Here is a 57,671-nt window from a genome sequence, read left to right on the forward strand (position 1 = left end):
TATAAAAGAAGTAGATGGATGGTACGAAGTAAAGGTTAATGGAAAAGTAGGCTATGTAGCAAAACAATATGTAAAAGTTTTAGAAGAAGGAAATAATAATAAACCAGTAGAAGAAGAAAAACCAACAGAAAGTAAAAAGGGAGTAGTACAAGTAAAAAGTGAATTAAACCTTAGAAAAGGACCAGGAAGCAACTATGAAATAATAGGAAGCTTAAAGAATAATGAAAAGGTTGAAATTATAAAAGAAGTAGATGGATGGTACGAAGTAAAGGTTAATGGAAAAGTAGGCTATGTAGCAAAACAATATGTAAAAGTTTTAGAAGAAGGAAATAATAATAAACCAGTAGAAGAAGAAAAACCAACAGAAAGTAAAAATGGAATAGTACAAGTAAAAAGTGCATTAAACCTTAGAAAAGGACCAGGAAGCAACTATGAAATAATAGGAACTTTAAGAAATAATGAAAAGGTTGAAATTATAAAAGAAGTAGATGGATGGTACGAAGTAAAGGCTAATGGAAAAGTAGGTTATGTGGCAAAACAGTATGTAAAGGTATTATAGAATTAATCCTTAAGAATAAAAGATTTGTTATAACCTTAAGATTTTGTTAATTATGAATTTTGTGGTAAAGTATAATTAAAAAGTGTCTATTTTGTAAAGAAAGGTGAGATACACATGGAAAAGGTTATTGCAAATGAATTAATTAATTTTCTGTATGAAAGTCCTACTGCTTTTCAAGCAGTAAAAAACGTAAAGGACACCTTAGAGTTTGAAGGCTTTAAAGAGTTAAAAGAAAATGATAGATGGAATATAGAGCTTGAAGGAAAATACTTTGTAACTAAAAATGATTCAGCTTTAATTGCTTTTGTAGTTGGAGTTGGAGATATTGCAGAGAGTGGTTTTAAAATAATAGGAGCCCATACTGATTCACCAGGTTTTAAAATAAAACCTAATCCAGAGATTGTTGTTGAAAATACTTATATTAAGTTAAATACAGAGGTTTATGGAGGACCAATATTAAGTACTTGGTTTGATAGACCACTAGCTTTAGCAGGAAGAGTAACATTAAGAAGTGAAAATCCTTTAAAGCCAGATAATAGATTAGTGAATATAAATAAACCAATTTTGATAATTCCAAATTTAGCTATTCATATGAATAGAGAAGTTAATGAGGGATACAAAATAAATAAACAAAAGGATACTCTGCCATTATTATCACTTGTTAATGAAAAATTAGAAAAGGGAAATTATTTAATTGAACTTTTATGTAAAGAGCTTTGTTGTAAAAAGGAAGAAATTCTTGATTTTGAATTATATCCATATGAATATGAAAAGGGTTCTTTAATTGGATTAAATGAGGAATTTATCTCTTCAGGAAGATTAGATGATTTATCTATGGTTCATGCTGGTATTAAAGCATTAATGGAATCAAAGGTATCAAAAGCTACTAATGTTATGGTTTGTTTTGATAATGAAGAAGTTGGAAGTTCTACTAAGCAGGGAGGAGATTCTGATTTCTTAAAAACTGTTTTAGAAAGAATAGTTTTAGCTTTAGGAAATGGAAGAGAAGATTTCTTTAGAGCTTTATCTGAGTCTTTTATGATTTCAGCAGATTTAGCTCATGCTATTCATCCTAACTTAGGAGAAAAACATGACCCTATAGTTAGACCAGTTTTAGGAAAGGGTCCTGTAATAAAAATTGCGGCTTCTCAAAGTTATACAAGTGATAGTGATTCAGTAGCAGTTTATGAAATGATATGCAAAAATGCAGGTGTAAATGTGCAAAAGTTTGTTAATAGATCAGATATGAGGGGTGGTTCAACTATAGGACCTATATCTTCAACTCATTTACCAATAAGGTCTGTTGATATGGGAACTCCAATTCTTGCAATGCACTCTATAAGAGAATTAGGTGCAACTAAAGACCATTTAGATTGTATAAAATCTTTCATAGAATTTTTTAACATATAAGAAAATATAATATTGTATTTTAAAAGGAGATGGTTTTCCATCTCCTTTTTTTAAATAGTATCGTCTTCTAACATATCTCCTTCAATATAGTCAAATTCACTATAAGATATATTATTACAAACAATATCATCTTCTACTGGGTTTGGTAGTTTAGTATGAGTTTTACCAGTTTTAGAATAAGAAACTAAATCATGTCCTTCAGGACTATAAAAGTCTCTATCTTTTGGAGGGTATTTTTTACTCATTTTAAATTCTCCTTTCAAAATTAAATTTTTATGATATTACTTAAAAATAGAGGGTAAATTTAATAAGTAAGGTTTTAGCTAAAGAATTTATTTTATAAATATTTTAGCTTAAAATTATTTTCTCCAAAATAATTTTACTTATTAGAATAAATAAAAAAAAATATTGGTAAATATGTTTTTTTATTTATAGGTTTTTATAATGTTGAAAAAATAAGTGCTATATTTTAGGATAATAGGGAAAGAATAAAATTATATATTAAAAAGTTGAAGGGAGTTAGCTGTGTTATATAAATTAATATGTATAGATATGGATGGAACATTACTAAATAATAATCATGAGATTAGTGAAAGAAATAAGAAGGCTATAAAAAAAGCTACTGAAAGAGGCGTTAAAGTAGCTATAACTACAGGAAGATTATTTGCTTCAGCTAAGTATTATGCAAAGCTTATAGGAGTAAAAACTCCAATAATTTCTTGTAATGGAGCTTTTATAAAGGAAAAAGATGAGGATAAAATAATTTATGAATCTGTTTTATCTTTAAAACAATTAAATAATATATATGATATTATTAAAAAATATGATATTAGCATGGTATATTTTAATACAGCAGATACAGTTATATGTGAGAAGGATGTTCCAAAGGAGCATGGATATAAAATTATGAATGAAAGAGTTAGTAGTTCAGAGGAAAAGGTAAAGTTTATAGAAAATATAGATTTTAAAGAAGCTTTTAAAATTTATAAAAATCATATACTTAAAGCTATATGCATAGAAAATGATAAAAGCAAAGTTGAAAATCTTTTTAAAGCTAAGGAAGAATTAAAAACTTTTGATGATTTATATGTTGTAAGTTCATCAAGAAGTAATTTTGAAGTTATGAATAAGGGAACTTCTAAAGGGAGAGCTGTAGAGTTTCTAGCAAATAAATTAAATATAAAAAGAGAAGAGGTTATTTGCATTGGTGATAGTGAAAATGACCTTAGTATGATAGAAGTTGCAGGGCTTGGAGTTGCTATGGGAAATGCAGAAGAATCTATAAAAGAAGTTGCAGATTATATAACAGATACTAATGAAAATGATGGAGTAGCAAAGGTAATAGAAAGGTTCATATTATAATTTATAAATAAAAATAGGCTAATAAAACTTTATTAGCCTATTTTTATTTTATTCTTTCTTAGTTGTAGTTTTAGATTCTTCCTTTGTTACTGTTGAAGTGCCATTTTTAGTTGTTGTAGTTGTTGTAGTTGTGGTTACTACTGTTGTAACTACAGTAGTAACTGTAGAATCATCTGAAGGAGTTGCATCCTTTGATATAGCTGGTTTAAATGGCCACCAATTTGCTTTTCCAAAGATTTTAACCATAGCTGGTATAAATAATGGAAGAACAAATACAACATATAGAAGTATTCCTGTTAAAACAACTAAGGAAATTTCTATTAATGATAAAACACCAGATGGAAGTAAGGCTGCAAAGGTACCACTTAATATAATTACAGCAGATATAATTACACCACCCATGCTTTTCATTGTTCTTATTATACGTTCTTTTATAGAACCCTTAAGGTCTTGGTTAAATCTAGTCATTATAAATATTGAGTAATCTATTCCTAAGGCCATTAAGACAACAAAACCAAAAAATGATGTTATCCATGATATTCCTGGATATCCCATTATTTTAGTAACTACAAACTGTATTATACTTATTGAAGTAAAGTAAGTTAAAAGTAAGGATACCATTAAATATATTGGCATAGTTAAGGACCTTAATATTATAATTAGAGTAATGAATACTCCAATTATTACAAAGATTAAAGCCTTGTTATAATCTGAATCTGCCATTTTTTTAGTTTCATAAGTTGTACTAGCCATTCCTCCAATACCTATATTAGCATTTTCTAATTTTGTTCCTTTTAAACTATCCTTAATAAGGTTTTGAAATTCAGGAATCTCAGAAACTGCTTCATTAGAGTAAGGATTATTTTTAGTAATTACGTTTATAACTGATAATTTTCCATCAGAACTCATATATTGGTTTAAGGATTTTTTAAATTCATCATTACTGAAAACTTCAATAGGTACACAAACACCAGATACATTATAAGATAAGTTTGCCCAATCATTTATAAAGCCATTTGCATACTTTAATCCATTTTCAATTTCACTTAATCCTTTAGAACCTGCTTCAAGCCCATCAGATAGCTCGTTTATTTGTCCTGAAAACTCTTTAAATCCATCTTGAATTTTTGATTGACCATTAGAAATTTGATTTAAAGCATTTGATATTTCAGGAACTTTAGATAAAATTTCTTCTCCACCTTGTAAAGATTTTGAAAGACCATTATCTAAAGAATTTAATCCATTTTCAATTTCTGATATTCCAGAATTGAATTTTTCTAAGTCATTTATGACAGTATCTTTTTTACTGTTTAAAGTATTTATTAAGATTTTTAAAGCGCCTATACTTTCATTAATTGCTTTAATTTCATCTCCATTATTAAAGGTTCCTTGTAAGTTATTAGAGTTATCATCTAAGTCTTTAAGTTCTTTAGAGAATTTTTTGAAGTTTTCATCCTGTAAAATTTCTGGATGAGTTTTTGAATAATTATTTAAATGATTATTCAATGAGGAAATAGATTCCTTAATTTTACTAGTATCTACATTAACAGAACTTGGGTCTCCTGATAAGGAATTTATCTTATTTAGATTATTAAGAACATCATTAGCAGCATCAACTATGGTGTTATAATCTTCTTCAAGTTGTGTTTTGCTTAATTTTAAAGCACTAACTTTATCTAAAGCACCATCTATTGCATTTTTAAGTTCGGTAGCTCCATTATGTTCTTCACGAATACTTTCTACAAGCTCATTAAGGGCGTTTTGTAGTTCATTTACACCATTTTCTGTTTTTTCAGTTCCTTCTTGAAGTTTAGAAGTACCTTCTTCAGCTTCTTTTAACTTACCCTTAGAAGAATTTATTTTTTTGTCAGCTTCATTTAATCCTTCAGTAATTTTGTTTAATCCATTATTTGCTTTGTTTATACCTTTTGAAACCTCACTAGCTTGATCATTTACATAAATTTCATCAATACGAACTCCTGTAGGTCTTGTAACACTTAAAACAGATTTTATATCATCACTAGAATTTTGTAAATCATTAGATAATTTTTCTATAAGTGCTACATACTCTGGTTTTTTCATATCATCATCATTTTCTATGTATATTGATACAGGAGAAGCTTGTCCTATACCATAGTCATTAGCTATTATGTTAAATCCTTTTTTAGCAGGGTATGTATCTCCTATCTCATTTAAGTTATTAAAGGATTGATGAAAATTATTAAACATTATAGGAAGTATAAGTATTACAAATATACCTGTTAAAATAGGAACAGGTTTATTAAATGCTTTACCTGCAAGTTTAGCCCAAAGTTTATTTTCTTCTGCCTTAAAGCTTCCCTTTACAGGCCAAAAAATATTTTTCCCTAAAATAATCATAACAGCAGGGAATATAGTAAATAAGGCTGCAATTAAAAATAATATGCCAATTGCAACAGCAACAGCACTTCTGTATAAGTTAAATCCAATAAAGTTTAAGGAGGCAAAAACAACAAATACTGGGGTAGCACTAGATAAAACAGTTTTACCAGCAGTTTTAAATGTGGTTTTTACAGCATCTAATCTATTACTACCATTAGCTAATTCTTCTTTGAATCTATTTAGTAGTAGTATAGAGTAATCAGTTCCAATACCAAACATTATACATATCATAAATATCTGAGTGTAGTTTGAAAGTGGAAAGTTAAATTTAGATGCTAAAATAGCAACGACAGATTGTGCTCCTAAATAGCTTATGCCAACTGTAAGTAGGGGAATGAAGGGAGTTACTAAAGATTTAAATAGTAAAATAAGAACTATAAATATAAATATTACAGTTATTGTTTGAGTTTTATTTAATCCTTTTTGAGCAGCTACATTTACATCATTTTCAATAAGACTTTGACCTGTAACATAGGTTTCAACTCCAGGAGTTTTTAACTCTTCATTCAAAACTTTTTCTATATGGCTTACAGAAGCATTTTTAGGGTTTACAGTCATTAATGCCATTATGGTTTTCCCATTTTCTGAGTTAAGTTGATTTTTTAATTGAGGAGTATCAAAACTATCATTTATACTTTCGACATAGTCTATTTTTTCATTAGATTTTAATCTAGAAATTGTATCTTTTATATCTTTTAAATTCTCCTCTGTAAGCTTATTATCAGAATGGAATACCGCAATATAACTATCTTTATTATTAAACTTATTATCCGATTCTAAAATTTCAGATATTTTTGATGAATAATCATTAGGAAGTTGAATTCCTCCTTTTTCACTAACTAATTTAGAAAGAGAAGGAGAGGTAAGAAGTAAAAATCCTATGAGAATACACCAAATTATTAAAATAAAAAAGCTAAGCGGTTTATTAATCTTAATATTTTTTAATATATTACTTTTCATAAATTTCCCTCTTTCTTAGTTCTAACTTTAAGTATGAAGTATTTAATGAAAGTTTAGTTTTTAAAAAGGGTATTTAAGTTTTAATAATTAATTGACTATAATTTTATCATAGCATAAATTTAGTTTAAATATAAACTAAATTATGATTTGCAAAATAGAAAAAAACACATGATTTATTAAGAATTTTCTTAAAATCATGTGTTTCCTTTAAAATAAGCTATTAGTCGTCAGATTTACCAATACCTGAAAGAACTATTCCAGGGTTATGGTCTATAGCCCAAGAAATACCCCAATCATTTTGGAATATAAGTAGATTTCTATCTTTAAGGTCTTTTACCTTTTTAGTATCAGAAGTTAAATTTAAAGAATCTACATCTATATTTTCATTTTCAATCCATCTAACATATCTAAATGGAAGTCTTTCCATTTTTATATCAACATTATATTCATTTTTTAATCTATATTCTAAAACTTCAAATTGAAGAACACCAACAACACCTACTATGATTTCTTCCATACCTATATGCAATTCTTTAAATACCTGAATAGCCCCTTCTTGAGCTATTTGAGTAACTCCCTTTATAAATTGCTTTCTTTTCATAGTATCTACAGGTTTAACTCTAGCAAAGTGTTCTGGTGCAAAGGTAGGGATACCTTCAAATTTGAATTTTTTAGGGCTTAGGCATAAAGTATCTCCTATTGAGAATATACCAGGGTCAAAGACACCTATTATATCTCCAGCATAAGCTTCTTCTACAACTTCTCTATCCTGTGCTAAGAACTGTTGAGGCTGAGAAAGTTTAACCTTTTTACCACCTTGAACATGGAAAACATCTTTTCCTTTTTCAAATTTACCTGAACATATTCTCATAAAAGCAAGTCTATCTCTATGAGCTTTATTCATGTTAGCTTGTATTTTAAATACAAAAGCTGAGAATGGTTCTTTAATTGGGTCTATTTCCCCTATTGAAGAATTTCTTGGAAGTGGAGAGGTAGTTAATTTTAAGAAATCATTTAAAAATGGTTCAACACCAAAGTTTGTAAGAGCTGAACCAAAGAATACAGGAGTTAATTCACCTTTTCTAACTTTTTCTAAGTCAAATTCATCTCCAGCAATATCTAATAATTCCACATCTTCCATTAATTTATTATGTAAATCTTCTCCAAGAAGCTCCTTAAACTTAGGGTCTTCTAATTCACCAGTTATAGTTGTAACTTCACTTTGTCCATGATTTCCACCGTCAAATAAATGTATTGTATTTGTAGCTCTATCATAAACTCCTTTAAAGTTATTTCCACAACCTATTGGCCAATTCATAGGATAAGATTTAATTCCAAGTTCATTTTCAATATCTTCTAAAAGTTGGAATGGATCTTTAGTTTCTCTATCCATTTTATTTACAAAAGTAAATATAGGTATTTCTCTAAGAGAAGCAACTTGGAATAGCTTTCTTGTTTGGTCCTCAACCCCTTTAGCACCATCAATAACCATAACAGCTGAATCGGCAGCCATTAATGTTCTATAAGTATCTTCAGAGAAATCTTGGTGTCCTGGAGTATCTAGTATGTTTATACAATATCCACCGTAATTAAATTGCATAACAGATGAAGTAACTGAGATACCTCTTTGCTTTTCTATTTCCATCCAGTCAGATACTGCATGAGTTGCAGCTTTTCTAGCCTTTACAGAACCAGCCATTCTAATAGCTCCTCCATAAAGTAAGAATTTTTCTGTAAGAGTAGTTTTACCAGCATCTGGGTGAGAAATTATTGCAAAGGTTCTTCTTCTCTCTATTTCCTTAATTAAATCGCTCAATATAATTTCCTCCTTAATTTTTTATGTATATTAAAATATTAACTATTTTCCTTCATTAATGTATATAAAATATGAAAGATTAAGAAAATAATTCTTTTATCTCTTAAATAGCCTAGATTATTATATCATAAAATACTTATCAAATTAATAAATACTTTAAAATGAAAAGTAGGTCATATTTTTAATATGACCTACTTTTATTTAATTAGCATTTTTCTTCTTTAATTCCTTTATAGCTGGTATGGATTCTTTGTTAGATAATCCAATTATAGAAAGAATTTCTTTAGCTCTATCCTTTGTAGAACCTTCAATAGTTTTGTATTTAACATTTTCACTATCTAAAAATTGTTTTAGTGCATTATCAACGGCAGTTGCTGTTGATTCATCTTGCCATCTAACTCCATCTTGAGTGTATCCAAATTCTCTAGGAACAAAGAAGATATAGTCGTATTTTTGAAGATCTTTTAAGGCTAAGTGATAAAGGTCTTTTAAGATTTCAATCTCTTTAGTAGTTCTTTTTTTATCACCTAACATGAATCTTCCATATATGTACGGAACAAAGGTTGCATAATCTGTTAAAGCATAATCAAATTGATTTAAAGATTCCTCTAAACGAAGTTGACCTAAGTATATACCATATTGCTCAGAAATAGTTTCTATCATACCTTTTTCTTTAAGATATTCTGTACTATATTCAGTTGCAGCACCAACATTTAATCCTCTTATTTTAAATTCAACGTAAAGTTGTTGTATTAAAGTGGTTTTTCCACAGCGTGGTCCACCAAGTATTGCAATTCTAACTGGCATGTTAAACCCCCATTAAACTTATATATTTTAATAATTTAAGTTAGTTTATTTAATTAGTTCTTATTAAATAATAATTAAGTGACAAAATTCATTATATCAACATAGGGAAAGCATTTCAATGATTTAAAAACTTTTAGTTATTTACAAAAAATTAATATGTTTTTTATAAAATAAATAAAAAATCTTTGTTTTTTTAAATAATTTAAAAAAAAATAATCATATGATATAATCTTAAATGTGTATATGCAAAAATAGTGTATTAATAATAAATAAAACATGATTATATGTCAAAAAATTGTAAACAACTTACGAGAATATGAAAAAAATAATTAAGAGGTGAATCAATGTATAAGTTAGTAGCTATAGATATGGATGGTACTTTATTAAATAAAGATAAGAACATATCTGAAAAAACTAAAGAAGCAATAAAAAAAGCTAGAGAAAAAGATGTAAAAGTAGTTTTAGCAACAGGTAGACCTGTAGATGGAGTTAAGAAATATTTAAAAGAATTAGATTTATGTCATGAAGATGAGTATGTATTAACATTTAATGGTGCTATAGTAAAGGAAATAGGACCTAATAAAATAATATGTAGAGATACCTTAACTGGTGCTGATTTAAAACATTTATATGAAATTAGTAAAGAAGTTGGAGTTAATATTCATGCTTTTTCTAATTTTGGTTGTATAACTCCAAAGATAAATAAATATACAGAATTAGAAGGCAGTATAAATGAAATTGATATTCATGAAGTTAATTATGATGAAATTAAGGACGATGAAGAAATTATAAAAATAATGATGATAGATGAGCCAGAAATTTTAGAGGAAGCTATAAAAAAATTGCCTAAAGATTTATATGAAAAATATACAGTAGTAAGAAGTGCACCATACTTTTTAGAGTTTTTAAGTAAAACTTGTAATAAAGGAGAGGGAGTTAAGTCTTTAGCTGAAAATTTAGGTATTAAAAGAGAAGAAGTTATAGCAATAGGAGATGCTGGAAACGACTTACATATGATAGAATATGCAGGCCTTGGAGTTGCTATGGGAAATGCCTTTGAAGAGGTAAAAGAAAAGGCTGATTTTATTACAAAAAGCAATGAAGAAGATGGAGTAGCTTTTGTATTTGAAAAATTTGTTTTATAAAATAAGTTTATTATAGAATAACTTTAAAAAGGATATTTATCAAAAAAACTTTGATAAATATCCTTTTATTATTTATATTAGTTTGTAGCAGTTTCCTTTGATGGAATAAAGCTTGGTATTATAAAGGCTATTAATGCTGGTAAAACCCAACCAAAACCTTTAGAGTAAAGTGGTAAAATTGATACTATACTCTCTAGGCCAGGTATGTAGTTACCTAAAGTTATTAATATGCTAACAACTAATGTAACATATACAGTTAACTTATGTACTAGAGGGTTTTTGATTTTTTTATGGAATAAGTTTAATAGTATAAGAACTATTGTTACAGGATATATTATTCCAAGTAAAGTTGCTGATAAGGATATTATTTTATCTAATCCTATACTAGCAACTAATATACTTATTACAGTCATTAATAAAACATTGAATTTATATTTTAATTTTCCATTTGAAACTCTTTCAAAGAAACTTCCACCAGCAGAAAGTAAGCCTATAGAAGTTGTTAAACAAGCTAAAGCCATAGAAACGCCTATTAAAATAGCCCCGGCATGTCCTAAGATACTTTCAGCTATGAAAAGTAATAATTGGGAATTTGATAAATCTAAGGCTAAATCACCTGTATGTGCACCTAGGAATATTAATCCACCATATATTATAGCTAATCCACCTATTGCAATAATTGCAGCTTTAATAAGTAACTTAAAGCTATCTTTACCCTTGTATCCTTTAGCTTTTATAGAACCTAATATTATTGAAGAGAATATTACAGCTGCAATAGCATCCATAGTTTGATATCCTTCAAGTAAAGAAGTTGAAAAAGCATCAGGAGTATAAGAATTTGTTAAAGAAGATATTGGGCTAATAACACCTTTAGCAATTAAGAAGAATAATATAGCTAATAAAACTGGTGTTAAAAATTTACCTAATACATCTATCACCTTTGAAGGTTTTAAAACAAATATTAAGTTTACTAAGAAATAAACAACTATTATTACAAAGTAGTTTATATTTTCAAAGTTAGGAGCAAAAGCTAACTCAAAAGTAGTAGCTGCTGTTCTAGGAATAGCTAATAATGGTCCTATAAGTATAAATAATGCTATTGAATATATTAATGAGAACTTTTTCCCAACTTTATCTCCAAATAATTCAAATTTACCGTTAACTCTTATTGAAGATAAAATTCCTAGTAAAGGAACTCCAACTCCAGTTACAATAAAACCTATAATTCCTAAATAATAATCAGCTCCTAAATTTCTTCCTAATAAAGGAGGGAAGATTAGGTTACCTGCTCCTAGAAACATCGAGAATAGCGCAAAGCCGATTACTAAAAAATCTGATCTTTTGTGATTCATAATATACACCCCATCTTTCTTTTCTAATCAAATTATAATTAAATTTAAATAATTTCTGAATTATTTAAAAAACTATATAATTTGATTTTAGTTTTTTATATAATGTTTTTAATATTCCATTTAAAAGTTATAATACTATATTATCATAATGTTAAGAAAAATCAATAAAAATATTTTATATATAAAGCCATAGAAATATAAAATTGATAATTTAATAAAAAAATGGTGTAAATATTAAATTATTGTTAATTAATGATGAGTATAAAAATTCAAAAACTTTGTATATAATATATATGAAGGTAAAATAATCTTGACTAAAAAATAAAAAATGTTAAAATAGCATTAAAGTTTAATATAAAATTTCTGTGAAAAGAAGTAGTAAATTTAAAACAGGCTTTAAGAGAGTCATACATTTTGCTGTGAGTATGGTAGTTATGTTTAAATTGAATGGATCTTTGAGATGTTTAGAGGAAATTTAGTATTCTAAACCGTATTCTTACGTTACAAGAAAGAGATACAGAAAAGTTTTCTGTAATAATAGGTGGTACCGCGATATATTCGTCCTATAAGTTTTTACTTATAGGACTTTTTTATTTTAAAAATTATTTAAGTATAATAGATAAATTAATTATAGGAGGTGAAGATTTGATGTTTTTTAACATCAAATAAGATATGGAAGAGAAGAAAAAAATTATTTTTAGTGGAATACAACCTTCAGGAGATTTAACTTTAGGAAATTATTTAGGGGCTATAAAGAATTGGACTAAATTACAAGAGGAGTATGATTGCTATTTTTGCGTTGTTGATTTACATGCTATAACAGTAAAACAATTACCAAAGGATTTAAGAAGAAGAACTTTAGAAGTTTTAGCTATATATATAGCAGCTGGAATTGATACAGAGAAGAATACTTTATTTATACAATCTCATGTTCCAGCACACTCAGAAGCTGCTTGGCTTTTAACTTGTAATTCTTATATGGGTGAGTTAAGTAGAATGACTCAATATAAAGATAAATCTAAAAAAATGGGAGATTCAATTGGTGCTGGATTATTTGTATATCCTGTGCTAATGGCTGCTGATATACTTTTATATAACACAGATTTAGTTCCAGTTGGAAAAGACCAAATGCAACATTTAGAGCTTGCTAGAGATATTGCAACTAGATTTAATAACACATATAGTGAAACCTTTACTATACCAGAAGGATACATTCCAAAAGAGGGGGCAAAGATAATGAACTTACAAGACCCTCTTAAGAAAATGTCAAAATCAGATTCAAATCAAAATAGCTTTATTTTAATGATGGATGAACCAAATGTTATAAGAAAGAAAATTGCAAGAGCAGTTACAGATAGTATTGGAGTTGTAAATTATACTGACGAACAACCAGGAGTTAAAAATTTAATAAACATTCTTTGTGCAATAAAGGGATATACACCTGATGAAGTTGTGAAATTTTATGAAGGAAAAGGATATGCTGAATTTAAGGAAGATGTTGCTAAGGCTATAATTGATGAATTAGAACCTATACAAAAAAGAGCTAAGGCTTTATTAGAAGATAAAAAAGCTTTAGAGGAGATATATAAATCAGGAGCAGAAAAAGCAAACTATTTAGCAAGAAAAACTTTAAGAAAAATGCAAAAGAAAATTGGATTAATACCAAGATAAAGTGAAAATTCTCTCTATAATATAAAAATTTATTATAGAGAGAATTTTTTTTGTAACTTTATTTCCTTTAATTTCAAGTAATGATATAATAAAGAAAAATTAATAAAGTGTTAATTTAAGTTGGTGGTATAAAAAGAGAAAATATGGTTGTTAGATTTATTGTATTTATTTTAATATTAATAATATTAATTATTTATAGAAGAAATAAATTAAAAGAACTTAACTTAGAAAAAAAGAAAAATGATTCTAAGATATTCTATTTATCATCTTATAATAAAATATCTAAAGTAATACTAATAATTTTTTCTATTAGCATTATATTTGAATCTTTAACTATGAGTTTTGAAAGTTATTCCTCTATAGTTTGGGGAGAATTGATGGTTATTTTTTACATTATAGTTTTTATATATACAACAAAGGAAAGTTTAAAGGATACTATTATTTTAGGAGAGGATTATATTTGTATTTTTCTTAATAAAGAAGAAAAAATAAATTTTAAAGAAATTAAGAATATAGATATAAACAATACTTCTAATAATTATGTTTATTTAATGAGTTTATTTTTAAATGATGGAAGGGAATATAAATTAAAGGGAAGAGATAAATGCGAGATGAATAAGATTGTAAAAATAATAAAAGGAAAGATAAGAGTTGTTTAAGTAAATAAAATTTTTATTATATTTATTTTTCATTAAGCAGTATATTTTATAAAAATTTTTATGGTATTAAAAAGGAGGGGGATTTCTTTATGCCACCAATAAGTTTATTAATAAAACCAGCTTCAAGTAGTTGTAATTTAAAGTGTAAATATTGCTTTTACAATTCTTTAAGCAGTAAAAGAGAAACTTATAATTATGGAGTAATGAAGGAAGAAATTTTAGAGAGTATTGTAAAAAGAGTTTTAGATGAAGCTACTTCACATTGTAATTTTGCTTTTCAAGGAGGAGAACCTACTTTAGCAGGATTAGAGTTTTTTAAAAAGTTGATTTTTTTTCAAAAAAAATATAATTATAAAAATTTAAATATATATAATAGTTTACAAACAAATGGTATTTTAATAGATAAAAATTGGGCTAAATTTCTAAAAGAAAATAATTTTTTAGTTGGCTTATCCTTAGATGGACCTAAGGATATACATAATTTAAATAGAAAGGATTATAATCTTTTAGATACTTTTAGCAAGGTAGAAAAAACAGCAGAACTTTTAAAAAAAGAAAAGGTTGAATTTAATATATTATCTGTTGTAACTTCTAGTACATCAAAGGAAGTTAAAAAAATTTATAACTATTTTAAAAGAAAAGATTTCAAATTTATTCAGTTTATAAATTGTTTAGACCCTATATATGAGGAGCGAGGAAAAAATAAGTACTCTTTAGAACCTAAGGAGTATAGTGATTTTTTAAAAAACTTATTTGATATTTGGTATGAAGACTTTTTAAAGGGAGATAAAATAAGCATTAGATATTTTGATTCTCTTTTAGAGAAGATTTTATTTGGAAAATCATCTTCTTGTGGAATGAATGGAACATGTACTTGTCAATTTGTCATAGAAAGTGATGGAAGTGTTTATCCTTGTGATTTTTATGTTTTAGATAATTGGAAACTTGGAAATATAAAAGATATTTCTATGAAAGAAATATTTGAAAGTACTAAGAATATGGAGTTTATAAAAAAATCTTTTAAGGTTGAAGAGGAGTGTAAGAAATGCAAGTGGTTTTCTCTTTGTAGTGGAGGCTGTAGAAGAGATAGAGATATAAAAGAAAATTCTCCTTTAGCACTAAACTATTATTGTGAAAGTTATAAAGAATTTTTTGAGTATGCCTTTCCTAGACTTCTTTTTATTGCAAGAAGTCTTAAATAATACGGCATGGTTTATTAACATGGACTTAACCTTATCATAATTTCTTTTTAACATTGAGAATATACTATAAAAATGTACTCAAAATAATAAGTTATAAATTTTTGGAGGAATTTTAAAAATGTTTAAAAAGAGATTAATAGCAATTATAGGTACTTTATTTATAGGTTCTTTCGCAATGGTTGGATGTGGTTCTTCAGGTGCTGAAGCACAAGGAGGAAGTGAGGCAGTTAGTATTTCTGGTTCAACTTCAGTAGGGCCTGTTATAGAAGCAGAAGCGGAAGCATTTAAGACTAAAGTTCCAGAGGTTAATATAGAAGTAAATCAAGTTGGTTCCTCAGCAGGAATTAAAAATGCTATTGATGGAGTTTCAGAAATAGGAATGGCTTCTCGTGACCTTAAGGATGAAGAAAAGCAAGCAGGTCTTAATGAAGTTGAAATTGCCTATGATGGTATAGCTCTAATAACTAATAAAAATAATCCAGTAAAGGATTTAACTATGCAACAAATAAAGGATATATATACAGGGAAAATAACAAATTGGAAAGAGGTTGGAGGAAATGATGCTCCTATAGTTGTTGTTTCTAGAGAAGATGGTTCAGGAACAAGAGATGCTTTTCAAGAGATTGTTGGGTTTACAGCAGAAGAATTAACTGTTGATTCTCAAATATCAGATGGTTCAGGGAATATAAAATCCTTAGTAGAAGGAAATGATAATGCTATAGGATATATATCTTTTAGTTATGTTGATGATAGTGTAAGCTCATTAAAGGTTGATGGTGTTGAAGCTACTCCTGATAATGTTTTAAATAAATCTTATAAAGTTTCAAGACCGTTCTTATTAGTATATAAAGAAGACAATATAACAAAACCAGGAAAAGAGTTTATAGATTTCATATTAAGTGAAGAGGGACAAGATATAGTTTCTAATGAACACTTAATAAAAGTAAAATAGTTCGCTTATATATTTAATATACATTTAATCCTAGGAAGAATTTAAAGTATTCCTAGGATTTTTTTCCTTTTGTTTTACATAGATTTAACATAAAACTAATATTAACTTAACTTAAGGAAAATAACATTAGTCTTGTAAGCGAAATAAAAAATAAAAATAAAAAATGTATATTAAATTGTATAAGCGGAGGAAAAAATGAATAAGAGAAGGATAATAGTTGCTTTAAGTGGGATTTTAACTATTGGAGTTCTATTAACAGGATGTGGAGGGTCTAGAGCTAATATAATAAAAATTTCAGGCTCAAGTTCTGTAGGTCCTTTAATAGAATCAGAAGCAGAAGTCTTTGAAGAAGTGGAGATGCCAGAAGTTACTGTTGAAGTAAATCAATTAGGTTCATCAGCAGGAATTAAAGATGCTATAAATGGTACTGTAGAAATAGGAATTTCTTCAAGAGACTTAAAGGAGAAAGAACTAGAAACAGGTATTTCTGAAAAAGCTATTGCTTATGATGGGATGGCTGTAATTATAAATAAGGAAAATCCAGTTAAAAACCTTACTATGGAGCAAGTTAAGGATATATATACAGGGAAAATAACAAATTGGAAAGATGTTGGAGGAGAAGATAGTGAGATAGTTTTAGTTTCTAGAGAAGATGGTTCAGGAACAAGGGATGCTTTTCAAGAAATTGTTGGATTTGATTCAGAGGAGTTAAGCCCAAAAGCTCAAATCTCTGATGGTTCTGGAAGTATAAAGACTATGGTTTCAGGAAATAAAAATGCTATTGGATATATATCTTTTAGTTATGTAGATGATTCTGTTAAAGCTGTAGAAATAGATGGAGTAGAGCCAAATTCAAAAAATGTAAAAGATAAAGCATACAAGTTATCAAGAGCTTTCTTACTTGTTTACAAAGAAGAAAATTTAAATGATAATTCAAAGAAATTTATAGATTTTATAATGAGTAAAGAAGGACAAGACATAGTCGAAGAAGAGGGATTAATAAGTGTAAACTAGGTTACCTCTTTTAAAAAGATAGTAATTTTAAGGTGGAGGTAAAAATGGAAGCTAAAAGCCAAAACAATAAGAAAAAATATTTTATAGAAAAATTAAGTGAAAAAATCTTTTTAATTAGTGCCTGTGTAGCTGTTGTAAGCTTACTTTTAATAATAGGATTTGTTTTTTATAAAGGGCTTAGACCTTTTATATTAGAAGGATATTCTTTTACTGACTTTATCTTTGGTACACAATGGATACCAAGTGCAAATAAATACGGGATTTTACCTATGATAGTTGCCTCTTTAGGTGCTACAGTAGGTGCTTTAATAATTGGGGTTCCTATAGGAATTTTAACTTCTATATTTATAGCAGAGATAGCTCCTAAGAGATTTTCAAAAATAATGTCTGGTGCAGTTGAATTATTAGCTGGAATTCCATCAGTATTATATGGAGTTTTTGGACTAGCTATAATAGTTCCTGCAATACAAGATATTTTTAAACTACCTAAGGGACAAAGTTTATTAGCTGTAATTATAGTATTAGCAATAATGATGTTACCAACAGTAATAGCAGTTTCAGAAACTGCAATAAGAGCTGTGCCTAATGCTTATAAAGAAGGTTCTTTAGCTTTAGGAGCATCAAAGACAGAAACAATATTTAAAGTTGTTGTTCCAGCTGCTAAATCAGGAATAATGACAGGGGTTGTTTTAGGAATAGGTAGAGCAATTGGAGAAACTATGGCAGTTATATTAGTAGCTGGAAATACTCCAGTTATACCAACTTCAATAATGGATAGTGTAAGACCACTTACAACTAATATAGCTTTAGAGATGGGATACGCTTTTGGAACTCATCAAGAAATGCTATTTGCAACAGGAGTAGTATTATTTACTTTCATATTGATACTTAACTTAGTGCTTAGCAGAATTTCTAACAAGGGTGGTAAATAAATATGAGAAAAGTTAAAGATAATATATTAAATGGTTTAGTTTGGTTATCAGCCATATTTACAATAGGAATTCTAGTAGTTATTTTAGGATTTATCTTTATAAAAGGTATAGGAAAAATAAATTTAACATTTTTAACAAGTAATTATTCTGCTAAAGGCGGTGGCGGAATACTTCCTATGATAGTAACAACTTTATGGACAGTTTTACTTTCTTTAGTAGTAGCAACACCAATTGGTGTTTTAGGAGCTGTTTATTTACAAGAATATGCTAAACAAGGAAAAATGGTTAAGTTCATAAGATTTGCTACTGAAAGCTTAGCTGGTATTCCTTCAATTGTTTACGGATTATTTGGAGGTATATTCTTTGTAGTTGCTTTAAAGATGGGATATTCAATTTTAGCAGGTTCTTTAACAGTAGCAATTATAATTTTACCAGTAATAATAAGAACTACAGAAGAAGCTTTAAAAACAGTACCAGCTTCATATAGAGAGGCTTCATTAGGACTTGGAGCTACTAAATTTCAAACTTTATATAAGGTAATATTACCAAGTGCTATGCCAGGAATACTTTCAGGAGTAATATTATCTATAGGACGTATAATAGGTGAATCAGCTGCTATATTACTTACTGCTGGAACTGTTGCTCAAATGCCAAAGGGAATTTTCTCAAGTGCAAGAACACTTACAGTTCAAGCATACCTTGTAACAAAGGAAAAAGGTGATATAGAAACTGCAGCGGCAGTTGGAATAGTTCTTATAGTTATAATATTAGTACTAAATATTTCAGCTAAGTTAATAGCTAAAAAATTTAATAAGGCAAACTATTAATTTAAGGTGGTATTAAGATGAGCGATAAAAATATAAAAATTCAAGTAAGAGATTTAGATTTATTTTACGGAAGTAATCATGCATTAAAAAAAATTAACATAGATATAAAAGAAAACGAAGTTACAGCTTTAATAGGACCTTCAGGCTGTGGTAAGTCAACCTTTCTTCGTACATTAAATAGAATGAATGACTTAATTCCTATAGTAAGAATTGAAGGAGAAGTTAAGGTTGATGGAAATGATATATATAAAGATAATGATGTTATAGCTCTTCGTACTAAGGTTGGAATGGTCTTTCAAAAACCTAATCTTTTCCCAATGAGCATATATGACAATGTTGCTTATGGTCCAAGAATACATGGAATAAAAGATAGAAAGGTTTTAGATAAGATAGTTGAGGAAAGTTTAAGAGATGCAGCTATTTGGGATGAAGTTAAAAACAGATTAAAATCTTCAGCTTTAGGACTTTCAGGAGGACAGCAACAAAGAATTTGTATAGCTAGAGCTATAGCTATGAATCCAGAAATAATACTTATGGATGAGCCAACTTCAGCCTTAGACCCTATATCAACATTAAAGGTAGAGGAGCTTATAAGAAAATTAGAAGACAAATATACTATAGTAATAGTAACTCATAACATGCAACAAGCTGCTCGTATATCAGATAAAACAGCCTTTTTCTTAAATGGAGAATTAGTAGAATTTGGTGATACAAATACTATATTTACAAACCCAAGGGATAAAAGAACAGAGGATTATATAACAGGAAGATTTGGCTAAAATTAAAAGAGGTGAATATAAATGAGCATAGATGATTTAAGAGTTAGTATAAAGGAGTTAAAAGCTTCAGCAAAAGAAATGATGGAACTTTGTGAGGTTGTTATAGAAAAGTCTGTAAATTCTATAATAAATAAGGATGTTGCATTAGCTAGAGAAGTTATGAAGATGGACGATGATATAGATAATTTAAGAAATAAAATCATTGAAAAATCTATAGAACTTATAGCTTTAAAACAACCAATGGCAAAGGATTTAAGAAATATATATGCTTTATCTACTATAGCTACTGAACTTGAGAGAGTTGGAGATTATTCTGTTAATATAGCTATGGAAACAATAAAAATAGACAAAGAAGAACACATAACAGGAATGGTTGGCATTCCTAAAATGAAGTCTGTTTGTTTAAATATGCTAAGTGAAGCTAAAAATTCTTTAGATAGTAATGAAACAAAATTAGCTTATGATGCGGCTTTAGAAGACAATATAGTTGATGACTTGTATAACGATGTTTATGTTAATTTATTATCTGCAATGCATAAAGACCCTGAAAACATAAATCAAGGAGTTAAATTGATTTTTGTTGCTAGATATTTAGAGAGAATAGGGGACCATATAACAAATGTATGTGAAAATATAGTTTATGCTATAAAAGGTGATATGACTGAACTAGGATAAAAATTATAATATAAAAAAAGATAATATTAACTTAATAGGTTTTACTTAATTAGTACTTTAAATTAAAGATATATCTATAAGTGGTATATCTTTTTTTGTTTTCAATATTGTGATAAGCTATAAAATAAGATGATTGTTTTGGGGTAAAAGGAGGGATACGGATGTCAAATAAAAAGATATTGATAGTAGATGATGAAGAACATATTAGAGAACTTATAAAATTCAACTTAAAAAAGGAAGGATATGATATAGAAGTAGCTGTTAACGGAAGTGAAGCAATAAAAATCATAAAAGAAATAAAATTTGATTTAATACTTCTAGATTTAATGCTTCCTGAAATAGATGGATTAGAGGTATGTAAAGAAATTAGAAGAAATGAAAATACTGCAGACATTCCAGTTATGATGATTACAGCAAAGGGAGAAGAATTTGATAAAGTTTTAGGTTTAGAACTTGGAGCCGATGATTACATAACAAAACCTTTTTCAATAAGAGAACTTATAGCTAGGGTTAAGGCATTACTTAGAAGAAGTAATGTAAAAAAAGAAGAGAATATAATTAAATTTGGTGATGTTTTAGTTAACTTTAATACAAGAGAAGTAACAAAGGGTGATAATAACGTAGAATTGACTTTAAAAGAGTTTGAGTTATTAAAGTTGCTTATAAAAAATAAGGGTAATATCTTAACTAGAGAGCTTTTACTTGATAAGATATGGGGATATGAATATATAGGTGAAACAAGAACTGTAGATGTTCATATTAGACATTTGCGTAAAAAGATAGAAAGTGATGATAAAAATCCACAGTATATACAAACTATAAGAGGCGTAGGCTATAAGTTTACTAGTAACAATCAATAAATAAGAGATAATTAAAACCTTTAAAATAAAAATAAAACCACTTAGATAATGGCAGCAATCTAAGTGGTTTTATAGCAATGAGATTTAAATTTTCAATTTGTATACATTATTTGTTAAGTTATAAACTTCTTTTAAATCTTTACCTGAGAGTAAATGATTTTTTATTAATTCTTTTGAACTATCATATAGTTCAAAAATTTCTTTAGCTTTATTCTTTTCCTCATATACTTTCCAATATCCACAAAAAAGACATTTACTTTTTTTACATTCCATAAAAGATTCTACATCTTTAACAGGAATTCCTAAGAAAATTCCAAGTTCATGAGGACAATGAAAAATTTCATATCTTTTACATAAATGACTTAACATTTCATCAATATTCATATTTAAGTTATAGTCTAGTTTTTCTAAAAATTTTATGGAAGATTTTTTATATATAGTATTCATTAAATTAATTTCGTTATAAATTAATATAACTTTAGAATTTAAAGTTTCTCTAAGTAATATTGACTTTAAGTTAAGGTCTTTTAAAAAAGAATTTCCGTACATATTCCAAAGCTTATATAAATTATGTCCTTTTTTTGAAAGAGTAATGGTGGAAGAAGGTTTAATTCCAGTAATTACTGGAGATATTAAATAGGATATAAAAGAGCTCATATATTTTTCGTTGTTAAGAGTATTTAATAGATTGAGAAAATCTGTATTCATATTTTCTTCTCCCACCTTTCCTTATTTATTAAATATTTTTGCTAAAGGTCTTACAATTTTCTATATCTTCTCCTTCAGGAGTATTATTAACCTTTAAAGTTTCTATAACCTTTGCTCCGTAGCCTTCCATTCTTTCTTTCCAATTATCCATCCATTCACCAGTTCCCCAGTCATAAGAACCAAATAATAGAACTTCTTTTCCAAATAAAAGACCAGAAATTTCTTCTACGAAGGGGTCCATTTCACTTTCTTCAATAGATTCACAGCCCATAGCAGGAGAGCCTAAAGCTAAAATATCACAGTTTTCTACATCTAGTGTAGAAGCATCTGAAACATTTAACACTTTTACTTCAAAATCTTTTTCTTTAGCTCCTTCAGCTATTAAGTTAGCCATAGTTTCTGTGTTACCAGAACCAGACCAAAAAATAATATTTAATTTTTTCATATATTATCACCTCGTAATTTCAAAATATTTATTATAAATGAAAATCAATTTCAATTAACTTATGGTCTTATAATACAATAAGAGTAGTTATGTGTCAATAGTAAATGATAATAATTTTCAATAAAAATAAAAATAGACCTATTAAAGTTTTTAAAAACTTTAATAGGTCTTATTTTAACTATTTTAATTTAAAGGAACTTTTTAAAGATACTATTCTGTTAAATACTAAGTAATCATCACTTGTAAATTTAGGGTCAACATTAAAGTAACCATGTCTAAATAATTGATATTTATCTTGTATTTTAGCATCTTTAGCACTTGGCTCAATGAACCCTTTGCATATTGTTAATGAATTAGGGTTAATTTGCTCAAGGAAGTGCTTTCCTTCATTTTCTTCATTATCATCTAAGATTAATGGTTCATATAATCTAAATTCAGCAGGAATACAGTTTTTAGCATCAACCCAATGAATTGTTCCTTTAACTTTTCTTCCAGTAAATCCAGTACCACTTTTAGTTTCAGGGTCATAAGTACAGTGAATTTCTACAACTTCACCTTCTTCATTTTTTATAACTTCGTTACATTTTACAAAGTAAGCTCCCTTTAATCTAACTTCATTTCCAGGGAATAATCTAAAATATTTTTTAGGAGGATTTTCCATGAAATCTTCTCTTTCAATATAGATTTCTCTAGAGAATGTAACGGCTCTTTTACCAGCTGATTCATCCTTAGGGTTGTTTTCTATTTCAAGAATTTCAGATTCTCCTTCTGGATAGTTTGTTATAACTAATTTAAGTGGATTTATAACTGCCATAGCTCTTGGAGCAGTTTCTTGAAGGTCTTCTCTTATAAAATGCTCAAGCATTTGAGAATCTACAGTAGAATCTGCTTTAGCAACACCTATAGCTTTACAGAAGTTTCTTATTGACTTAGGAGTATATCCTCTTCTTCTAAGTCCTGCTACAGTTGGCATTCTTGGGTCATCCCAACCATCAACTATTCCTTCATCAACTAATTGTTTTAATTTTCTTTTACTCATAACTGTATTTGTAATATTAAGTCTTGCAAATTCTATTTGTCTTGGAACACTTTCCATCTCACATTCTTTAACGAACCAATCATATAGTGGTCTGTGATCTGCAAATTCTAAAGTACAAATAGAGTGAGTTATTCCTTCAATAGCATCTTCTAGTGGATGGGCAAAATCGTACATAGGATAAATGCACCAAGTATCACCAGTATTATGATGACTAGTATGAGCAATTCTATATATTATAGGGTCTCTAAAGTTTATATTAGGAGAGCTCATATCTATTTTAGCTCTTAAAACCTTTGAACCATCTGCAAATTCACCTTTTCTCATTCTTTCAAATAAATCTAAGTTTTCTTCTATAGATCTATTTCTGTAAGGACTTTCTTTACCTGGTTCTGTAAGAGTACCTCTATATTCTTTTATTTCATCTGGAGTTAAATCACAAACATAAGCTTTCCCTTTTTTTATTAAAAGTAAAGCTCTTTTATACATTTCATCAAAATAGTTTGAGGCAAAATGTAATTCGCTCCAGTTATAACCTAACCAATTAACGTCTTCTTTTATAGACTCAACATATTCAGTATCTTCTTTTATTGGATTTGTATCGTCGAATCTTAAGTTAGTTCTACCATTAAATTCTTTTCCTAATTCAAAGTTTAAAACTATAGACTTTGCATGCCCTATATGTAAGTATCCATTAGGTTCTGGTGGAAAACGAGTTATTATTGTATCATGTTTTTTGCTATTTAAATCATCTATTATTATATTTCTTATAAAATTCGATGAGTGCTCAACGTTTGACATTTTTTTATCATCCCTTTTCTCTCATTTTTATATACTCATAAATATACCATAAAAAGAAAAATCTATCCATAATATATTAAAAATGAGCTTATAGTTTTTATAAATTAAATTTTAATCTTATAATAGTAAGTTTAAAAGGCTCTATATAATATTTCCAAATAAAATCATTTTTATAAATGAAAATGAAAAAAGTTCTGCAAAATGCAGAACTTTTTATTTATGAATAAACTTGCGTTAATTATCAATTATCTATTCATTTTTTGAGCTTTTCTTGCTTTTCTGCAAGCTGGGCATCTAACTGGATCGTTTTCAAATCCTTTTTCTTTGAAGAATTCTTGCTCTCCTACAGTGAATACGAATTCTTTTCCACAGTCTTTACAAACTAAAGTTTTATCTTCCATTTCTTTTACCTCCTGTAAAATTTACTAGGTACGTTTGAAATCTATACTATAAAACTAAAAAAAATAAATTTTACAGGACAGAAATAAAATACATATCTACTAAATTTTATTTTATATATTGATTATATCATATAGAAAATAGAATACAATACTTTTTACCTCAAATATTTAAATTTCTGAGGGGTAAAATAGGCTATTAAATATATGATTAGAGGGCAGATAAATAGCACTATTAGGAGTATATATTGATAATATCTAAGTAGTATAAATAGAGTGTATGAGTTCTTAGATATTATGTAGGAAAAAACATAAACAATTAATGAAATTAAGGCTATAAAATTACGTTTTTCTTTAATCCTATCTTTCCATATTGTGTATAATGAAAAAATTGTAATCAAATATTTTACAATCCATGAAAGAGTTGAGGAAATCATAATAAATACATTTCCATTTTCAACAAAGCCACCAAAGTAAATTCTTTGAGTTTGAACATATTGAGGATAAAAAATATTAGAAGAACGCAAAGAACCTAAGGTTGAAATTAATATAACTACATATAGAGCACAAAAGGCTGAAGTTAATAATATTGTTATTATGGAAACTTTTTTTAAGTTTTTCTTATCATCTATTCTTGGAAGAATAGGTAAAACTATGGCTAAACTAGATAAAGAAGATATTTGTGATAAGGTGCATAGAGCATATTCTGAAAGCCTTCTATCTTTAAACATAGGTAAAAGAAAGGTGTAATCTATATACCTTATATTTAAAAGTGCTAAAAGAAGATTAATTATAAGCAAAATGCTTACACAAACTATACATATAATTAGTATGCTATTAAATCTATTTTTCCCTATTAAAAATACTGTACCTATAAAAAACAGAAGACAATACCATATTGGAGTATTACCAAATATGTTTACGTTTATAGAGGAAGAACTTATAGAGGCAGATTCTACGCATATTAAAACTAAGGTTATTGAAAAAACTATTAAATATATATTTCCTAAAGGTCTTCCAAGAGCTATATAGCAAGTTTCTTTAAAATCATAATAATTTATTTTTGATATAGCACTAAAAATAAAGGAAGCTATTAAAAAAAATATAATTCCAGATATTATAGTGAAAATCCAAGTATCTCTTCCCCCAAGCTTTATAAAAAGGGAGGTGTAGTTTACTAAAGAAGTACTTATAGCTGCTATTATAAAAAATACAAAGTGTCTAGAAGTTAGCTTTCCCAAAAATAAATCACCTCATTTCTTTTGTAATTTCAAATTTTAGTATTCTCAAAAAAATGAATATTAAACATAATACTAGAGGATAATATTTTTGGGTGATAAATTAATGCAAAAACAATTAGATTTTTTAAAGGAAAAATTAAAGGACAGTTTTGATGTTAAATATAGGGAGGTGGAAACAGCTTTAGGAAAGGCTACAATAGTTTTTATGGATGTTTTATGTTCAACTCAATTTATAAGTGAGTATGTTATAAAACCATTAACTTTAGTTAAAGAGGGAATAAAAAATGAAGAGGATATTATAACTAAGGTAATAGATATAAACATAACAGATTGGTCAAAGGATAAAAATGATACCTTGTTACATGTTTTATCAGGAGATGTAGTAATAATATTTGATAAGTATGAAAAGGTTATTTATTGTGAAACTAAGGGTTATTCAAGAAGAGGTATAGGTATACCTATTACAGAGGCCGTAATAAAGGGGCCTAGAGAAGGTTTTAATGAAGCTTTTGTTGATAATGTTACTTTGCTTAGAAGAAGAATAAAAAATCATAATTTGAAATTTGAACCTCTTTATGTAGGAGATGAAACTCAAACAGTAGTTTGCATATCTTATATAAAAGATAAGGCACCTAAAGAATTAATAGATGAAGTAAGAGAAAAGATTAAAAATTTAAACTATAAATTTATATTAGATACTAATTATATTGAAGCTAAGTTAAGGGAGGATAAAACTCTTTTTGATACCGTAGGATATACTGAAAAAGCTGATGAAGTAGCTGCAAAACTTTTAGAAGGAAGAGTTGGCATAATAGTTGATGGAACTCCTTTTGTTCTAACTGTGCCTTATTTCTTTATAGAAAATTTTCAAACACCAGATGATTATTATTTAAATAGATATTTTACTAGTTTTACAAGGATTTTAAGGTGGATAGCATTTTTTATTGCTATGTTTTTACCAGGAATTTATGTTGCATTAGTTACTCATCATTTTTCTGTTTTACCTAGTTTGTTTGTTTTTAGACTTGCTGTTGCTAGAGCTGGAGTTCCCTTTCCAATAGTAGCAGAAGTTATAATAATGATGTTATTATTTCAAATAATAAAAGAGGCAGGTTTAAGACTTCCACAGCCAATAGGAACGTCTATGAGTTTAGTATCTGGTCTTATTTTAGGAGAAGCTGCTGTAGGGGCTGGTATTGCATCTAGAATAACAATTGTTGTTGTAGCTTTAAGTGCAGTATGTTATTTCTTAATTCCTAAGCTTTATGGTGCTATATCAATTTGGAGTATATTGATAGTTATTGTATCTGCATTTTTTGGAATTCCTGGGGTTATATTAATAAGTGTTGTTTTATTATCTCATTTAGCACATTTAAGAAGTTGTGATTATCAATATTTATTTCCTTTAGGAACCTTAAATAGATATAAATTTAAAGACATTATAATGAGAGGAAGACTAGATGAGATATCAAAAGATATAGTAGGTAAGGATGATAAAAATGAACCTAAAAAAAGTTATAGTTAGTTTTTTAAGTTTGGTAATTTTATTAATTACTTTTATAGGTTGTTATGATTATAAGGATATAAATAGGGTTACTTTTGTAACTAGTATCATATTTGATGAAAATGATGTTGGGAATATAGATATTTACTTAGATTGTGTAAAACCTTATAGAAGTTCAAATGAAAGTTCTGATAAGGGGAGAAGAGTTTTATATAAGGGAGAAGGAAAAACTGTTTTAGAAGCTATAAAGGATATAAATATGTATTCAAGTAGTAAATTAGATTTTACTCAATGTAAGGGGTATATATTTACAGAGAAAGCAGCTATGGGAGGAATAAGGAAATACATAGACATTATAAATAAAAATCAAGAGTTTATGATAAGACCTTATATGTTTGTTCTATTTGGTTCTCCAGATGAACTTTTAAATGAAGTTACTGTAGACGAGGAATATTTAGGTGTTTTTATTGATGATTTAGTTCAAAGAATGAATAAAAGTCCTAGAGTTGTAGCTATTAATGCTAATGAATATCTAGAAAATAGAACGAATTATGGAAATCTTTTAGTTTTAGGAGCTCTTAGTATAAGAGAAGATGTAGGAGAAAAAAGGTTAGAGCTAAGTGGAGGAGCCTTACTTAAAAATGAGGTTTTAGTTAGAAGAATAAAGGCTGAAGAAGGAATGAGTTATAATCTTTTAAAGGGAGATTTAAAAAGTGGAACCTTAGAAGTTATGAATCCTCAAGACCCAAATACCTTTATAACTTTAGATATAAAGAGTGCAAAAACAAAAACTTCCATAAGTTATGATGGAGAAAATATAAATCTTTATAAAGATATAAAACTTAAATGTTTAATAGGAGAATCTCAATCTCGTCTTATAGTAGATGAAAAATTATTAAGTCTTTTAGAATTAGAAGAAGAGGCTATATTAAAGCAATATTTAGAACTATTTTTTGAAAATTTTAAAAAGAGTAACATAGATATTGTAAATGTAGGTAACCTTTTTTATAGGAAATATCCTAATGAAGTTATAGAAAAGGAGCCTATAGAAATAACTCATTTAAAACTTAACATTGATATTGAAATTGATGGTACAACAATTACAGGAAACACTTTATAAAAATAATTTTATTTTTAGTCTTATAGAATTATGTATTTTAAAAATTCTATAAGACTTATTTTATAAAAAAATATATTTATTAATACAAGACTTTAGATTAATATTTTCATTTCTTTTAGAATATTATATATAAAGCAAGTTTTTACCTTAAAAAATACTATTAAGGGGTGTGGTAAAGATGATTCAACTATTCTTTAACCAAAGAGGGGCTGGAAAAAGTAAAAACCTAGTTAAACTAGCTAATGAAGAAATAGAAAAATCTAAGGGAAGTATTATATTTATAGATAATGATAATAAAATGATGTTACAGTTAAATAAAAAAATTAGACTTATAACTATGAATAATTATTCCATAAAAAGCTATGAGCAGTTTTATGGATTTTTACAAGGAATTGCTTCTAGAGATTATGATGTTGAAAGTATATATGTAGATAGTATAGCTGATATATTAGAAGAAATTGCTTTAGAAGAACTAGCTATGTATTTAGCAAAGATAGATGAGCTTAGTAAGGAATTAAATGTTAAGTTTTTTGTAAATGTTCATGGAGATGAAAAGGTTATACCAGAAAATCTTAAAAAATATGTTGCATAGAAAAATTTAAATTAGAAAATAATTTGATTTAATATATATTTTAAAATAGGTTATTTTATTTTTATATTGGTATAATAAGAACTATAATTAAATTTATAGTTCTTATTTTTTATTTGAATTTTTCTGTGATTATTTAATAGTTAAATTAAAAAAGCTTTTTAAAAATCAATTGAGAATTAATATAATAAAGGATATACTATATATTATATACTAAGCTAACTATAAGTAGCAGTAAAGAAGTAGACTAGAATTTTTTGGAGGGATAAACAAATGGCTAATGTGTTAGATACCTTAATGGAACGTGGGTACATAAAACAATTTACTCATGAAGCTGAAACAAGAGAACTTTTAGAGAAGGAAAAAGTTACTTTTTATATAGGATTCGATCCAACAGCAGATAGCTTACATGTAGGGCACTTCATTGCAATGATGTTTATGGCACATATGCAAAGAGCTGGACATAGACCAATAGCTTTAATTGGGGGAGGTACAGCAACAATTGGAGACCCAAGTGGAAAGACTGATATGAGAAAGATGATGACTGACGAAACTATAGCTCATAATGTTTCTTGTATTAAAAAGCAAATGGAAAAATTCATTGATTTTTCAGATGATAAAGCTATTTTAGTAAATAATGCTGACTGGTTATTAAACCAAAATTACATTGAATTTTTAAGAGAAGTAGGAGTTCATTTTTCTGTAAATAGAATGCTTTCTGCAGAGTGCTTTAAACAAAGACTTGAAAGAGGCCTTTCATTCTTAGAATTTAACTATATGTTAATGCAAGGATATGACTTCTATGTTTTAAATAAAAAATATAATTGTAAGATGGAATTAGGTGGAGATGACCAATGGTCAAATATGATAGCTGGAGTTGAGCTTGTAAGAAAGAAATCTCAAGAAAGTGCCTTTGCAATGACTTGTACATTATTAACAAACTCAGAAGGACAAAAAATGGGTAAAACAGTTAACGGTGCTTTATGGTTAGACCCAGAAAAAACTTCACCATATGATTTTTATCAATACTGGAGAAATGTTAATGATGCAGATGTTGAAAAATGCTTAAAGTTATTAACTTTTGTTCCAATGGAGGAGATAAATAAACTTGCAAACTTAGAAGGTTCAAAAATAAATGAGGCTAAGAAAGTTTTAGCCTTTGAAGTAACTAAGCTTGTTCACGGAGAAGAAGAAGCTACTAAGGCACAACAAGCAGCGGAAGCTTTATTTGGAAAAGGTGGAGATATGAGTAACGTTCCAACTTATGAAATGGGAAAAGATAAGTTAGGGTGTGAGCTTTTAGATATTTTAGTTGAAGCTTCAATTGTTCCATCAAAAGCTGAAGGAAAAAGACTTGTTAAGCAAGGTGGTTTATCTTTAAACGGAGAAAAAGTTGCTGATTTTAAGAAAACTTTAGAAGAAGCAGATTTTGAAAAGGGAGAAGCTTTAATAAAAAGAGGTAAGAAAAATTATAATAAAATAGTTTTACTATAATCTAAAAATACTAGAGTATTAGAATATATTTATTTCTTTTTAAAATAAATATGTTCTAAATACTCTTTTTTATTTCTATGGTTTTAAGGACAAACTTGTATATATAATTAATAAAAGTGTATAATAAATTACTGAATAAATTTAGAAAAATTTTAAGGGGAAATATAACTTATATTTAAAAATAAATACATATATGAAAGGTGATGAAATATGGCGTTATATGCTATTTCTGATTTGCATTTAGCACTTAATACAGATAAACCTATGGACATTTTTGGTGAGAAATGGCTTAATCATCATGAAAAAATAAAGAAAAATTGGCATGATAAAGTTAAGGATGAAGATACTGTTTTAATATCTGGAGATATTTCTTGGTCTATGAAATCTGAAGAAAGTAAAGAAGATTTAGATTGGATAAATAGTCTTCCTGGTAAAAAAATAATAGTAAAAGGAAACCACGATTATTGGTGGGGCAGTATCTCTAAACTTAATAGTATGTATGAAAATACAAAGTTTATACAAAACAATTTTTTCACTTATAAAGACTGGGCTATATGTGGAAGTAGAGGATGGATTTGCGAAGGAGCTGAAAAATTTACTCAAAAAGATAAAAAAATCTTTGAAAGAGAGAAGATAAGATTAAGACTTTCTTTAGAAGAAGCTAAAAAGGCTGGATATGAAAAGATAATATGTATGATTCATTATCCTCCTACTAATGAAAAATTTGAGGATTCAGCTTTTATTGATATATTTAAAGAATTTGGTGTTAATAAAGTTATATATGGTCATCTTCATGGAGCAGCACTTAAAGGTAGACTTCTAAATGAGGAGAGAGATGGAATAGATTATAAGCTTACAAGTTGTGATTTTATTGACTTTGACCCTTTGAAGATACTAGATTAAAGAAATTATTTCATGTAAAATTAAGATTTTGAAATATTTAGTTTTAATACTTTTTTTGGTATAATGAGCGAGGAGAGTTTAAAAAACTCTTTAAGAGAGTTAGGAAATAGGTGGTTCTATGGCTATACAAAATTGGAAAGACTTTTTAACTCCTTATGACCAAGCGGTAAGTGAATTAAAGGTAAAGTTAAGAAGTATTAGAAAAGAATTTAGAAGAAAAAATGAATATTCACCAATAGAGTTTGTAACAGGAAGGGTGAAGGAAGTATCTAGCATATTAGAAAAGGCAAATAAATATAGCATTCCTATAGATAGAATCCAATATGAAATGGAGGATATAGCAGGAATTAGGATAATGTGCCAATTTGTTGATGATATAGATACGGTAGTTAACATTATTAGAAATAGAAAAGATATGCAGGTTCTTTATGAAAAGGACTATGTTAGTAATGTCAAACCAAGTGGTTATAGAAGCTATCATGTAGTTATAAGATATCCTATAAATATGGCAGAGGGTCAAAGAGATATACTTGCAGAGTTTCAAATAAGAACTTTAGCTATGAACTTTTGGGCAACAATAGAACATTCTTTAAATTATAAATATAAAAAGAATTTGCCAAGGGATATACAGTTTAAATTAAAGCGTGCAGCAGATGCTGCCTTTACCTTAGATGAAGAGATGCTTGAGATAAAAGATGAAATAAAAGATGCTCAAACCTTATTTGAAGTTAAATCAGATATTATAAGTAGCATAATGAATAGTATATTAACTCTTATTTCTATAGGAAAAGTTGCTGAGGCTTCTAGATATCAAATAAGTCTTAATAAGCTTATTGAAGAGGGCGAAGTTTGGGAATTAAATAATTTATTGCATGCTGTGCAAAGAGATATAGATAAGTATAATATTTAAATAAAAGATTTTATACCACCTTAATTTAAGGTGGTATTTATTTTTTTAAAATCATCTATAAATATTTAATTTAAATTAACTAAGTAAATTTTTTTAAGTGTTTATTTTAAATTTTTGTTTTATATCTTTATATTTGATATCTATTGTTATATAATAATAAATGTAAATTAGAAAGTTGATGAAAACACTCAACTTTTATCGGAGCAACACATTATTTAAGGGTTAAAGTTATTGAGCATTTATCGAGAGAAATTTAGAATTGAGGATGTGTGATTTATGAATGCCGTTGATAGTTTAGAATTAAAAAAAATTAAGGAAAATCCTTTATATATAAGAGAAGTGGAGAATCCTACAGAAGAAATGCAATTAGAGGCTGTTAAGAAAAATCCTTTTACAATTCAATACATTGAAAATCAATGTGAAAAATGTAAGGAAGAAGCTGTAAGAAGAAATCCTACTACTATAGAGTATATAAAAGACCCTTCTGAAGAATTAAGTATATTAGCTGTTAAATCATTATGGAATGCTTTAAAGCTTATAAAAAACCCTTCAGAAAAAGTTATGGAAGAGGCTGTTAAGACAAAAGGATGGGCTATACAGTTTATAAAAAATCCTTCAGAGAAGCTAAAGCAAATAGCTGTATCTAAGGATTATGATTCAATAAAATACATAGAAAATCCTTCAGAGGAAGTTCAAATTATGGCCGTTAAAAATCATTGGTCAGCTATTAAATTTATAAAAAATCCAACTTTAGAAGCTATGAGATTAGCTGTTAAAGAAGATGCAGAGGCTATAAACTTTTTACCAAACTATACATATGAAGATTTAGAAACTTTTATAGGAGATAATATTAACGTTGTTAAATATCTTTATGAAAGTATAGATGTAGAAATGGTTGTGGATATACTTATGAAGAAGGTAGCAGAAGAAGATGTTGATGAATCTTATCTTTTAGATTTTATTGATTTAGAAGTTTTAGAAATGAATAAAGTTGAGTTTATAAAAGAGTATGGGAGTAAGAAAGCTAAGATAATCTTAGTAGATAGTATGTTATCAATATAAAAAATAATGTAAGGAAAAGAGTTTAAATTAAAGAGCGTATTTTACATTTTAAAGAGGGATTATTAAATAAGTTTCAAAAGAAATTTATAGAAAGAAGGTAAACTAAAGTGGATTTTAAAGAAGCGTTAAGTACAGTTAATTTAGTTCTTATGACAGGAGAAGTGCCTCTTTTAATAGGGGAAAGTGGTATAGGAAAAACTTCTTTAGCAAAGGAACTTAGTAAAATAAATAACTATCATTTAGTTACTATAGATGGAAATCTTCTTAAGGAAGGGGAAATAGGTGGACTTCCTATGGTAGAAAAAAAGGAAGTTACCTTTGATGGAAATTTAATAAATAAAAGCATAACAAGATATGCAACTCATGTAAAACTTATGGAAATTGATGAACATATTGAAAGAGGAGAAAAGGTTCTTTTATTTATAGATGAGTTAAATAGATGTGAGCATGCAGTTCAACAAGAACTTATGAACCTTATATTAAATAGAGAAATTAATGGATATAAGTTAAGTGAAGATGTGTACATATTAGCTGCTATGAACCCATCAAATAAATATGATAATTATGAGGAAAGTGATTATCAAGTAATTGAGATGGACCCTGCACAGGAAGATAGATTTGTTTGGATAGATATTAGTTCAAATTTAAAAGAATGGATGAGCTGGGCTATGGGAGAAGGAAAAATTCATGAAAATATAATTGAGTTTTTATCAACTTTCCCAGAATATTTCCATACACCAAATTCTTTAGATACAATAAAAGCAACTCCAAGAAGTTGGGAGAGAGTATCTAAAGCTTACAAAATTTACTTAGAAAATAGAAAAAACTTTTCTAAAGAAATATTATATAATGCTATAAAGGGAAACGTAGGGGCTACTATAGCACAAGAATTTATAGCTTATATAGGAAATCTTAATAAACCACTTATTTCTAATGAAGAAATTTTTGCAAGTGATGTTTTAGGATTTAATATAAGAGAAAGAATAATGAGTGAAAATCATTCAAGAATGTATATTATAGCAAAGAGTGCTTTATTCTATCTTGAAGGTTTAGAGGATTATGGTAAAAAGTTAGAAGTATTCTCTGATTTATTAGCTTGTTATCCTAAAGATTTAAGACTTGGAATAATGAAGGAAATAAAGAGTGATCACTCAGAAAAATTATATAGAAGTTTATTAAATGAAGATAAGTTCTTAGAAGCCTTTTTTGATATATATAGCTAGGTGGTGAGGCCTTATGGATTATGAAAGAACTAGGAGAAAACTTCTTAATATAGCAATGGAAGCAGAGGAAGAAAATAAAAAATTAACAGATGATTTTAAAAGAGAATTTTGGGATTTAATAGAAGGTGTAATAATTTCTCTTTATGACAAGGAAAATTCTTTTTTTGGTCAATTTTTAATTCATGTTAAAAGAGAAATAAGAACAGATATTAAATGGCCTATAGCAACTAAACCAGAAATGGGACATTTTACTATGGCTTTTAATCCTAGAATAATTTTAGAGTGTAATTTAGAAGAAGTACAAGCACTTTTAAAACATGAGGTATATCATATAATGATGTCTCATTATGAAAGGGCTAAGGCTTTAAGTAGAAAGTATTCAACTCTTGCAATTAGTATAGCTATGGATATTGCTATAAATCAATATATAAAAAGTTTACCACCTTATAGTAAAAGATTAGACTATGTAAACTTAGAATATAATATAGATTTAAAACCAGATATGCCAATGGAAAAGTATGCAGAAGAAATACAAAAAGCCATTGAAAGAAGAAAGAAATATGGAATTACAGATGATGATAATAATTCTGGAGAATTGGTAAGTCAAGAAAAGTCTCATGAATTGTGGGAAGAATCTACCATAAGCACAGATAGTTTAGAAGGAATAACTAAAAAAACTGCTATAAATGCTTATAAAGGAAAAGCTCCTAAAGACTTAGAAAAAATAATATTACAAATGAAAGAAAAGCCTGAAATAAAATGGAGTGAAGTTTTAAAGAAAATAATTCCTACAACAAGGGGAAGTTATAGAAAAACTATAACAAGAAAAGATAGACGTCTTCCTGAAAGATTAGACCTTAGAGGAAAGTTACCAAGCTCAATTCCAAAAATTTTAATAGCTATAGATATTTCAGCTTCTATTTCTGATAAAGAGTTTAAAAATATAATAACTGAAGTATTAGGAATTGTTCAAAATAAAAGAGCTGAGATAACGGTAATAGAATGTGATGATGAAATAAGAAGAGTATATGATTTAAAAGGTATAAATGATATAAAACCAAGAAGTAAGAAAAATGGTTCAACAAAATTTTCACCTGTCTTTAGGTATATAAAAGAAAATAATATGAGAAATCATATTCTAGTTTATTTTACAGATGGGGTTGGAGAAAAGGAACTAGAGGTTAAACCAATAAATTATAGAACTCTTTGGGTTTTAACAGGTAAAGAAGATTTAAGTTTAAATCATCCTTTTGGTATGATTAAGCATTTAGAAAAGGAAGAAGAAAATAAATATACCATTACTGATGGATTACAAGAAATGAAAGAAAATCTACAAGAATGGGCAAAATAAATGAAAATAATAGCATATATTGATTTAATTAGAAATCAATATATGCTATATTGTTTTTATGTATTTTATTTTTTATGACTTTTACTGTAGAGGAGGAGTTTAGTGAAGAAAATTGTGAAGGATTTAGCTCTAGTATTGTTAATAATTCTTCTTGTTATTTTATTTGTTGTTGCTTTTAAAATAATAGCCTTTAGAAAAGAAGCTATAACTAATATAGAAGCTTATGATAACAAAATAACTTTTGATACTAAAGCTACAAGAGAAAAAATTAAATATTTAGAAGTTGAAGGTGAAAAAGATAGAAAAATAAGTGAGGTTAAGGGAGTAAAAATATTTATAGAAGACAAGCCTCTTGTTTTAGAAAATAATATTTATGAAAAAAATTTAAGATATTATATTTCTATAGAAGATTTACAAAAAAATGGACAGGTTATTTTAGAGACTAATAAAGTTTTAAGCAGTTTAAATAAAGATAATTACATAGATTTAAACTCAAAAGAAATTTTAACTAATGTAGGTAATATGGCTTTAAGAGGAGAAGTTTTAGACATAGGAAATAAAAAATACATATCTTTAAATGATTTTAAAGAACTTATAGGGGCTAGAGATGATTGGTATTCTGATAAAAATTCAATATATTTTTATTTAGGAAAGGATAAAAATTTAAATACTAATTATGAAGTAAATGAAGGTAAAGCTGCCCTAATAAGAATTGAAGATGTTACTTCAGGAGGAGTTTTTTCTCAAGATAATAACATGGAAAAAATGAAGTATTTAGGAGATTATTTTAAAAATAATAATATAGTTTACCACATAGCTTGGATTCCTAGATATGTAAATCCAGAAGAAGGAATTGATAATGATTTACTTAAAAATAATAGCTTTGAAAATGTTCATTTTATAAATATGTTAGACCATTTAATAAACAGAGGGGCAGTAATAGGATTACATGGATATACTCATCAACATAAAGAGCAAGTAACAGCCCTAGGGGTTGAACTTAAATGGAATGTTAATAGTACAAGAGAAGATGTTTTAAATGTTGTTGAATCAGCACTTAAAACAGCTAAAACTTTAAATATACCTGTAGGATTTTTTGAGAGTCCTCATTATAAGGCTGATAGAAATCAACAAAAAATAATAGAAAATTATTTTCCTGTAATGTTTGAACCTTATGCAGGTTATTGGAATTTAAATCCTATAGTAAGTTTAAGTAATAAGTCAACTTTATATGTTCCTGCACCTTTAGGATATGTAAAAGATAAGGGTGAAACTGTATCAAAAAGAATAGAGGATTGTAGTAATGAAATGTTAACCTCCTTTTTTATACACCCTTATATTTTCTTAGGAAGTATAGAAAATACAAATAAATCTTCAAGTAATGAGGAAGTTTATAACTTTACAGAGGATTCACCTATTACAAAAATTCTTTCTGCATTAAAGGAAAGAGGATGTAAAACAATAACTGTAAATGAATTAAATAATCAGGTTAAGTAAATACATAAATTTTTATGAAATTAAAAGTCTGCTAGAGTATTAAATGTTTACCTAGCAGATTTTTTAGTTTTTTTAATTGAAAATTATTCCTATAAATTTGTACACGGTTACAGAAAGATATATAATAAATTTGTATTAAATTATATTTAATATAAGTTTTTTTGTTTTTTTATAAATTTAAAAGTAATTTTTTAGAAGGGGGAAACGCTGTGGGTAGAGTATTAGATATATTAAAGGATGAATCTTTAACATATAATCAACAACTTAAAAATTTAGCTGCATATGCAGAAAATACAATTGATGTCTTAAATATTGATGATGAAACAAAAAAATTAATAGACGAAGGGTGTATATGTACTCTTTTTGAAGGAAATGCTCCCTTTAGACCAAGATACATAATTCCAGATTATTCTTTACTTATGGAAAAAGGTTGTGAGTTTTTAAATCTTTCAGTACCAGAAGATATATGGGAGGCTACAAATAATTTATTGATTTTTTATAAGCATGTGCCTTCAATAACTACATTTCCTGTTTATATTGGAAATTTAGATGAGCTTTTAGAGCCTTTCGTAGAAGATGAAAATGAAGCTAAAAAGGCTATTAAATTATTTTTAAAGCATATAGATAGAACACTTACAGACTCTTTTGTTCACGCTAATATAGGTCCTAGAGAAACTGTTGCAGGAAGATTAATTTTAGAAGCTATGGAGGAGTTAAACTGTGCAGTTCCAAACTTAACAATGAAATATGATATAGAAAATACTAGTGAAAGTTTTATTAAATTATGTGCAAAAGTTGCCCTAAAAACTGCTAAACCTAGTTTTGCAAATCATAAGATGGATGTTAAAAGTTTTAAAACAGATAGATATGCTATAGCAAGTTGTTATAATGGATTTTATATTGGTGGGGGTGGATATACTCTTGTCAGATTAAAATTAAATGAGGTTGCTAAAAAAGCTACTTCTGTAGAGGATTTTTTAGATAATGTGCTTCCTTATGTAAGTACTAAGATGATTAATTATATTGATGAAAGAATAAGATTTTTAGTGGAAGAAACTCAATTTTTTACTTCTAATTTCTTAGTAAAAGAAGGGTTTATTCAGAAAAAATTATTTACAGGTATGTTTGGGGTAGTAGGATTAGCAGAGGCTGTAAATACTTTATTGAATGCTAATAATAAAGAAGAGAGATTTGGGCATTCAGAAAAGGCTAATAAGCTTGGGCTAAGAATAATAGAAAGATTAAATAAAATAGTTTCTAAACATGAAGCAAAACATGTAAATTGCTTTGGTGGACATTATGTTCTTCATGCACAAGTAGGTATTGATTTAGATAAAAATGTATCACCAGGATGCAGAATACCAGTTGGGGAAGAACCAGAATTATTTGAGCATATAATTCAATCAGCACCTTTTCATGAATATTTTTATAATGGCATAGGAGATATTTTTGTTTTTGAGGATACATATAAAGAGCATCCTGAAGCTTTAGTAGATATTATAAAAGGGGCTTTTAATTCTGGCATAAGATATATGTCTGTTTACGGAAGTGGAGCAGAGGTTATTAGAGTAACAGGATATTTAGCTAAGCGTTCAGAAGTTTGTAAACTTGAGAAGGGTGAGGCTGTTCTTAATAATACAGATGTATTTGCAATGGGTGCAAAAAATAATTGTCATGCCTTTGAAAGAAAAATTAGAAAGTAAGTGATTTTATGGCTTTAGTAAATAAGATAATTCCATTTTCCTGCGTAGATGGACCTGGGAATAGAATGGTTATATTTTTTCAAGAGTGTAACTTTAAATGCTTATACTGTCACAATCCTGAAACTATAAATAAATGCATAGCTTGTGGAAAATGCGTTGAAAATTGTGAAGTAGGAGCCTTATCTATAAGCAATGGAAAAGTTATTTGGGACGAAGAGGAATGTATTTCATGTGATAAATGTATAAAGATTTGTGATTATATGTCTTCACCAAAAACTAAGGATTATTCTTTAGAAGAACTTTTAAAGAAAATAGAAAAGGATAGTTTTTTTATAAGAGGAATAACAGTTAGTGGAGGAGAATGTACATTAAACTCAGAATTTTTAATAAAGCTTTTTAGAGAAGTTAAAAAGCTTGGTTTAACTTGCTTTGTTGATACTAATGGCAACACTAATTTAAGTGATGAACTTATAGACCTTACAGATAAGTTTATGCTTGATGTTAAATCAACCTGTGAAGAAGAAAATATTTGGCTAACTAAATCATCAAATAAGTTAGTATTAGAAAATTTAAATAAACTATTAAGTCTAAATAAGATGTATGAAGTTAGAACTGTTATAGCTAAAGGGTTAAATAATGAAAAAACAGTAAAATATGTATCTAAAGTAATTGGTGATAAATGTAGATATAAACTTATAAAATATAGACCCTTTGGTGTTAGGGAAGAAGGAATAAAGGTCTTTGGGGATTTAGTAACAGATGAAAGTTATATGAAAAGTTTAGAAAAAATAGCTAAAGATAATGGTTGTGAAAATATTATAATTACTTAGTATTTTATAAATTTTAAATCCTGCTATTTTAAAATAAAAAAGCTTATAACTAAATATTAAATAAATTTAATATGAAAATTATTTAATATTAGGAGGAAGGATTTGAAAAAGTTTTTTTTAATAACATTTTTATTCTGTTTCATAATAGGAGGAGTACTTTTTTATAGGTTTAAAAGTAGAGATTTTTTAAATCTAAGTATTGAAGAAATCTCTATAAGTAGTGCAAATGAAAGTGATTTTTTAAATAGTTCTGTAGAGAATAAAGAAAATCCAGAGGATTATTTTGATATAGTCTTTGATATTAAGGCTAAGAATACTTCTCAAAATTTATGTGCTGAAAGTGTAAAACCTCATATTATATTACCTAAAGAATTTAACAAAGAAGATTTAATTGATGTAGGAGTAACATCTTTAAGTAATAATAAGGGAATATATCCTAAGAAAGAGGAAGCATTTCCTTATACGATTTTCTTAAAGAAAAATAATTATTCAAAGGAAGAAATTTTAAAAATTTTAAAAGAATCTACTTTAAGGGTAAATATTCTTAGTTATGAAAAAGGACCTTTAAAATATTTAACTTATGGTGGAAGTTGCGAATATATTAATTAAAAATTCTTTTAATTAATATAAAAATACTATTTGAAATATTTAATTTTATTTCAAATAGTATTTTTTTTATTTTATATTTAATTCATTTATAGCTTCTCTAATTTTATCCTTAGTTAAAGCTGACAGATAAGATTCTCTTTTAGTTAAGGCCTTATCAAAGGATTCTAAAGCAGCTTCATTATTTCCTTCTTCTTTTAAAATTAAACCATAGTAATAATAAGGCTCTGGAATACCAGGGTCTTCTTTTAAAAGTTCAGTATATAATTCTTTAGCTTTTTCTTTATCACCAGTAAAGTAATAAGATTGAGCTAAGTTATCTTTTATAACTTTATTATCTTTATCATATTCATAAGCTATAAGGTTATATTTTAAAGCCTCATCGTAACGCTTGTCTAAAATTAAAAAATATCCTAAAGTTTCATAAACTGTTGAATGTTCATATTCAGTATGAAGATTTTGTAATTCATCAATAGCCTTTGGCAAATTCCCATTTTTCCAAGTTATTAGAGCATCTGTCATTTTGTATGAAGCTCTTAATCTTTCAGGTAATTTATTATAGTCAATTGCCTTTAAAAGTTTAGTAGCTTCCTCTAAATTTCCTAAGTATAAAGTAAGATAAGCATATTGTAATCTAATACTATCACTAGTATTTTTATATGTACAAGCTTTTTTATAAAACTCTAAAGCTTTTTCTCTTTCTCCATTTTTAAAGGCAACATTACCTTTATAAGCTAGTATATAGGGCTTTTTACTATTGTATTTATATAAGGCATATATTACTACAACTATTAAAGCTAAAATATATTGCTTCATCATAAGTAGTATAAATACTAGTATTAAAGCTATTATAAAATCATAAGCTATATTCATTTTTACTCCTCCAATAAATGTTACAATTTATAGTATAAGAATAATTTTAATGGAATTTTATTCTTAATACAACTTTACCTAGGAAGATTTATAAAAAATATCTTAAATAATAAGAAAAATTTATATTAAAATAAGGCACAGAAACTTTAAAAATTAAAATTTCTATGCCTTAAAAAATAAAGGCTTTTTATTTTTAATTAGTTTCTCCTAAATAGGCTCCAATATGATTTATAAGAGGAGGATTTTTATACTTAGTAAAGGAAATTTTTATTTTATCAGTTTTAATAGGACTAATAAAACTAGCAATATGCTTATATCCTATTGAATTTCCCTTATAAAGTTCAAACCAGCCATTTTTGTATCCATAAATCTTAAATTCTTCTACATTTTGCCCTTCTGCTATCCACTCTCTAAGTTCTAAAATATTAAATTCTGTAATTTTATTGAAATTTATCTCTATATAAGGGTTAATAGCATTTTCATTAGCTATCCAATAGGATTTTTTGTAATCATCAATTAAATTATAACTATCACTATAGGAAGAGTTAGTAGCTAAAATTGATGCCCCTTTAATTAAATTATCGCTAAATGTTTTTCTTATATATGATGAAAACTTAGTAAGCAATTTTATATCTTCTTCTCTTAAAATTCCTTCTTTATTAGGTGTTATAGATAAAACTAAATTAGAATTTTTTCCTAAGGAATTATTATATATATTTTTTAGATTATTAATAGGAGTATTTTTATTATTAAAACAAGTATTTAAAGAATAAATACTTTCTCCAACTATCCAAGAATCACCATAAATATCTCCTTTATAAAGAGAATTATCATTATATGTTTCTTTTAATTTTTTTAAATTAACAGAGGAGAAGAATATTTTGTTTGTATCATTTATATCTGAATAGTAGGTATAACGTACATCAGGTCCAATAGGGCTAGATATAATACACTTAGGATTTATCTCTTTTATTACTTTAAAATAACTTTCAAAATCAAGAGAAGAAAAATCCTTATCTAAAATACATTTATCTAAAATAATTTCACTTATATTATTATAATTACTCATAAGTTCTTTTAATTGCATTATATAGTAATTATCATATTCTTTAGGAGTTAAGTTAAGAAGAGGGTAATCTTTTAATGTAAGGTAAACTCCAAATTTAAGTCCAAATTTTTTGCAGGACTTACTTACTAGATTAACTAAATCAAAATCATCAAATTTTGAATTTATATAAACTCTTGAAAAATCACTATTCCATAAGAATAAACCATTATTAAGTTTACAATTTAAAATAACTTTTTTAAATCCAAATTTAAATAAACTTTCTACCCAAAAATCTGTACTAAAGGAAGGTTCTCTTAAAAAAGAAGGAGCTTCGCAATTAATTTCAGAATTGTTTGTAAATGTATTCATTGACATATCTAAAAAAGCTATTAGTTCATCTTCTTGGTACTTTCTTTGTTCTTTAGTTGGAATTAGGTTTACTAGAGTTAAGTTCATTATCTCTCCTCCTTAAAATAAAAGTATTTATTAAATTATAATACTAAAGTAAAATATAAACAACTAAAAAAAGTAAAAAATTCAAAATAAATACTGTTAAAAAATAAGAAGTAAAATTTAATTTTTAAAATAAAAAAAGAGAGGATTAATCCTCTCTTTTTATTAATGACATCCTGAACAAGATGAACATCCACCTTCAACTTTTTTTACTGGTTGAAGAGATAATCCTCTTCCTCCATTTTCATCAGAAGAAACTAAAGTGAATCCTTCAAAGTCATTAACTAAATCTTTGTTAACGAAGAATGTTATATCTTCAATTGTAACAACTTCATCATCTTCCTTTGCTTCATCTACAGAAATGTTAAATACAGGACCACCACAACCAACTCCTGCTAGGTTAATTCTTATATCGAATTTTTCAACTCCATTTTCTTTAAGAAAATCTTTAAACTCATTATAAGCTTCTTTACTCATTTTTACAGCTGACATGTTCTTTTCCTCCTAAAATTTTATAAATATTTATGTAATTACTAATATATTTTAAATATTATTTTTAAAAATATACTCATTTTAGTGACAGCTACCACAGCTACCACAGTTTCCACTACATCCGCCACCTTCATAATCATTCATTAAAGGTGTTAGAGTTAATCCTTCTCCAAGGTTTTCTTCATCTGAAAGAATAGAAAAACCTAAAAATATTTCGATTAAGGTAGGGTCTATAAGGAAAGTTAAATCTTTTATAACTTCGATTTCATCTCCCTCATTTTCTTCTCCAGCAGTTACGTAAAACATAGGTCCCATAGGGCCATTACCACCAAAGTTTATTCTAATAACATTACTATCTATATCATTTGATTTTAGAAATTCTTTAAATTCAACATAAGCATCATCGCTCATTGCTACCTTTTTCATTAAATCACCTACTTAAATTTCAATTAATTAATAATTAGTATTAATTGATTAAATTATATCTTTTTAAGGAAAATAAATCAAGACTATTTTAGTAGGAATTTAAAGTGTAATAGATTGTTTAGGAAAAAATACGAGAATTTTAATATATTAAGATAAGTTTTAATAAATAATTCTTAAGTATAGTCTTTTTTAAAAGAAAAATTATGTTTATATATATAGTAAGATATTATGTTAAAATGTATAATAAGTAAAAAATCTGTTTTTAATATTCTAGAAAGGAAGAAGTATGATACCGTATAATATAGATTATTGTGAGAAGAAGATAAGAGAGTACAAAAAAAATATAAAGGAAAAAAGGCTAGGAAACTTTACTATTAAATATAGTGATGAAAAAGACTTTGATGGATATTTATATAATCATAAAACTTTTTTAAAAGAAAGTCCTATAGAGTTATATGAAGGAGATAAGCTTTGGATGAGAATTTCTCCAAAGGAAATACAAGGTTCCTATGAAAGTATAAAAAGAGCTAAAGGAAGAGTGGGAGTATTAGGTCTTGGCTTAGGATATTTTGTTCAAGAACTTTCTAAGGAAGAAAAGGTTGATGAAATAATAGTTTATGAGATTAGTGATGAGGTTGTTAATTTATATTTAGAAAATTTTGGAGAAAATTCTAAGATTAAAATAATAAAAGGTGATGGATTTAAGGCTAGAAGAGAGAGTTTTGACTTTTTTTATTGTGATATATATGAATATAAAATAAGTGAAGAAATAGTAGAGCATTATAAAAAGCTTAAAGAAATTCATAATATTTTAGAATATAGCTTTTTTGGAGTAGAGGCTTTTATTTTAAGTTGTCCAACTAGTGAGATAGTTTGGGTTTACATTTTAGAAGAATGGATGGAAATGGCTAAAGATTTATTTATAAGGTTTAATCATAGCGAATTTATAAAATACTTTACTCCTTTAAAAGAAGAGGAAGTTTTAAATCTACTTAAAGAGTTTTCTAAAGTGCTTTAAAAATTTTAGTATATAATTAAAAAATATAGTATACAAATTCTCCTGTTATATAATGGGAGAATTTTATATTTAATCTAAAATTAAAGAATTTATAAGTAATAGGTAAAAAAATAAAGATAATATATACAATTATATATTTATATCTTTTAGTAGGGTTAAAAAAATCTAGTATATGTCAAAAAAATCTATAATTTATTTTTGAAAACCTATACAAAAAATGATATAATGATTTCATAATAAAATATATAAAGAAGAGGTGATTTTTAATATGGCCCATAAAAAAGTGGCAAAGATATTAGCAACTGCTATAGTAGTAAATAACCTCTCCAGTAGCGTAGTTTTAGGCAAAGAATTAAACGTAATAGATAATAAAAAGGATAACTCGATTATAAATGAAAGTTTAAATCAGAGCAAAATATATAGTAATATTTTTAGAATAGAAAAAACAGTAGGCAGTACAGAAGAATTTTTGAGAATTATAAATCAAGGAGGTTTAGAAGAAATTAAGCTGTCTAGAGATATAGACCTTAGTAAAATAAGTAAGGGATTAGATATAACTGGGTCTAATATTGTAATAGATGGTAATGGTAATAACATATATGTTAGTAGGGTAGCAGAAGATATTAAAGGGGATTTTTTTAAACTACAGGGAGATGGGATTGTGCTTAAAAATTTAAATATAGTATGTAAGGGAGAGAATGAGGAAAATAATAATGCCCTTATTTCTATATTAGGTGATGATGTTAAATTGGAAAATGTTTCTATTGAATCTAATTTTAACAAGGCTATTGAGGTTTTAGATGGAAAAAATGCTAATATTAAAAATTGTAAAGTAAACAATAAGAAAAATTCTAGTTATGGAATAAGAGTTGATAATGGTGAAGTTACTTTAAAGGATTTTTATTTAGAAAACAAATCAGGCATTGGAATAGATGTTTTAGGAAAAGCTTCAAAGGTTAATTTAGAAGGAACTATAAAAATAAATTCTCCTATTGAAGTTAGAGGACAATTAAGAGATGGCGCAGTTTTAAATTCTGATAATGAGCAACTTATAAATGAAAAAAAAGTTTTTGGCTACACTTATTATGATGTTGCTAAAGAAGAAGAATTAGTTAAAAATAAGTACGAGTTTTTAGAAGCCTTAAATAATAAAATAGTAAAGAGTATAAAATTAATTGATAATATTGATTTAAGAGGAGAAGAAGAGTATTATTATAAGGTTTTAAATAAAGATAAGAATATAGATAAAAATAATTATCATATAATAATGTAATAAAGAAAAAAAGGTATCTAAAGTTTAAGTTCTTTAGATACCTTTTTAATTATGGTATTTCTTTAAAAGTGTTAATTTTTAAGATTAGTATTAATTTTAAATTAAAAAATTTGCAACGTTAATATTATATTACTTAACAACTATATTTACAAGTCTACCTTTTATAACTATTACCTTTATAATATTTTTTCCTTCTGTTGAAGCAATTATTTTTTCATCAGCTAAGGCTGCTTCTTTTATTCCTTCTTCATCTAAATCAGAAGAAACCATTATTTTATTTTTGATTTTTCCGTTAACTTGAATAGCTATTTCTATTTCATCTTTAACTAAAGCCTTAGGGTCAAATTTTGGCCATGCTTCATTAAAGATTGAAGAAGTATTTCCAAGTAGACTCCATTGTTCTTCACTAAAGTGAGGTGCAAAAGGTGCTAATAATCTTAAGTAATCAGAAACTACATCTTTTAAGAAAGTAAGATTCATTTCTTTTTCTTGAGTATATTTAGATAAAGCATTTATAAATTCCATCATTCTAGCTATAGCAGTATTAAATTGAAGTTTATCTGTATCCTCAGTAACAGATTTTATAGTGTTATGTCTCCAATAGTTAAGCTCTTTTTCAGCTTTATCCATTGTTGTTTTGTTATTTTCTCCTTTAGCTATAGCTTCTCTTGCAGTATCTATAATTCTTTCGATTCTTTCTACAAATCTATTTACAGATTTAATACCATCATCACTCCAAGCACCACCTTCAGTATAAGCAAAGCCAAACATTAGATACATTCTAAATACATCTGCACCATATTCTTTTATGTAATCATCAGGAGATATTGTGTTTCCTTTTGATTTACTCATTTTTAATCCATCTGGTCCTAGTATTAATCCTTGATGAGTTAAAGAAGTAAATGGTTCATCAAAGTTTAAGTATCCCATATCTCTTAGGGCTTTAGTTACAAATCTTGCATAAAGAAGATGCATACATGCATGTTCAGGACCACCAACATATTTATCAACTGGTAATATTTTATTTATTATTTCAGGATTAAATGGAGCTTCTGTATTTTTATTATCTGGATATCTTAAATAGTACCATGATGAACATACAAAAGTATCTAAAGTATCAGTTTCTCTTTTTGCTGGTTTTCCACAGTGAGGGCATGTTGTATTTACAAAGGCTTCACTTTTAGCTAATGGAGATTTTCCATCAGGAGCAAATTCAACATCATATGGTAACTCAACTGGTAATTGACTTTCAGGAACAGGTACTATACCACAGTCATCACAATAAACAACAGGAATAGGAGCACCCCAATATCTTTGTCTTGAAACTAACCAGTCTCTTAATCTGAAGTTTACTTTCTTTTCACCAAGTCCCATAGAAGAAAGTTTTTCAACTATTTTTTCTTTAGCTTCCTCTGTAGTTAGACCGTTAAATTCGCCAGAGTTTATTAAAATACCAGCTTCACAGAATGGAAGAGTAGTATTATTTCCTTCTTTATCTTCTATAACTCTATTTATTGGAAGGTTAAATTTTTCTGCAAAAGCAAAATCTCTTTCATCATGAGCTGGAACAGCCATAACAGCACCAGTTCCATAAGTTGCTAATACATAATCGCCAACCCATATAGGAACTTCCTTACCTGTTAATGGATGTATAGCATATGCACCAGTAAATACACCAGTTTTTTCTCTTGAAATAGATTGTCTTTCTATATCTGATTGTTTTTTAGCTTCTTCTTTGTATTCCTCAACAGCTTCTTTTTGTTCCTTTGAAACTATTTTATCTACAAGTGGATTTTCAGGGGCTAAAACAACATAGCTAACACCACATAAAGTATCAACTCTTGTTGTAAATACATCAAAGCTTAAATCACTATCTTTAACTTTAAAGTTAACTTGAGAACCTGTAGACCTTCCTATCCAATGTTTTTGCATAGCAACTGTTTTTTCAGGCCAATCTAAACCATCTAATTTATCTAATAATTCATCAGCGTAATCTGTTATTTTGAAGAACCATTGAGTAAGGTCCTTTTTAGTAACTTCTGTTGAACATCTTTCACAAGCACCATCAACTACTTGTTCATTAGCTAAAACTGTTTGACAGGATGGGCACCAGTTAACAGGAGCTTTTTTTCTATAAGCTAATCCCTTTTCATATAATTTTAAAAATAGCCATTGAGTCCATTTATAATATTCAGGTGAGCAAGTTACAACTTCATTATCCCAGTTAAACATAGCTCCCATAGCTTTTAATTGTTCTTCCATTTTAGCTATATTTTTTATTGTTGAATCTTGTGGGTGTATTCCTGTTTTTATAGCAAAGTTTTCAGCTGGTAAACCAAAAGCATCAAAGCCCATTGGTTGGAATACATTATATCCTTGCATTCTTTTGAATCTAGCCCATGAATCAACTGGTCCATAGTTAAACCAATGTCCTGCATGTAATTGGCTACCTGAAGGGTATGAGAACATTTCTAATACATAAAGTTTTTCCCCTTCTTTATTTGGATCGAATTTATAAATGCCAGATTCGGCCCATTTATCTTGCCATTTTTTATCTATGGCAGTACTATATTTACCCATTAATTAATCCTCCTCTAAAGTATATATAATAAAATTTTTTATAAAAAATAAAAAAACCTTTCATCTCTTAAAATTTAAGAGACGAAAGGATATTCGCGGTACCACTCTTATTAGGAAAGTTTTCTTTCCTCACTCGATTTTTTTATAACGGTTTTACCGTATGTGCTTTTTTTCACACATATGCTCCTAGGCAAGTTCATATTATCATAACATTGTGTCACAGCAAACCACAACTCTCTTTAGTCTATGAATTTAATATTACTACTCCTATTCAAAGCTTTTAATAATTCAGTTTTTATATATTATATATCAAAAGTTTTAAACAAGTCAATTAAATTTAAGCTTAAGTTTTGATATTAGCTTTTCATAAATCTTTATCATATGTTTTTCATTACAGTATTTTGTTATTTCATCAAAGTGAATCCACATAACTCCTTTATTTTCATCTAGTTTAGGAGTTAAGATTTCATCTTCATTACATTCTATTAGATAAGTTAAATTAAGATGAAGATGAGAAGATATATATTCTCCGTTTTTTACATGACCATTTACATTTAAAACTTCTAAAGAAAAGGGAGTTTTAAGAAGCACTTTAGGATTTTTAATTCCTGTTTCTTCTTTTAGTTCTTGTAAAGCCGTTTTAAGTGGGATTTCTTCTCCATCTGAATGACCGCCAGTACATGCCCAAGATTTATATATATTGTGGTAAATCATTAGAAATTTATTTTTTTCTTTATTTATTGCAAAAGCTGAAACAGTTAAATGAAGTATTTTGTTTTTTCTTGTTAAAATATCTTTAAAAGAGTTTAAAGCATCTAAAAAAACTTCTTTATCTTTTATTTCAACTTCATCAAAGGGAATATAATTTTTTATAGCATAAATATAGTTCATAAAAGTACCTCCTAAATTTATATTTAATTATAACTTAAAAAATATTTTTATTTAAAAATATTTTTGTTAAATATGCCTTTTGTGATAAGAAGAGGTTGTCAATATTATGCATAAAAAATATAATCAAGGAGAGTATTACTTAAAAGAATAAGTTTTTATAGAGAGTATTGATTGGAGGAGATTAAGTGGCACTTAAGGATTCTATACTTAAAATATTAGAGGAAAATAGAGATGAAAGCTTATCAGGGGAAGAATTAGCTAAAAGATTATCTGTATCTAGGGCAGCTATATGGAAAAATATAAAGTCTCTTAGAGAAGAAGGATATAATATTTTAGCAGTTACAAATAAAGGGTATAAACTTACAAAGGAAAATGATTTAATATCAGCAGAAGGAATAAAAATATTTTTAAATAAAGAGTATAGAGAAAATTATATAAAGGTTTATAAGGTTATAGATTCTACTAATCAAGAGGCAAAAAAGCTTTTAATGGATAAGGATATACCAGAGGGAACTGTTTTAATTGCAGAGGAGCAGACTGCTGGAAGAGGAAGGTTTCAAAGAAAATTTTTTTCTCCTTCACAAAAAGGAATTTATATGAGTGTAATTTTAAGACCTAATATAGAACTTTCAAAGGCTATACATATAACTACAGCTACTGCAATTTCAGTTTGTAGGGCAATAGAAAATTTAACTAAGAAAAGGCCTAAGATAAAGTGGGTAAATGATATATTTTTAGATGGTAAAAAGCTTTGTGGTATATTAACTGAAGCAACAGGTAATTTTGAAAGTGGAAGAGTTGAGAATGTTGTAATTGGCATAGGTATAAACTTTAAAACTGAGGAAGATAGTTTCCCTGATGAAATAAAACATTCAGCCTGTTCATTATTTCAAGGAGAAAAGCCTACAGTTACTAGAAATAGAATGATTGCAGAAATTTTAAATGAACTTTTTGCTTTATGCAATAATTTAGAAGATAAGGACATAATGAAAGAGTATAAGGTATTATCATTAGTATTAGGAAAGGAAGTTACCTTTTATAAAAATAATAAGTTAAATAAAGCAGTAGCAACTGATATTACTGAAAATGGTGCCTTAGTTGTTAAATATGAAAATGGAGAAATAGATTATTTAAACTCAGGAGAAATTTCAATAAAAACAATATAATGAAAATTAAAATATTTAGCTTTATTTAGTAAAAAAATGTAGGGTTTATTTTATTTTTTGCTATTTATTTAATAAAATTTAATTTTATTAAGGAGGAGAATATGCCTTTTACTTTAGCACATCCAGCAGCTGTAGTTTTTTTGAAAAATAAAAAATTAAATATTACTGCCTTAATTTTAGGAAGTATGGCTCCAGACTTTTTATATTTTATAAATTTTAGGCCTTATGGAAATTTAGGACATAAATTATTAGGATTTTTTCTACTTAATTTACCTTTATGTTTTTTATTAGCCTATGTTTTTCATAATATAATTAAATCACAACTTATAAGTAATTTACCTAACCCCTTTGATAAATGGTACTTTTATTTAAGAGAAAAGAAATTTTCATTAAATTCTTTAAAAGAAGTAATAGTTTTTATCTATTCTGCTATATTAGGAATGGCAACTCATGTGATTTGGGATGCTTTTACCCATAATAGTGGATTCTTTGTTGAGAAGATTCCTTACCTTAGGGAGAAGATTTTATTTTTAGGAGAATATGAAATATATAGATATAAGTTTTTTCAACATGGAAGTACTTTAATTGGAATATTTATAATAGTATTTTTTTTGTATACCCTTAAAGATAGCAGAAAGATAGTCTTTATAAAAAGAATATCTTTTAAAAAAAAGATAAAATATTATTTTAGTATTTCTATTATAATGTTTTTAGTAGTATTTTTTAGTTACTTTATTTTTAGAGAATTTAATATTTCTTATGGAATAGGTGGAGTAGTAGTTTCGATTTTAAATGGTTTGTTTTTAGGGATGTTTATTATTTCTTTTAAGGAAAATCTTAATATGAAAAACAAAGGGTAATTTTATAAGGTATACATAAATTTTAATTTCTTTACAAACTTACCACATATTATTTAGAATGTTATAATATTTTTATTAAAGAATATTTGAAGGGAAGAGGCTTATGGATAAAGTGCTTTTATTACAAAATATATTAGAAGCATTAGTTTTTGTTATATCGACAGTAATTTTTGCTTTATTATATGGTTTATTAGATAAGAAGAAAGGGATAACTGATAAAATAGTTGGTGGACTTAAAAAGAAACCAAAATTAGAAGTTGTAATTCATATAGTAGTTGCTTTAGCTTTAATTTTAATTGTTCGTTATTTTGGACTATATGTTTTTAAGCTTTGGGATTTAGCAGTTATTTTTATTATGGGAGCAATCTCAGGAATTTGTATTTACAATATAAATAGAAATAATTTTTAATATAAAAATATATTTTTATGTAGTATATTGAAAAAATATAGAAATAATAGTATAATTTAGAAAAAATAAAACTTAATATTAATTGCTAGGGGTGCATTTTTATGCTGAGAGGATAGATTCTAACCCTTAAAACCTGATGTAGTTAGTACTACCGTAGGGAAGCAGTAAGTGAAATTTTTATTTATTTTTTAATAAATATAGTTTTATCTTGTTTATTAAGCTTGCCCTAAGGCAAGCTTTTATTTTTTTAGGATCCTAATTTAATTTAACTGCGCAGTTAAAAAATTAATATAAGGAGAACTAATATGAATTATACAACTCAAATGGATGCTGCTAAAAAAGGCATAGTTACAAAAGAAATGAAAATAGTTTCAGAAAAAGAAGGTATTAGCCTTGAAGAATTAATAAGTTTAATGTCTAAAGGTAGAATTGTAATACCTGCTAATAAAAATCACAAAAGTTTAAGTGCAGAGGGAGTTGGACAAGGTCTAAGAACTAAAATAAATGTTAATTTAGGCGTTTCAAAGGATTGTTCTGATATAGATTTAGAACTAGAAAAAGTTAAGAAAGCTATAGAGATGAAGGCAGAATCTATAATGGATTTAAGTAATTATGGAAAAACTTATGCCTTTAGAAAAAAGCTTGTGGAAATTTCTAAAGCTATGATAGGTACAGTACCAATTTATGATGTTATTGGATTTTACGATAAAGAGCTTAAAGATGTAACTGTTGATGAGTTTTTTGAGGTTGTAGAAAAACATGCAAAAGATGGAGTTGATTTTGTTACTATACATGCAGGGTTAAATAGAGAGACTATTGAAACCTTTAAAAGAAATAAAAGAATTACAAATATAGTATCAAGAGGGGGTTCACTTCTTTTTGCATGGATGGAATTAAATAAAAAAGAAAATCCTTTTTATGAATATTTTGATAGATTATTAGATATATGTGAAAGATATGATTTAACTTTAAGCTTAGGAGACGCTTGTAGACCAGGGGCAATATTTGATGCAACAGATGCTATTCAAATAAAGGAATTAATTACTCTTGGTGAATTAACAAAAAGAGCATGGGATAGAAATGTTCAAGTAATTATAGAAGGACCAGGACATATGGCACTTAGTGAGATTGAAGCTAATGTATTATTAGAAAAAAAGTTATGTCATGGTGCTCCATTTTATGTTTTAGGACCAATAGTAACCGATATAGCACCAGGGTATGACCATATAACAAGTGCTATAGGAGGTGCTGTTGCAGCTTCTCATGGAGCAGATTTTCTTTGTTATGTAACACCAGCAGAACATTTAAGACTTCCTAGTTTAGAAGATGTTAAAGAAGGTATAGTTGCAACTAAAATAGCTGCACATGCTGCTGATATTTCAAAGGGAATAAAAAATTCAAGGTATATAGATAATAAAATGAGTTACGCTAGAAAAAATTTAGATTGGAACGAAATGTTTTCTCTAGCTATAGATAAGGAAAAGCCTTTAAGATATAGAAAAGAATCTATTCCTGAGCATGAAGATAGTTGTACAATGTGTGGAAAAATGTGTTCTATGAGAAATATGAATAAAATTTTAGAGGGTAAAGATATAAATATTTTAAGAGAAGATTAAATAAAAGAGAGATATATTAAAAATTAATATATCTCTCTTTTATTTAAAGACGAATTATTTTTTAAAGAAAAGTGTTATTATAAATATTTTTAGTTAAAAATACGAATGTTTAAATAATTTTAAATATTGACAATATGTGTTTTGGGTGTTATGGTTAAAATAACGAATGATTAATAATTAATCATTAATAATGTTCGTGTTTTGAATGGGGGATTAAAATGTCTGGTATAAAGATGGTATTTGTAGAAAAAAAAGAAGAATTTAATGTTGAAGGTAATAAATTATTTAAGGATTTTAAAGAAAATTTAGCTATTAATTCTTTAGAAAAAGTAAGGGTTTTAAATAAATACATATTAGGAGAAATGGATAAAGAACAATATATAAGTGTTTTAAAGAGTATTTTATCAGAAGCTCCTGTAGATAGAGTTTATGAAGAAGAATTTGAACTTGAAGAAAATGAATATGCCTTTGGCGTTGAATATTTACCAGGCCAATATGACCAAAGAGCTGATTCTGCTATGCAATGTATAATGCTTCTTAATGAAGGAAAAAAAGTTTTTGTAAAATCATCAAAGATAATTGTTTTAAAAGGGAATTTAAAAAAAGAGGAAATAAATAAAATAAAATCTTATTATATAAATCCTATTGATTCAAGGGAGGTTAGTCCTTTTTCTAAAGTTTTTGAAGAGGATTTAAGTGAACCTAAAGAAGTAGAGGTTTTAAAAGGATTTTTAGAATTAGGTGAGGAGGAAATTAAAAATTTCCATAAAGATAAAGCTTTAGCCATGACTTTAGAGGACTTAAAGTTAATAAGAGATTACTTTAAAGAGGAGAAAAGAAATCCTACAATTACTGAGATAAAGGTTATTGATACTTATTGGTCAGATCATTGTAGGCATACAACCTTTGAAACAGTAATAAAGGATATTTTAATAGAAGAGGGAAAATATTCAGAGCCAATAAAAATAGCTTTTGAGAATTATAAAAAATCAAGGGAATTTGTTTATGGTAAAGAGTTAAAAAATAAAGAAATTAAATTAATGGATTTAGCAACAATAGCTATGAAGGAATTAAGAAAAAAAGGAAAGCTTGAGGATTTAGATGTTTCAGAAGAAATAAATGCTTGTTCTATAAATATAGAAATTGAAACTGATAAAGGAAAAGAAGAATACCTTTTAATGTTTAAAAATGAAACGCATAATCATCCAACGGAAATAGAACCTTTTGGAGGGGCTGCTACTTGTTTAGGAGGAGCTATTAGGGACCCTTTATCAGGTAGAAGTTATGTTTATCAAGCTATGAGAGTTACTGGAGCTTCAGACCCAACAACTTCAATTAGTGAAACATTAAAAGGAAAGTTGCCACAAAGAAAAATAACTTTAGGTGCAGCTAGTGGATATAGTTCTTATGGCAATCAAATAGGTCTTGCAACTGGACAAGTAGCTGAAATTTATCATGAAAATTATGTTGCTAAAAGAATGGAAATTGGGGCAGTAATAGCAGCAGCTCCTAAAGAAAATGTTGTAAGATTAGAGCCTAAAAATGGAGATGTAGTAATACTTCTTGGAGGACGAACAGGAAGAGATGGTATAGGAGGAGCTACAGGTTCTTCAAAGGAACATACTGAAGAATCAATTAATAAGTGTGGAGCAGAGGTTCAAAAAGGAAACCCTATAACAGAAAGAAAAATTCAAAGGCTTTTTAGAAATAAAGAAGTAGCAAGAATGATAAAAAGATGCAATGATTTTGGTGCTGGAGGAGTGTCTGTAGCTATTGGAGAACTTTGTAGAGGAATTGATATAGATTTAGATAAAATTCCTAAAAAATATGAAGGATTAGATGGAACGGAACTTGCTATATCAGAATCACAAGAGAGAATGGCAGTTGTTGTTTCTAAGGAAGAAGCAGAGAAATTTATAAGGCTTTCAGAGGAAGAAAATTTAGAAGCTACAATTGTTGCTAAGGTTACAGAGGATGAGAGATTAATAATGAGGTGGAAAGGAAAAACAATAGTTGATATAAAAAGAAGTTTCTTAGATACAAATGGGGCAAAGGAAGAAATTTCTTTAAGAGTGAAAGCACCATCTAATTATCCCTACAATGTTGAAGAAGGTGATTTAAGGAAAAAATGGCTAGAATCCTTAAGTGATTTAAATGTTTGTAGTCAAAAGGGGTTAGTTGAAATGTTTGATTCAACTATAGGTGGAGGAACAGTTCTTATGCCTTTAGGAGGAAAATATCAATTAACTCCAGCAGAGGGAATGGTAGCTAAAATTCCACTTTTAGAAGGCGTAAGTAAGGATGCTTCCTTAATGGCTTATGGTTTTAATCCATATTTAGGTGTTTGGAGTCCATTCCATATGGCTTTTTATTCAGTTATTGAATCAGTAACAAAAATAGCTGCTATGGGAGGAGATTATAGAAAGATTAGACTAAGTTTTCAAGAGTATTTTGAAAAGCTATTAAAGGATAAAGATAAATGGGGAAAACCTTTTGCAGCTTTATTAGGTGCTTATAAGGCACAAATGGATTTAGGGCTACCAGCAATAGGAGGAAAAGATTCAATGTCAGGTAGTTTTGGAGAGTTAAATGTTCCGCCAACTTTAGTTTCTTTTGCTGTTGGAATTGAAAAAGCTTCAAGAATTATTTCTCCAGAGTTTAAAAATATAGGTTCTACCTTAGTGCTTATGAAGGGGGAAAAATTAGAGGATGGAACTTTAGAGATTAAGGGATTTAAAAATAACTTAGAAAAACTTTATAGCTTAATTGGAGAAGAAAAGGTTATTTCAGCATATTCTATTAAGTTTTCAGGAGTTGCAGAAGGTATTACTAAGATGTCTCTAGGAAATAAGATTGGAGCAGTATTAAATAATATTTCTAGAGAAGAGTTATTTGGATTTAATTATGGAAGTTTAATATTAGAGGTTAAAGAAGGAATAGATATTTTAAAGGAGTTTAAAGGAAGTAACTATAAGGTTATAGGAAAAACCTTAGAAGAAGAAATTGTAAAATGTGAGGATTATGGTTTTGAAATTTCTATAGAAGAATTAAAAAATTCTTATGAAAATAAATTAGAAGGGGTATTTAAATCTGTAGAAGAAAATAAAGATTGCGTTTTAGAATTAAGAAATAATAAAAGTGGGGCTAATACTTTAAAAGATAAAGAAGAAAATATTTTAAAATCAAAGATAACAAGAGTAGAGAAACCAAGGGTTGTTATACCAGTTTTTCCAGGCACTAATTGTGAATATGATTGTAGAAGAGCTTTTGAAAGAGAAGGTGCAGTTGTAAGTGAGGTTTTAATTAGGAATTTAGATAAAGAAGCTTTAATAAATTCTATAGATATTTTAAAAAAAGAAATTGATAAAGCTCAAATAATTATGATACCTGGAGGGTTTTCAGCTGGAGATGAACCAGAGGGGTCAGCTAAATTTATAGCAACAATTTTTAGAAACCCTAAGATAAAGGAAGCTGTTATGAAATTTTTAGAGGAAAGAGATGGCTTAATACTTGGAATTTGTAATGGCTTTCAAGCCCTTGTTAAGTTAGGACTTCTTCCTTATGGAAAAATAATTGATATGGAAGAAGATATGGCTACTTTAACTTACAATAATATAAATAGGCATATGTCATCTATAATCAAAACAAAAATAACTTCTAAGAAATCACCTTGGTTTAATTATGTTTCCCTTGGAGATATTCATAGCATTCCAATATCTCATGGAGAGGGAAGATTTGTAGC

At 27.3% G+C, this 57,671-nt stretch carries 51 protein-coding genes, 1 riboswitch and 2 other annotated features (2 of these 54 cut by a window edge); of the genes, 35 read left to right on the top strand and 16 right to left on the bottom strand.

Annotation, left to right across the window (positions count from 1 at the left end):
• The 3 genes from AC4FRL_RS00100 to AC4FRL_RS00110 all read left to right on the top strand — a co-directional run.
• Window positions 1-39, top strand: the final stretch of a protein-coding gene (locus tag AC4FRL_RS00100; protein WP_491139508.1) for an N-acetylmuramoyl-L-alanine amidase. 855 nt of this gene lie to the left of the window's left edge; 39 of the gene's 894 nt are visible here — the last part of the coding sequence; the start codon falls outside the window, past its left edge; it ends in the stop codon at window positions 37-39.
• A gap of 163 nt (window positions 40-202) precedes the next feature.
• Window positions 203-559: an SH3 domain-containing protein gene (locus AC4FRL_RS00105; RefSeq protein ID WP_491139509.1), complete on the top strand. Its 357-nt coding sequence runs from the start codon at window positions 203-205 to the stop codon at window positions 557-559.
• A gap of 108 nt (window positions 560-667) precedes the next feature.
• Entirely contained in the window at window positions 668-1,969 is a 1,302-nt protein-coding gene (locus tag AC4FRL_RS00110) for a M18 family aminopeptidase (RefSeq protein ID WP_491139510.1), read from the top strand.
• Between the two features lie 50 nt (window positions 1,970-2,019).
• On the opposite strand, the gene AC4FRL_RS00115 is transcribed toward AC4FRL_RS00110, so the two are convergent.
• Window positions 2,020-2,214 carry a hypothetical protein gene (locus tag AC4FRL_RS00115; protein ID WP_491137902.1) on the bottom strand — a complete coding sequence of 65 codons (195 nt, stop codon included), beginning with the start codon at window positions 2,212-2,214 and terminating at the stop codon, window positions 2,020-2,022.
• Between the two features lie 280 nt (window positions 2,215-2,494).
• On the opposite strand from AC4FRL_RS00115, the gene AC4FRL_RS00120 reads away from it, so the two are divergent.
• The gene (locus tag AC4FRL_RS00120; protein WP_491137903.1) at window positions 2,495-3,331 is read left to right on the top strand and encodes a Cof-type HAD-IIB family hydrolase; all 837 of its coding nucleotides are present in this window, start codon (window positions 2,495-2,497) and stop codon (window positions 3,329-3,331) included.
• A 48-nt stretch (window positions 3,332-3,379) separates the two neighbouring features.
• On the opposite strand, the gene AC4FRL_RS00125 is transcribed toward AC4FRL_RS00120, so the two are convergent.
• The 3 genes from AC4FRL_RS00125 to AC4FRL_RS00135 all read right to left on the bottom strand — a co-directional run bounded on the left by AC4FRL_RS00125 (window position 3,380) and on the right by AC4FRL_RS00135 (window position 9,335).
• Window positions 3,380-6,712 (bottom strand): efflux RND transporter permease subunit, encoded by a 3,333-nt coding sequence (locus AC4FRL_RS00125; protein ID WP_491137904.1) that lies wholly within the window; start codon window positions 6,710-6,712, stop codon window positions 3,380-3,382.
• Window positions 6,713-6,932: 220 nt separating this feature from the next.
• The gene (locus tag AC4FRL_RS00130; protein WP_491137905.1) at window positions 6,933-8,528 is read right to left on the bottom strand and encodes a peptide chain release factor 3; all 1,596 of its coding nucleotides are present in this window, start codon (window positions 8,526-8,528) and stop codon (window positions 6,933-6,935) included.
• Window positions 8,529-8,729: 201 nt separating this feature from the next.
• A complete protein-coding gene (locus tag AC4FRL_RS00135) occupies window positions 8,730-9,335 on the bottom strand; it encodes an AAA family ATPase (protein WP_491137906.1) in 606 nt (201 codons plus the stop codon).
• 344 nt (window positions 9,336-9,679) lie between these two features.
• Here AC4FRL_RS00135 and yidA point away from each other — a divergent pair, with 344 nt between their 5' ends.
• Complete coding sequence (gene yidA / locus AC4FRL_RS00140; protein ID WP_491137907.1) at window positions 9,680-10,480, top strand: sugar-phosphatase; 801 nt, start codon at window positions 9,680-9,682, stop codon at window positions 10,478-10,480.
• Window positions 10,481-10,557: 77 nt separating this feature from the next.
• Here yidA and brnQ read toward each other — a convergent pair whose 3' ends face one another.
• Window positions 10,558-11,832: a branched-chain amino acid transport system II carrier protein gene (gene brnQ / locus AC4FRL_RS00145; protein WP_491137908.1), complete on the bottom strand. Its 1,275-nt coding sequence runs from the start codon at window positions 11,830-11,832 to the stop codon at window positions 10,558-10,560.
• A 356-nt stretch (window positions 11,833-12,188) separates the two neighbouring features.
• Window positions 12,189-12,401, top strand: a binding site (T-box leader).
• A gap of 103 nt (window positions 12,402-12,504) precedes the next feature.
• On the opposite strand from brnQ, the gene trpS reads away from it, so the two are divergent.
• The 10 genes from trpS to AC4FRL_RS00195 all read left to right on the top strand — a co-directional run bounded on the left by trpS (window position 12,505) and on the right by AC4FRL_RS00195 (window position 21,403).
• Complete coding sequence (gene trpS, locus AC4FRL_RS00150) at window positions 12,505-13,503, top strand: tryptophan--tRNA ligase (RefSeq protein WP_491137909.1); 999 nt, start codon at window positions 12,505-12,507, stop codon at window positions 13,501-13,503.
• Window positions 13,504-13,646: 143 nt separating this feature from the next.
• The gene (locus tag AC4FRL_RS00155; RefSeq protein ID WP_491137911.1) at window positions 13,647-14,162 is read left to right on the top strand and encodes a hypothetical protein; all 516 of its coding nucleotides are present in this window, start codon (window positions 13,647-13,649) and stop codon (window positions 14,160-14,162) included.
• 89 nt (window positions 14,163-14,251) lie between these two features.
• On the top strand, window positions 14,252-15,364 hold the full coding sequence (locus tag AC4FRL_RS00160) for an anaerobic sulfatase maturase (RefSeq protein ID WP_491137912.1): 1,113 nt from the start codon (window positions 14,252-14,254) through the stop codon (window positions 15,362-15,364).
• 118 nt (window positions 15,365-15,482) lie between these two features.
• A complete protein-coding gene (locus AC4FRL_RS00165; protein WP_491137914.1) occupies window positions 15,483-16,316 on the top strand; it encodes a phosphate ABC transporter substrate-binding protein in 834 nt (277 codons plus the stop codon).
• A 195-nt stretch (window positions 16,317-16,511) separates the two neighbouring features.
• Complete coding sequence (locus tag AC4FRL_RS00170; RefSeq protein WP_491137916.1) at window positions 16,512-17,330, top strand: phosphate ABC transporter substrate-binding protein; 819 nt, start codon at window positions 16,512-16,514, stop codon at window positions 17,328-17,330.
• 44 nt (window positions 17,331-17,374) lie between these two features.
• Window positions 17,375-18,262 (top strand): phosphate ABC transporter permease subunit PstC, encoded by an 888-nt coding sequence (pstC, locus tag AC4FRL_RS00175; RefSeq protein WP_491137917.1) that lies wholly within the window; start codon window positions 17,375-17,377, stop codon window positions 18,260-18,262.
• 2 nt (window positions 18,263-18,264) lie between these two features.
• Window positions 18,265-19,089, top strand: coding sequence for a phosphate ABC transporter permease PstA (gene pstA / locus AC4FRL_RS00180; RefSeq protein ID WP_491137918.1), 825 nt, complete (start codon window positions 18,265-18,267; stop codon window positions 19,087-19,089).
• A 17-nt stretch (window positions 19,090-19,106) separates the two neighbouring features.
• Complete coding sequence (pstB, locus tag AC4FRL_RS00185) at window positions 19,107-19,868, top strand: phosphate ABC transporter ATP-binding protein PstB (RefSeq protein WP_491137919.1); 762 nt, start codon at window positions 19,107-19,109, stop codon at window positions 19,866-19,868.
• Between the two features lie 21 nt (window positions 19,869-19,889).
• Window positions 19,890-20,543 (top strand): phosphate signaling complex protein PhoU, encoded by a 654-nt coding sequence (gene phoU, locus AC4FRL_RS00190; RefSeq protein WP_491137920.1) that lies wholly within the window; start codon window positions 19,890-19,892, stop codon window positions 20,541-20,543.
• Window positions 20,544-20,704: 161 nt separating this feature from the next.
• Complete coding sequence (locus AC4FRL_RS00195) at window positions 20,705-21,403, top strand: response regulator transcription factor (RefSeq protein WP_491137921.1); 699 nt, start codon at window positions 20,705-20,707, stop codon at window positions 21,401-21,403.
• Between the two features lie 84 nt (window positions 21,404-21,487).
• Here the strand turns inward: AC4FRL_RS00195 and AC4FRL_RS00200 are convergent, their stop codons facing one another.
• The 5 genes from AC4FRL_RS00200 to AC4FRL_RS00220 all read right to left on the bottom strand — a co-directional run bounded on the left by AC4FRL_RS00200 (window position 21,488) and on the right by AC4FRL_RS00220 (window position 26,032).
• Window positions 21,488-22,111, bottom strand: a complete 624-nt coding sequence (locus AC4FRL_RS00200) for a DUF3793 family protein (RefSeq protein WP_491137922.1) — start codon at window positions 22,109-22,111, stop codon at window positions 21,488-21,490.
• A 28-nt stretch (window positions 22,112-22,139) separates the two neighbouring features.
• Window positions 22,140-22,556 carry a flavodoxin gene (locus tag AC4FRL_RS00205; RefSeq protein ID WP_491137923.1) on the bottom strand — a complete coding sequence of 139 codons (417 nt, stop codon included), beginning with the start codon at window positions 22,554-22,556 and terminating at the stop codon, window positions 22,140-22,142.
• 178 nt (window positions 22,557-22,734) lie between these two features.
• Complete coding sequence (locus tag AC4FRL_RS00210; protein WP_491137924.1) at window positions 22,735-24,393, bottom strand: glutamine--tRNA ligase/YqeY domain fusion protein; 1,659 nt, start codon at window positions 24,391-24,393, stop codon at window positions 22,735-22,737.
• A 245-nt stretch (window positions 24,394-24,638) separates the two neighbouring features.
• Window positions 24,639-24,794, bottom strand: coding sequence for a zinc-ribbon domain-containing protein (locus AC4FRL_RS00215; RefSeq protein ID WP_491137925.1), 156 nt, complete (start codon window positions 24,792-24,794; stop codon window positions 24,639-24,641).
• Window positions 24,795-24,949: 155 nt separating this feature from the next.
• A complete protein-coding gene (locus tag AC4FRL_RS00220) occupies window positions 24,950-26,032 on the bottom strand; it encodes a GerAB/ArcD/ProY family transporter (protein WP_491137927.1) in 1,083 nt (360 codons plus the stop codon).
• Window positions 26,033-26,135: 103 nt separating this feature from the next.
• On the opposite strand from AC4FRL_RS00220, the gene AC4FRL_RS00225 reads away from it, so the two are divergent.
• The 13 genes from AC4FRL_RS00225 to AC4FRL_RS00285 all read left to right on the top strand — a co-directional run bounded on the left by AC4FRL_RS00225 (window position 26,136) and on the right by AC4FRL_RS00285 (window position 40,827).
• On the top strand, window positions 26,136-27,557 hold the full coding sequence (locus AC4FRL_RS00225) for a spore germination protein (RefSeq protein ID WP_491137928.1): 1,422 nt from the start codon (window positions 26,136-26,138) through the stop codon (window positions 27,555-27,557).
• The gene (locus AC4FRL_RS00230; RefSeq protein ID WP_491137930.1) at window positions 27,532-28,656 is read left to right on the top strand and encodes a Ger(x)C family spore germination protein; all 1,125 of its coding nucleotides are present in this window, start codon (window positions 27,532-27,534) and stop codon (window positions 28,654-28,656) included. The genes AC4FRL_RS00225 and AC4FRL_RS00230 overlap by 26 nt, the downstream gene beginning before the upstream one ends.
• A gap of 178 nt (window positions 28,657-28,834) precedes the next feature.
• Window positions 28,835-29,248, top strand: a complete 414-nt coding sequence (locus AC4FRL_RS00235; protein WP_491137931.1) for a hypothetical protein — start codon at window positions 28,835-28,837, stop codon at window positions 29,246-29,248.
• Between the two features lie 270 nt (window positions 29,249-29,518).
• Complete coding sequence (gene tyrS / locus AC4FRL_RS00240; protein WP_491137932.1) at window positions 29,519-30,739, top strand: tyrosine--tRNA ligase; 1,221 nt, start codon at window positions 29,519-29,521, stop codon at window positions 30,737-30,739.
• A gap of 210 nt (window positions 30,740-30,949) precedes the next feature.
• Window positions 30,950-31,642, top strand: a complete 693-nt coding sequence (locus tag AC4FRL_RS00245; protein ID WP_491137934.1) for a metallophosphoesterase — start codon at window positions 30,950-30,952, stop codon at window positions 31,640-31,642.
• A 118-nt stretch (window positions 31,643-31,760) separates the two neighbouring features.
• The gene (gene yjbM / locus AC4FRL_RS00250) at window positions 31,761-32,552 is read left to right on the top strand and encodes a GTP diphosphokinase (protein WP_491137935.1); all 792 of its coding nucleotides are present in this window, start codon (window positions 31,761-31,763) and stop codon (window positions 32,550-32,552) included.
• 276 nt (window positions 32,553-32,828) lie between these two features.
• On the top strand, window positions 32,829-33,614 hold the full coding sequence (locus tag AC4FRL_RS00255; protein WP_491137936.1) for a hypothetical protein: 786 nt from the start codon (window positions 32,829-32,831) through the stop codon (window positions 33,612-33,614).
• Window positions 33,615-33,721: 107 nt separating this feature from the next.
• Complete coding sequence (locus AC4FRL_RS00260; protein ID WP_491137937.1) at window positions 33,722-34,837, top strand: AAA family ATPase; 1,116 nt, start codon at window positions 33,722-33,724, stop codon at window positions 34,835-34,837.
• 13 nt (window positions 34,838-34,850) lie between these two features.
• On the top strand, window positions 34,851-36,188 hold the full coding sequence (locus AC4FRL_RS00265; RefSeq protein ID WP_491137938.1) for a vWA domain-containing protein: 1,338 nt from the start codon (window positions 34,851-34,853) through the stop codon (window positions 36,186-36,188).
• Window positions 36,189-36,290: 102 nt separating this feature from the next.
• Window positions 36,291-37,685 (top strand): polysaccharide deacetylase family protein, encoded by a 1,395-nt coding sequence (locus AC4FRL_RS00270; protein ID WP_491137940.1) that lies wholly within the window; start codon window positions 36,291-36,293, stop codon window positions 37,683-37,685.
• 209 nt (window positions 37,686-37,894) lie between these two features.
• Window positions 37,895-39,388, top strand: a complete 1,494-nt coding sequence (locus AC4FRL_RS00275) for a YjjI family glycine radical enzyme (protein ID WP_491137941.1) — start codon at window positions 37,895-37,897, stop codon at window positions 39,386-39,388.
• Between the two features lie 8 nt (window positions 39,389-39,396).
• Window positions 39,397-40,218, top strand: a complete 822-nt coding sequence (locus tag AC4FRL_RS00280; RefSeq protein WP_491137943.1) for a YjjW family glycine radical enzyme activase — start codon at window positions 39,397-39,399, stop codon at window positions 40,216-40,218.
• A gap of 102 nt (window positions 40,219-40,320) precedes the next feature.
• Window positions 40,321-40,827, top strand: a complete 507-nt coding sequence (locus tag AC4FRL_RS00285) for a hypothetical protein (protein ID WP_491137944.1) — start codon at window positions 40,321-40,323, stop codon at window positions 40,825-40,827.
• Window positions 40,828-40,893: 66 nt separating this feature from the next.
• Here the strand turns inward: AC4FRL_RS00285 and AC4FRL_RS00290 are convergent, their stop codons facing one another.
• From AC4FRL_RS00290 to AC4FRL_RS00305, 4 genes are all read right to left on the bottom strand, one after another.
• Window positions 40,894-41,697: a tetratricopeptide repeat protein gene (locus AC4FRL_RS00290; protein WP_491137945.1), complete on the bottom strand. Its 804-nt coding sequence runs from the start codon at window positions 41,695-41,697 to the stop codon at window positions 40,894-40,896.
• A 193-nt stretch (window positions 41,698-41,890) separates the two neighbouring features.
• Window positions 41,891-43,201 carry an alpha-L-fucosidase gene (locus AC4FRL_RS00295; protein ID WP_491137946.1) on the bottom strand — a complete coding sequence of 437 codons (1,311 nt, stop codon included), beginning with the start codon at window positions 43,199-43,201 and terminating at the stop codon, window positions 41,891-41,893.
• A 162-nt stretch (window positions 43,202-43,363) separates the two neighbouring features.
• Entirely contained in the window at window positions 43,364-43,690 is a 327-nt protein-coding gene (locus AC4FRL_RS00300) for a HesB-like protein (protein ID WP_491137947.1), read from the bottom strand.
• An 81-nt stretch (window positions 43,691-43,771) separates the two neighbouring features.
• Complete coding sequence (locus AC4FRL_RS00305; RefSeq protein ID WP_491137948.1) at window positions 43,772-44,116, bottom strand: HesB-like protein; 345 nt, start codon at window positions 44,114-44,116, stop codon at window positions 43,772-43,774.
• Window positions 44,117-44,402: 286 nt separating this feature from the next.
• Between AC4FRL_RS00305 and AC4FRL_RS00310 the strand changes: the two genes are divergently transcribed.
• Window positions 44,403-45,134, top strand: coding sequence for a polyamine aminopropyltransferase (locus AC4FRL_RS00310; protein ID WP_491137949.1), 732 nt, complete (start codon window positions 44,403-44,405; stop codon window positions 45,132-45,134).
• A 268-nt stretch (window positions 45,135-45,402) separates the two neighbouring features.
• Complete coding sequence (locus AC4FRL_RS00315; RefSeq protein WP_491137950.1) at window positions 45,403-46,407, top strand: pectate lyase-like adhesive domain-containing protein; 1,005 nt, start codon at window positions 45,403-45,405, stop codon at window positions 46,405-46,407.
• Window positions 46,408-46,536: 129 nt separating this feature from the next.
• Here the strand turns inward: AC4FRL_RS00315 and leuS are convergent, their stop codons facing one another.
• Both leuS and AC4FRL_RS00325 read right to left on the bottom strand, forming a co-directional pair.
• On the bottom strand, window positions 46,537-48,987 hold the full coding sequence (gene leuS, locus AC4FRL_RS00320; protein WP_491137951.1) for a leucine--tRNA ligase: 2,451 nt from the start codon (window positions 48,985-48,987) through the stop codon (window positions 46,537-46,539).
• A 74-nt stretch (window positions 48,988-49,061) separates the two neighbouring features.
• Window positions 49,062-49,271, bottom strand: a binding site (T-box leader).
• A 43-nt stretch (window positions 49,272-49,314) separates the two neighbouring features.
• Window positions 49,315-49,878: an NUDIX hydrolase gene (locus tag AC4FRL_RS00325; RefSeq protein ID WP_491137952.1), complete on the bottom strand. Its 564-nt coding sequence runs from the start codon at window positions 49,876-49,878 to the stop codon at window positions 49,315-49,317.
• A gap of 185 nt (window positions 49,879-50,063) precedes the next feature.
• Here AC4FRL_RS00325 and AC4FRL_RS00330 point away from each other — a divergent pair, with 185 nt between their 5' ends.
• The 5 genes from AC4FRL_RS00330 to AC4FRL_RS00350 form a co-directional block, all read left to right on the top strand.
• The gene (locus AC4FRL_RS00330) at window positions 50,064-51,044 is read left to right on the top strand and encodes a biotin--[acetyl-CoA-carboxylase] ligase (protein ID WP_491137953.1); all 981 of its coding nucleotides are present in this window, start codon (window positions 50,064-50,066) and stop codon (window positions 51,042-51,044) included.
• Between the two features lie 101 nt (window positions 51,045-51,145).
• Window positions 51,146-51,904: a DUF4184 family protein gene (locus AC4FRL_RS00335; protein ID WP_491137955.1), complete on the top strand. Its 759-nt coding sequence runs from the start codon at window positions 51,146-51,148 to the stop codon at window positions 51,902-51,904.
• 103 nt (window positions 51,905-52,007) lie between these two features.
• Window positions 52,008-52,313 (top strand): hypothetical protein, encoded by a 306-nt coding sequence (locus tag AC4FRL_RS00340; protein WP_491137956.1) that lies wholly within the window; start codon window positions 52,008-52,010, stop codon window positions 52,311-52,313.
• A gap of 77 nt (window positions 52,314-52,390) precedes the next feature.
• Window positions 52,391-52,490, top strand: a riboswitch (TPP riboswitch).
• A gap of 128 nt (window positions 52,491-52,618) precedes the next feature.
• Window positions 52,619-53,929 (top strand): phosphomethylpyrimidine synthase ThiC, encoded by a 1,311-nt coding sequence (thiC, locus tag AC4FRL_RS00345; RefSeq protein WP_491137957.1) that lies wholly within the window; start codon window positions 52,619-52,621, stop codon window positions 53,927-53,929.
• Between the two features lie 218 nt (window positions 53,930-54,147).
• Window positions 54,148-57,671 carry the 5' portion of a phosphoribosylformylglycinamidine synthase gene (locus tag AC4FRL_RS00350; RefSeq protein ID WP_491137958.1) on the top strand. The gene runs 262 nt beyond the window's last position, so the window shows 3,524 of its 3,786 coding nt (coding positions 1-3,524); its start codon is at window positions 54,148-54,150; its stop codon lies off the right edge, out of view.

The organism is Clostridium sp. TJA032, from assembly GCF_058310275.1.

What these genes read in the sequence shown, in the direction of transcription:
- AC4FRL_RS00115 (WP_491137902.1), bottom strand. Translation starts at nt 2,214, where the DNA reads ATGAGTAAAAAATACCCTCCAAAAGATAGAGACTTTTATAGTCCTGAA.
- AC4FRL_RS00125 (WP_491137904.1), bottom strand. Translation starts at nt 6,712, where the DNA reads ATGAAAAGTAATATATTAAAAAATATTAAGATTAATAAACCGCTTAGC.
- AC4FRL_RS00135 (WP_491137906.1), bottom strand. Translation starts at nt 9,335, where the DNA reads ATGCCAGTTAGAATTGCAATACTTGGTGGACCACGCTGTGGAAAAACC.
- yidA (WP_491137907.1), top strand. Translation starts at nt 9,680, where the DNA reads ATGTATAAGTTAGTAGCTATAGATATGGATGGTACTTTATTAAATAAA.
- brnQ (WP_491137908.1), bottom strand. Translation starts at nt 11,832, where the DNA reads ATGAATCACAAAAGATCAGATTTTTTAGTAATCGGCTTTGCGCTATTC.
- trpS (WP_491137909.1), top strand. Translation starts at nt 12,505, where the DNA reads ATGGAAGAGAAGAAAAAAATTATTTTTAGTGGAATACAACCTTCAGGA.
- AC4FRL_RS00155 (WP_491137911.1), top strand. Translation starts at nt 13,647, where the DNA reads ATGGTTGTTAGATTTATTGTATTTATTTTAATATTAATAATATTAATT.
- AC4FRL_RS00160 (WP_491137912.1), top strand. Translation starts at nt 14,252, where the DNA reads ATGCCACCAATAAGTTTATTAATAAAACCAGCTTCAAGTAGTTGTAAT.
- AC4FRL_RS00165 (WP_491137914.1), top strand. Translation starts at nt 15,483, where the DNA reads ATGTTTAAAAAGAGATTAATAGCAATTATAGGTACTTTATTTATAGGT.
- AC4FRL_RS00170 (WP_491137916.1), top strand. Translation starts at nt 16,512, where the DNA reads ATGAATAAGAGAAGGATAATAGTTGCTTTAAGTGGGATTTTAACTATT.
- pstC (WP_491137917.1), top strand. Translation starts at nt 17,375, where the DNA reads ATGGAAGCTAAAAGCCAAAACAATAAGAAAAAATATTTTATAGAAAAA.
- pstA (WP_491137918.1), top strand. Translation starts at nt 18,265, where the DNA reads ATGAGAAAAGTTAAAGATAATATATTAAATGGTTTAGTTTGGTTATCA.
- pstB (WP_491137919.1), top strand. Translation starts at nt 19,107, where the DNA reads ATGAGCGATAAAAATATAAAAATTCAAGTAAGAGATTTAGATTTATTT.
- phoU (WP_491137920.1), top strand. Translation starts at nt 19,890, where the DNA reads ATGAGCATAGATGATTTAAGAGTTAGTATAAAGGAGTTAAAAGCTTCA.
- AC4FRL_RS00195 (WP_491137921.1), top strand. Translation starts at nt 20,705, where the DNA reads ATGTCAAATAAAAAGATATTGATAGTAGATGATGAAGAACATATTAGA.
- AC4FRL_RS00200 (WP_491137922.1), bottom strand. Translation starts at nt 22,111, where the DNA reads ATGAATACAGATTTTCTCAATCTATTAAATACTCTTAACAACGAAAAA.
- AC4FRL_RS00205 (WP_491137923.1), bottom strand. Translation starts at nt 22,556, where the DNA reads ATGAAAAAATTAAATATTATTTTTTGGTCTGGTTCTGGTAACACAGAA.
- AC4FRL_RS00210 (WP_491137924.1), bottom strand. Translation starts at nt 24,393, where the DNA reads ATGTCAAACGTTGAGCACTCATCGAATTTTATAAGAAATATAATAATA.
- AC4FRL_RS00215 (WP_491137925.1), bottom strand. Translation starts at nt 24,794, where the DNA reads ATGGAAGATAAAACTTTAGTTTGTAAAGACTGTGGAAAAGAATTCGTA.
- AC4FRL_RS00225 (WP_491137928.1), top strand. Translation starts at nt 26,136, where the DNA reads ATGCAAAAACAATTAGATTTTTTAAAGGAAAAATTAAAGGACAGTTTT.
- AC4FRL_RS00230 (WP_491137930.1), top strand. Translation starts at nt 27,532, where the DNA reads ATGAACCTAAAAAAAGTTATAGTTAGTTTTTTAAGTTTGGTAATTTTA.
- AC4FRL_RS00235 (WP_491137931.1), top strand. Translation starts at nt 28,835, where the DNA reads ATGATTCAACTATTCTTTAACCAAAGAGGGGCTGGAAAAAGTAAAAAC.
- tyrS (WP_491137932.1), top strand. Translation starts at nt 29,519, where the DNA reads ATGGCTAATGTGTTAGATACCTTAATGGAACGTGGGTACATAAAACAA.
- AC4FRL_RS00245 (WP_491137934.1), top strand. Translation starts at nt 30,950, where the DNA reads ATGGCGTTATATGCTATTTCTGATTTGCATTTAGCACTTAATACAGAT.
- yjbM (WP_491137935.1), top strand. Translation starts at nt 31,761, where the DNA reads ATGGCTATACAAAATTGGAAAGACTTTTTAACTCCTTATGACCAAGCG.
- AC4FRL_RS00255 (WP_491137936.1), top strand. Translation starts at nt 32,829, where the DNA reads ATGAATGCCGTTGATAGTTTAGAATTAAAAAAAATTAAGGAAAATCCT.
- AC4FRL_RS00265 (WP_491137938.1), top strand. Translation starts at nt 34,851, where the DNA reads ATGGATTATGAAAGAACTAGGAGAAAACTTCTTAATATAGCAATGGAA.
- AC4FRL_RS00280 (WP_491137943.1), top strand. Translation starts at nt 39,397, where the DNA reads ATGGCTTTAGTAAATAAGATAATTCCATTTTCCTGCGTAGATGGACCT.
- AC4FRL_RS00290 (WP_491137945.1), bottom strand. Translation starts at nt 41,697, where the DNA reads ATGAATATAGCTTATGATTTTATAATAGCTTTAATACTAGTATTTATA.
- AC4FRL_RS00295 (WP_491137946.1), bottom strand. Translation starts at nt 43,201, where the DNA reads ATGAACTTAACTCTAGTAAACCTAATTCCAACTAAAGAACAAAGAAAG.
- AC4FRL_RS00300 (WP_491137947.1), bottom strand. Translation starts at nt 43,690, where the DNA reads ATGTCAGCTGTAAAAATGAGTAAAGAAGCTTATAATGAGTTTAAAGAT.
- AC4FRL_RS00305 (WP_491137948.1), bottom strand. Translation starts at nt 44,116, where the DNA reads ATGAAAAAGGTAGCAATGAGCGATGATGCTTATGTTGAATTTAAAGAA.
- AC4FRL_RS00310 (WP_491137949.1), top strand. Translation starts at nt 44,403, where the DNA reads ATGATACCGTATAATATAGATTATTGTGAGAAGAAGATAAGAGAGTAC.
- AC4FRL_RS00315 (WP_491137950.1), top strand. Translation starts at nt 45,403, where the DNA reads ATGGCCCATAAAAAAGTGGCAAAGATATTAGCAACTGCTATAGTAGTA.
- leuS (WP_491137951.1), bottom strand. Translation starts at nt 48,987, where the DNA reads ATGGGTAAATATAGTACTGCCATAGATAAAAAATGGCAAGATAAATGG.
- AC4FRL_RS00325 (WP_491137952.1), bottom strand. Translation starts at nt 49,878, where the DNA reads ATGAACTATATTTATGCTATAAAAAATTATATTCCCTTTGATGAAGTT.
- AC4FRL_RS00335 (WP_491137955.1), top strand. Translation starts at nt 51,146, where the DNA reads ATGCCTTTTACTTTAGCACATCCAGCAGCTGTAGTTTTTTTGAAAAAT.
- AC4FRL_RS00340 (WP_491137956.1), top strand. Translation starts at nt 52,008, where the DNA reads ATGGATAAAGTGCTTTTATTACAAAATATATTAGAAGCATTAGTTTTT.
- thiC (WP_491137957.1), top strand. Translation starts at nt 52,619, where the DNA reads ATGAATTATACAACTCAAATGGATGCTGCTAAAAAAGGCATAGTTACA.